The organism is Legionella stuttgartensis (genome assembly GCF_977063405.2).
Window position 1 is genome coordinate 173015 of sequence record NZ_CDRUHA020000056.1, and the last position, 57671, is coordinate 230685.

Consider the following 57671-nt stretch of genomic DNA (forward strand, 5'->3'; position numbering starts at 1 on the left):
ATCACAGCCATAATAATGAGATATACCGACACTGGCCAAGTATCTCCATGAGCCCATTCTACTAGACCAGTAGCAATCAATGGAGCTAATCCACCAGAGAATGCAGCGGATAAATGATATGCAATTGCTGTTCCACTGTAACGAATACGTGTTTTAAAAAGTTCTGAATAAAATGCACCCTGAGCGCCATGCATCATTGCATGGGGAATACACATTCCAAAATTTACAGCAAAGAAAATCAATACTGGATTTTTTGTTTGCAATAACCAAAAGAATGGAAATGCAAATAAAGCCATTAATAAAGCACCTGTAATATAAACCGGACGCCTTCCTATTCTATCAGAAAGTGAACCAAAATAAGGAATCAAAAAAGTTTCAAAAATAGCTCCCACCATCACTGCATAGAGAAGAATTGATTTCGAGATATGCAGTTCAAATGTTCCATAGCTTAAGATAAAAACAGTTAGAACGTAAAATGAAGCACTTTCAATTAAACGCGCTCCGATTGCCAATAAGAAGTTCCTAAAGTGAGATCGTAGCATTTCTAAAGCAGGAGTCTTTGGAGGGCGCTTATGTTTTGTTGCCTCAATAAAAATCTTGCTTTCCATAATCTGCAAACGAATATAGAGGCCAACAAGAACAACAATGAAACTAAGTAAAAAAGGAATACGCCATCCCCAAGATAAAAATTGCTCCTTGGGTAGTGCGGAAAATACGAGGAATATTGCGATGGAAATGACTAATCCAAAAGGAGCCCCTGAGTTTGGCCAACTTGAATAAAACCCTCTTTCTTTTTCTCGACTCATCTCAGCAGACATCACAACGGCGCCAGCCCACTCACCACCCACTGCGATTCCTTGAATGCAGCGCAAAATCACCAGTAAAAACGGTGCGAACAGTCCTATCTGCTCATAAGTAGGAAGTAATCCAATTAAAAATGTAGAGCCTCCCATAAGACATAGAGTAAAAACAAGCATTTTCTTTCTGCTTATCCTATCCCCAAAGTGACCAAAAATAAGCCCTCCAAGGGGTCTGGCAAAAAAACCGACTGCATAAGTCGCATAGGCAGCCATAATTCCAGCGATGGGACTAATTTTAGGGAAAAAAAGAATATTAAAAAATAAAGCGGAGGCAGTCCCAAAGAGATAGAAATCATACCATTCAATTGTAGTTCCAACAAAACTGGCAAAAGACACTCTTCTTGAAGCTTTTGACTTGGGATCTTGTCGTATTATCGCCATAATTCCTTATATAACAATAGAGTAGTTCACTCATATCCTATATGAATTAAAAAAAGAAAGCGAGGAGATAACGGCACAATTATAATGTGTTGACCTAAGTTTCATGTGCCTCACACAACAAATCGTATTATTTCAAAAGATTATACAGATTGTACTTATTACTTTCTTTTCGGATTTTTTGCTACACTAAAATCAACAGTTCGGATTTAACTATATACATATTAATTAAGATAGAATAAGGAAATTCGACATGAACTATTTAGAGCTTATTCTAAAAACTCTAAATAAATTTGCGCAAAACATTATTGCTCTGATTCCTAACATCATTTTTGCAATTTTTTTTGCAATAATAACCTATTTTGCTGCGAAATTGATCAGTCGTCTTGTAAGTTCGTTTTTGCCTAGAATGGCAATTCGCGCCAATTTAGTAACAATTTTTCATAAATTAACTATTATCATTGTATGGTTTATAGGGATATTAATTATTACAGCCATCTTAATCCCATCAGTTACCACTGCAAATATTTTAGCCACTTTAGGATTAACCTCTGTTGCTATCGGCTTAGCATTCAGGAATACTTTTGAAAACTTTTTTACAGGCATCATTTTATTACTCAGAGAACCATTCAGCATTGGGGACTTTATTAGCATTGACTCACAGAAAGGCTATGTTCAACGCATCTCTGTGCAAAATACCCATCTGCGCAAAACAGATGGTACCCGGCTATTTGTCCCCAATTCGAAAATATATACGAGTACAGTGCAAGTATTTACCGATACAAAACTAAGACGTGTAAAAATTAACTGTAGTGTTGATTTCAGCACTGATGTGGAAAAAGCTCGATCTGTTATTGAAAAAGCAATGGACCGATGTAAGACTGTTTCTAAAGATAAATATATTCAAGTATATGTTGTTTCTTTTTCCTCTAATGGAATTGATTTCACTATATATTGGTGGACAAATCCCGAACCTAGTCAGCAACGTCGCTCACTTGATGAGGTGCTCACAACCATTAAAAAAGCACTTGATAAAGAAAAAATCTCGATGACCTACTCCACTTCACTTAGCTTCATTGAACCATTGTTGATTCAAAATAAAGAACAAAATAATAAAGATAATGATTCTGAATTATCTTAGAGAAATCTGTTGATAATTATCTTTTAGGGCTTCTGTACTGTACTGAATCAATTAAAAAGCATAAAATCTTCCTTTTATTACCTCCATATTACTCGGCTGCTTAACCACCTTTGGATATTCGAAATGAGCTCGTTCCTAGACCTTTCCCTGCTTAAAAAAAATCGTGATTTCAGATTACTCTATTTGGGGCAATTCATTTCATTTATCGGTACTATGATCAGCAATGTTGCGCTACCCTATCAAATTTATCAAATTACCCAATCGACCCTCGCAGTCGGATTACTAAGTTTAGCTCAGTTATTACCGCTATTAATCACCGCATTAATTGGTGGGGTATTTGCCGATCGCTACAATCGGCGAGGTTTATTGATTATCAGTGAGTTACTTCTTGCCGTAGGATGCTGCCTGCTTGCACTTAACTCCTATCAAACGTCTCCTTCTCTGAGTCTCATTTTTATCGTTTCGGCTTCGATGTCAGCAATTACCGGATTACATCGTCCTGCATATGACAGTGTTATACAACAAATTGTTAACCCCAATGATTACAAAAAGGTAGGAGCTCTGGCTACATTCAAATTCAGTTTTTGTATGATTATTGCCCCAGCTCTTTCTGGGCTTATTATTGCTCACTATGGCATTGTGATCACATTCTTTATCGACTTAATGACTTTTTTTCTATCATTAATTGCTTTAATCAGAATCCATACTATACCTAGACCTCTCGTGCAGGAACATCCCTCCATTTTATCTTCTCTAAAACAAGGAATTTCTTTTGCCTTTAATCGGCAAGAATTAATGGGTAGCTATATTATCGATTTTATCGCAATGGTTTTTGCATGGCCAAACTCTTTGCTTCCTGCCATAGCCCAGTCTCTAGGTGGAGCCAAAACTTTAGGTCTACTTTATTCTGCACCAGCTTTAGGAGCATTGATTGTTTCATTTTTCAGTGGCTGGACTTCAAAAATAAATCATGATGGCCGAGCCATTGCCATTGCCGCAGCCTTGTGGGGCGTATCCATCATTGGGTTTGGTTTATCAAACTCCCTTTGGTTTGTGCTGTTTTTCTTAGCACTCTCTGGAGCTTTTGATGCGATAAGCGGAATATTTCGAACTACGTTGTGGAATAATACAATTCCAACAGAATATCGTGGGCGATTAGCTGGAATTGAAATGATCAGTTATTTAAGCGGGCCTAAATTAGGTGATACACGTGCTGGGTTTATTGCTGCCAGTTTTAGCATTCCTGCTGCGTTAATATCAGGTGGTATATTATGCGTTATAGGTGTGGCAGCTTGTTGTTTGGCCTTTCCGAAATTTTGGCATTATCGTTTACATCAAACAAATATCGAAGATATATAATCCATACTTTTAAAACAAGATATTATCTCATTTCTTGAGAGGACCATTTTCTGATTGACGATTCGTATAGATTAAATATCTATTTTTCCAATCATAAAAATAGTTATAATGCTTAAGTGAAATTACTAAAACTTTAAACGCAATAAGGACATGCATGAGACGAATTACATTATTATTACTTTTATCTTCCTTGATATTTGGATGTCATACACAACAAGCCGGAGACGGAGAAGCAGCTCACACCAAACAAACAGGGTATGGGGGAATTGGTGGTGCGGGCGGGACCGGCGGCACAGGTGGGCCTGGCGGTGGTCATTAAATATCCCTCCATCAGGATGATGTTTAAGAAATTACTTGCGGGTTTTTTACTTAAACTTCATTCTGAAATTATAATAAAATGAACTTCATAAATCTCGCTTTATAAACTCAGTAAAAAGTTGATGGATACAATATCCGTTAGAAAATTGGGAACCCCAAAACGTCGAATGTATTGATTCATATAGCCAATTTCAGTAGTAGCTTTCGGATTTATTTTATAACCCAAGCCCACAAAAAATCGATTCTGATCAAAACCACTACTGTTTCTACCTACAAAATTATTCTTATGAAGAAATAGTTCATCGCTAGTGACAAAACTAAAATTGGCATATTGTTTGAGTGGAACCGAAACTTTAATAAGTTGCCTAAATCGGTACGCTGTTTTAGGGTTATTTTCTAAAAATCGCTGTTCTGTGCGCGTTCGACTAGTAAAGGTCAAATATCGATTGGTTTTGGTCCATAAAAGCTGCTGCCAAATACGATCTTCCTCAAATGGGTTAGGGGTAAAAGGTATGCCTGTATAGATCCATGCATAGCCCAGCCATATACTAAGATTATCTGTTAACGCATAACCTATTCCTGGGCGAAATAATGTCTGTGTGAAGCGGCTACTATCGTCACCAAAGCGCTGCTGCCCTTCTAACCAATACCGTACACGCCCTAGTATTTTATTTTCACTATGAGTTTTTCCAATAGCTGTGATATTAAACCAAGATTGAAAATCACGCTCGAGCGCACATTCTGCATTATTAGGCCAAATAAATATTCCTATTAAAAAACAGAATAATAAAGCTATTCTTTGCATGATTATTTTTTCTTCATTATAAAACGATCTATATTAGTAGGTGTTGCTCAGATTGAAAAGCGTATTAGCAAGGAAAAAATATAATTTTGAAAGTTAAGTGCACCTAGTGAACTAAATTGACGAACTGATCCTTGTAGTTCAGGGATCAGTATCTTTGGTCTCAACTAAATTTAAGTGGGATACTTCAACCAAATGGGCATCACTTTGTTAAGGTATACCATAAACTTCCATAAACCTACTTGAGACTCTACGTTACCGTACGTGTCCGCTTTAGTTTCTGGATATGCAATACCTAGACCAAATAACCCTGGACCAATTATTCCTACATAGGGATTGTGGCGAGAATATTCATAATCACCAATAACAATGCTTTTACGTTGCTCAAAACCTACCGCATAAATTACTTGGTCACATTCAGGTAAAAAACGAGCAATGTTGGGTTCGCTGACATTGTATCGCACCAAATTAGGAGGTAGAACACCATCGATGTGTTCTCGAGCCCAGGCAGCGCTCTGTCCTTTTAGTCCAGTATTATCAAAAAGAATCCACTCACCCATATCAATCGCATAACTGCAAGGAGACCGGTAAAAATTGATGATCTTTTTAACATCAAGCTCTACAAGATGTTTTAAAATAATAATTGCAGAGTGTGAGGAGCCAAATACACCATAAGTTTCATCACGCCGAGCTACAGAAGAGAGCTTTTCTTTATCAATTGCTATATCAAAAGGAATTACTTTAAGGCCTGGATAATTTAAAGCTGAAGGCAAGGCACCTGTTGCCAATATTACATTTTTAGCTTGGTAGGTTTGTGAGTCTGAACACAAAGACCATAAACGCTTTGATAAAAACATATTATGGATTGTTGTTTTTACTGCTTGGACTTTTTGCACAAAATGATCTGAAATCCACTGTAGAGGCTCAACCACATATCTCAAGGTACATGTTTCTTCTATAGGCAGATGATTTAATTGAAAATCGGGAGCCTCTAGGTATCGAAAAGATTGGACTGCCAATAAAAAATTTTTAAACAATTTGACCTTAGTATTACTTGAAACATTTCGCCAATACAGACCCAGATCTCCGACTTTAAAATAAGGATCACACCATAAAATATGTTCTGGCGAAACTCCATTGTCTAATAATTTTCCCACTGCGGCGATCCCTGAAGGCCCCGCACCGATTACTGCCCATTGATATGTTTTTTTATTCATATAATTATTCTTGATCACATGTATTTACCAACGCACAAGTACCTGTACTACAATCATCTATAGTTTGACACGAAGGATCATAATAACCTTCATCCGGCACCCCAACAACCTCATCCGTGTTATCATTCAAATCATCATCGTACAAAACCCCATCACCCCAGGTATTCACATTTACACTTCCCCCATACCATCCATTATTATTATGATAATTGTTGTAATTTTCATCATAGCCATTGTGATAGCCGGTATTGGGGGGTGGCGCACCATGGTAGCCGCCTCCGACGCCGTGGCCTTCAAAAGCAAAAGCAGAAGTACTTATCAGGAAACTTAAGGCAGATATACAAGCATATGTGCGGGGTTTCATTTTCTTTTCCCTAAGAGTTAGGCACCAGATTTTAATAAAGTATAGTACTCGAAATGAAAGTAAGCGCAATAAATTTCATGACATAGAAATGTGATTTTTGAATGTTTATGATACACCCGGCAATTATTTGGCCTTATATGGAGATACTATGATTTATATAACAATTCCCCCGGGGATAGTTTTAAAAAAATGGGAGTGGATACACATAGTTTGATTGAAGCCGAAAAAAGAAGACCGCAGGAAAACATCTTATCTCCGATATGAGTATTCGCCCGGATTACACACGACATCCGGGCTATCATTATTGCCTTACTTTGGCCAGGAGAGTTTTTTCTCTTTGCTTAAATTCAGTGAATCAATAAAGTCTACGTCCAATTTCAATTTAGGACTAGTTAAAAGTGTTAATAGTGCGCCTTTTTCATCTTGATCAAACTCATTTATTAATTTTATTAATAAATCTTTACCGATTTTCTCTTCATATTTGCTGCCATAATTAAAATAATCCGTTCTGAAATAATCAGAGCAAAGTCCAAGTAAAACAGACGCTTTTTCAAAATCTCTATTCGCAAGACAATACACGAAAATATCCTGATCATTTTTATCAATATAGTCTAATACTTCTTCAGGATTGAACTGTTTTTGCCCTACAATATGGCCCATTAGTACTTTGAAATCCCTTAAAGAAAGAGTATCAATTGCCTTATGGAGAAACGTTTTATCTTCTCTATCGTGAACGAAGATATTTGCTTGTGATTCAATCAGAAAACACAAAACATCCATGTATACCTGTTGTTGCTTTATTGTCTCAGAAGCTTCATAACCCGATAATGCAAAAAATAATGCACAATTTCCGGAATGGTTTTGTTGTTGATCTATGTTGGCATGATTCGTAACCAACCATTTCACATTTTCTACTTGCCCTAAATAACTGGCCAACATCAATGCAGTAAATGAATCAGTCTGATTAAAGTCCAGTACCTTTCCTTTTAAGTCTGTTTTAAGAAAAGGAAGATTAATATCATCTTGGATAACCTTTTTTTGGTCTAGTGGTAGTTGTTTACCAGAAAAAATGGCTTCACCAATTTTAGTGACATACAAACCATCTTTTTCCTTTAACTTTAATAAAGGAAGCGCTGTTTGCATTATATAGAATCGATATGCACTTGCTTTAAGGTCAAGCACTTCCTGTGAGGATCGCCAGCTGTCCTCTGGACTAAGAAAAAAAAATTCCTTGGAAGCTCGCTCATCGTAACAATTATAATCAACCAGAAGCTGTTTCCCTTTAGGAATATCTTTTGTAGTAATTACTTTGACGCATTTTATACCATTTATTACATCTTCTCGAAATTCAACATTGGCCTGAGCATCAGAAAAGTTGATATATCGCGTAAAATTCCCTTTATCTTTCCCATCAATGACTTTATACCCCAAAGTCATTGCATAACTCCAATCTGCCCCCAAGGTTTCCTCTACATATTTTTTAAATGAGGTTGTTGTCGGATATAGTTCTCCAGTATATTCCCCTAAACATGTGCCAACTGGAATATCGATTTGAGTATATAATCCTTGACCACCAAACTCTTTTAATAAATTAACTGGCATTACTTGAACTAGCTCTGGCTGGTCTACTGTAGAGGGAATATAGTTTTCAGCCGACATGTTTTCAATACCAAGACTTTGTATTAATTTCTTTAATATTCTCAAGTTATCAGCTTCTTTTTTCCATTTTTTTGAAAAGAATGAACTCTCATGTATTTGATTCGATTTGAATTTTACGGGAAATGAAACCTCCCTTTTTTCTTTTCGATTTCTTGCAATGGTTGTTTTCAATTTTTTAGGCATAGATAAATTCCGATCAAAAATCAATTAGTATACAGTGTGATCATATTAAATCCTAGCCAGGCAAAATTAACACTTATTCAATGAACAAAATCAGAATTAAACCTACGAATTTGAACAAGAAATCTGACTCAAATTTGGATTCGGTGACATATATAATCGGTTATGCTAATATGACGTTCGTTCCAAATCGCTCGATACTTACAGCTCTTTGTTAGCCTACACTATATATATTGGAACAAAATATATTGAACAATCAAATAACACTTTTGGATTCACACTCTATGGCAGTTACTATTAAGACCCCTGATGAAATCGAAAAAATGCGCGTTGCCGGCAAACTTGCTGCAGACGTTCTTGAGATGATTGGTCCTCATGTACAAGAAGGTATCACTACCGATGAACTTAATACCATTTGTCATGATTACATTGTGAATACACAACAAGCAATTCCAGCTCCTTTGAATTATAATGGTTTCCCTAAATCAATCTGCACTTCAGTTAACCATGTAGTATGTCATGGGATCCCAGGGAAAAAAGTTTTAAAAGACGGTGATATTATTAATATTGACGTTACTGTAATTAAAGACGACTATCATGGCGATACCAGTAAAATGTTCATTATTGGCGCTCCATCAGTCAAGGCAAAGCATGTAGTCCAAGTAGCTCATGAGTGTTTGTTTATTGGAATTGAAATGGTAAAACCAGGAGTTCATTTAGGTGATATTGGTCACGCCATCCAACAACATGCAGAAAAAAATCGTTGCTCAGTGGTCCGCGATTATTGTGGTCATGGGATCGGACGTATTTTCCATGAAGATCCGCAAGTGTTGCACTATGGGATACCTGGAACAGGAATGAAGCTGGAACCAGGCATGACCTTCACTATAGAACCGATGATCAATGTCGGAAAGTATCATACCCGATTATTACCGGATCAATGGACCGTAGTTACTAAAGATCATAGTCTTTCAGCCCAATGGGAGCATACCTTATTGGTAACCGATAATGGTGTAGAAATTTTGACTTTGCGCGATGAAGAACGAAAGTAAATACATAAAGGATCATCCCTTTTCCCATGCACAGGATGCAGAGAAACAAGGGATGACTCCAGAATTACAACATCTTAAAAATAACCTAAAACAATTTAAAGAAAAACTACGCGAAGAATTCGATTATAAAACCAATATCACCACAATCATTCGTAAGCTAGTAACCTTCATCGATGAGCTGGTCATCAATTTATTTACTAAAAATCAGCTGGATCATGACGTTTTTTGTCTTTTAGCACTAGGCAGCTATGGACGAAGAGAGCTACTGCTCTATTCTGATGTAGATATATTATTGTTACATTCTGATAAGGTTTCTAAAGCCCAATTAAATCGTGCACAAAATTTTATCCAGGATTGCTGGGATGTTGGTTTAGATCTCAGTCATCAAATCACTAGTGTTTCCTCATGTGCTGAACTTGCGAGTCAAGATGTTACCGTTGTTTCCAGTCTCATGGATATGTTTCTATTATGCGGACGTGGCCCTTTAATGGAGGAGTTAATTTATCAAATACATCCTCTACACATGTGGATTAGCCAAGATTTCTTTTTAGCTAAACTTCAAGAACAAAAAAAACGTGATGCTAAATATGGTGAAACAGCTTATAACTTGGAGCCTAATGTTAAGTATGGCCCTGGTGGCCTACGTGATTTGCAGATCCTGCTCAGTATTGGTAAGCGACATTTTAATATTAAAAAACTAGCTGATGGCATCAATTATGGATTCATTACGGACAAAGAATATGAAAAGCTTACCTATTGCCAGCATTTCCTTTGGAGGGTACGTTTTGCTTTACATGTATTAGCTGAAAAAGCAGAAGAACGACTATCCTTTGATTACCAAATCAAATTAGCTCAGTTTTTTGGCTATAAAGATAAACCTCATTCATTAGCCATAGAACAATTCATGAAGGACTACTTTAAAGTAATTAAACGTAACAGAGAACTTAATGAGATGTTATTACAATGGTTTGATGAGACCATCGCTCATTCTCCCAAGCAAAAGCTGTTTCCTCTAGATAATGAATTTCAACTGTCCAATAATTACATTGAAGCAAGAAACACACGCGTATTCATTCATCATCCACAAGCCCTGCTCAAATTATTTCTTTGGATAGCAAAACGACCTGATATTGAAGGAGTCAGAGCCAATACTATTCGATTAATTAGAGAATCACTTTATCTGATGAATAAACGTTTTAAAGCATCCTCAGAAACAACAGAATTATTTATGAGTATTCTTAAAGTCGAAGATGGACCATATGAAGCATTGCATCGAATGAGCCGATACGGTGTTCTGGCACATTATCTGGAATGTTTTGCGCTGGTCACTGGACAAATGCAGTATGATTTATTTCATGTATATACAGTAGATCAACACACACTATTTGTCATTCGCAATCTGTCTCGTTTCAAAGAAAAAAGCTATGCAGAGCAATTTCCACTCTGTGTGCAAATTATGTCTCATTTAGACAAACCTGAACTGCTCTACTTAAGCGCATTATTCCATGATATTGCCAAAGGACGCGGCGGTGATCATTCAGAATTAGGCGCGGTTGAAGCATCATATTTTGCAAAACATCATAATATTGAAAAAGAAGACGGTGATTTATTGGTTTGGCTTGTACGCAATCATCTCCTTATGTCACAAACAGCTCAACGACAAGACATTTATGATCCCAATACCATAAAGAACTTTTGTCAACTCTTACCCCAGCCCCACTATTTGGATTATCTCTATTTACTGACAGTTGCAGACATATGTGGGACTAATCCTACTTTGTGGAACTCCTGGAAAGATTCTCTACTTAAAGAGTTGTATCGTGCTGCAAAACATATGTTACATCGAGAACAAGAGTTGATGGATGAGACTGCGCTTATCAAAGCACGCAAGCAACATGCTTTATCAATATTACTTAACGAAGGTGTAGCCGAAAAGACCGTTGACGATTTGTGGAAACAATTCAAAGACAGATACTTTTTGCATGAATCCCCTGAAGTCATCGCACGCCATACCAAAGCAATTCTTGCTTGCACAAAATTCCCCTTGGTCATGATTATGCCTCATCATAGCCAGGGTGGAACCGAGGTTTTTATTTATATGCCTCATCGAGATGATCGATTTGCTATTGCTACTACTGTTTTGAGTAATCACAACGTTACCATCCAAGAAGCAATGATTCTTACCTGTAACAATCAATATGATCTAGATACCTATATTATTTTGGATGAGCAAAACCAAGCATTTTTTGATAAACAGCGCTCTCAAGATATTCAACACGATTTATGCACTCATCTAGCTAAAACGAATCAATTACCTGTCGTTGTTCGCAAGAGACTTTCTCGCGCTTTAGCCCATTTTAAAGTCAAAACTCAAATACATTACTATGATGAGCGATCATATAATCAAACCCGTTTATTTCTAGTTACCGCAGATAGACCTGGATTACTGGCAACAATAGGCAGAGTATTTTCAACATTAAATATTCATTTGCATAACGCAAAAATTGTAACTGCTGGGGAACGTGCAGAGGATACTTTTTATATTACAAACCAACAAAATCAGTCACTAAATAATGATGAGAAAGAAGTTTTAAAACAAAAACTCATCCATGAATTATTAGTCAGTTCAAATTAAACCATGTTACATCCCACAGATTATTATACGAGCCAAATTTATTAAGAAATATATAATCTGACCTTTAAACTTGCTTACAGATCATAATTTAACTAACCTTAAGGAAAGAATCCAATTTCGACATCGTATGAAAAAAAAACAGGTAGCATCAATATTGAGAAAATACAGGAACTTCAATATTGAGGAAATTGAAGAGCTTAAAAAAAGCTATAATACTTTAGACTATCTTGGTGATGAAGAAGAAGTCCCTGATGAAATAGAAGAAGAAACTCACCATGTTTTAGAAGTAATAACAAACCCCACTGAACCTCATTATCCATTTTATTTAAAAGAATTTATTCCAAAGATTATAGAAGAAAACCTAGATACCCTTTTAGATGGGTTTGAAGAAGGAGATCTCGTTTATGGAATAAGTGGCTCACGTATTAGTTTATTTTATTTTTTGAGGGGAGAAGGGAAAGATGTTTTCGCAACCAGGGTTGATGAATTATTCAATGCAACTATTGATCCCTTTCTTGAACCTCTACTCGATCCCAGTTTTGCAAAATCTACCAATCCCTTTTATGACCCTGCACAAAAATTTAAATCGTATGCCAGTATTTTAAAAAATGAAATTGAACAGTTTTCACCCTTAACAGAGCGAAATGATAAAGTGCCCTTCATTAAAAAAATGTCAAAGATGGGTATTTTTTGGGTGCTTAATAACGAGCATAAGCTACATTTTGTTTTGAACAAAATAGATTATAAGATGTGTTTTGAAAAAAAATTCGACAAGATTACTTTTGCTGAACTTCGCTTTCTTTATCGCTATTGGGAGCAATTCAAACCCTATTATGAACGAGGGCAAATCAATTTTTATTTTTTAAACAAAGATGACCAATTAAAAAAAGTAGAGGCACCTTGGGAATCAAACCCAGATATAGTTAGTACTTATAAACCCAAAAATAATCCCAAGATGAAATACCATGCATTCTTCAATAGTTTTGTAATTGATCTCATCACTAGTGAAATAAAAAATGGAATATGGAGGACAGGCCTTTTTGGTTTAGGAGGGGGCAAACCCATTATTGTTGATGGAGAGGAGAAGATTGTTCCGCACCGTGTTGAACGTATTTTCAAAATTGCTACTGACCCTATTTTAAGTCCAGCTGAAAAATACGTAAAAATTTTAGCAGTTGCTGAGAAAGCCTTACATAATCCAAAAAAATTACGAAAGCCAGAAACAACTGACTTTTATCAAGCAATTATAAATTTTGATAAAAAAATGGCGCCTGTCGAACACGATACCTTAAGATTTTTTAGAGGGCAGTCGGTTGCGAAAAAGGAACAGGAATTACCGGAAAGAAACCAGCCTAAACTGAAATAAAGAAAATTTCATTCTATAATTTTGTACCTTTCAAATTTTTAGTGAATATCATTATCGAATGACTCATATTTTATCCATATATGAAGCCCTGAAGATAATCCCTAGCCTTAATCTCTAATAGAAGAACAGCAGCTCTCAAAAAATTTATCGCAGTATCTGAAAGAAATCAGTAAGTAATAGAGAACATTCCGCTTGCATTATCCCCTCATCAATTTGAACTTTATGATTTAAAGGGTAGCCCTGTAATAAGTTATAAACCGACCCTGCAGCTCCTGCTTTAAAATCTCGGGTTGCGAAAACCAGTCGTTTAATCCGTGCATGCACAATCAATCCAGCACACATGGCACAAGGCTCAAGAGTCACATAGAGCGTTGTATCTAATAATCGATGATTCTTTAACTGTTGTGATGCATATCTAATTGCACACACCTCTGCATGATCTGATGGATCGTGACTTTTTTGGATGGAATTTCGTCCTGAACTTATTAACTGATTGTCTTTGCTCACTAATACAGCACCAACCGGGATTTCCCCATCAGCTTGGGCGAGAATTGCCTGTTCGTAGGCTTTTTGCATCCAATAGTGATCGTTCATTATTTAGTTTAAGTTAATGGTTATAAATCTTATTCTACAGCCCGCGGACAAACCGCAGGATGTAGACACTTAGTTCTTTAACTTAATGGTCCACTACTCCAGGGAAATTACTCCCATTCAATAGTAGCAGGTGGTTTACCTGAAATATCGTAGGTTACACGAGATACACCGTCTACCTCATTGATAATTCGATTGGATACATGGCCAAGGAAATCCCAAGGCAATTGTGACCAATGTGCTGTCATAAAATCAACGGTCTCTACAGCACGAAGACAAATCACGTAATCATATTTACGTCCATCCCCCATAACGCCAACACTTTTGACCGGTAGAAATACAGCAAAAGCTTGACTGACTTTATGATAAAGATCGGCCTTCCTGAGTTCCTCAATAAAAATAGCATCCGCTTTACGCAATATATCTGCATATTCTTTCTTAATTTCTGCTAAAATTCGAACCCCTAGACCTGGACCAGGAAATGGATGGCGGTAGACCATATCATGAGGCAATCCTAACTCAAGGCCTACTTTACGAACCTCGTCTTTAAATAATTCACGAATAGGTTCTAATAATTTCAAATTCAATGTTTCTGGCAAACCACCCACATTATGATGAGATTTAATTACCACCGAGGCACCATTTGTGCTTGTTGCAGCCGATTCAATAACATCCGGATAAATCGTTCCTTGTGCCAACCAGGAAACACCCGGAATTTTTAGCGCTTCTTCATCAAATACTTCAATAAAGGTACGTCCAATAATTTTTCTTTTTTCTTCAGGACAAGTAACCCCTTTTAGAGCATTAAAAAATTTCTCTTCAGCATGGACAGAAATAACTTCAACACCCATGTGTTTGCCAAACATCTCCATAACCTCGTTTGCTTCATTAAAACGCAACAAACCAGTATCTACAAAAACACAAACCAATTGTTTACCAATTGCTTTATGTAATAAAGCAGCCACAACAGACGAATCTACACCGCCCGATAAGCCGAGTAAAACTCGATCAGAACCAACCTGAGCACGGATTGCATTAATTGTTTCATCAATAATGAGGGTAGAAGTCCAATTAGTCGAAGCCTTGCAAATATCTACAACAAAACGATATAAAATGCGCATTCCTTGTAGCGTATGGGTTACTTCTGGATGAAATTGTACTCCGTACATTTGGCGATTTTCATCAGCCATTCCAGCAATTGGAGCGTTTCGGGTCTCGCAAATCACCTTAAAACCAAGCGGTAATTTAGTCACTTTATCCCCGTGGCTCATCCAGACATCTAATAATGCATTACCATCACCATTCAGTCGGTCTTCAATTTGGGAAAACAATTTGCTGTGACCATGCAACTTCAACTCAGCGTAGCCAAACTCTCTAATGGAGGAAGACTGCACTTCACCACCTAATTGCACTGCCATGGTTTGCATCCCATAGCAGATTCCTAAAATAGGCAAACCTGCAGTAAATAACCACTGAGGTGCTCGTGGGTTCTCATGGTGGGTTACAGTGGATGGGCCACCGGATAAAATGACACCGCAAGGATTAAGCGCAGTGAATTGTTCTTGTGTGATATTGAAGGGATGAATTTCACAATAAACACCTAATTCACGCACTCGTCGGGCGATTAATTGTGTGTATTGAGAACCGAAATCAAGAATCAGTAAAGGATGTTGTTTTAAATCACTCATTATTAATTATCCACCTGGTAGTTTGGTGCCTGTTTTGTAATACTGACATCATGCACATGTGACTCCCTCATTCCTGCATTAGTCACTTGGACAAATTCTGCCTTGGTATGTAGTTGCTCGATATTTTCACATCCTGTATATCCCATACAAGAACGCAAACCACCTAACAATTGATGAATAATTGTTTGCGCCGATCCTTTATAAGGAACACGTCCTTCAATTCCTTCTGGAACTAATTTTTCAGAACCTAATGATGCGTCTTGGAAATAACGATCGCTCGAACCTTGTGACGAAGCCATAGCCCCAATTGAACCCATACCTCGATAGCTCTTATAAGTTCTACCTTGATATAACTCAATTTCACCTGGTGACTCTTCTGTTCCTGCAAACATACTTCCAAGCATTACAGTATCTGCACCAGCAGCAAGAGCTTTACCAACATCACCAGAAAAACGTATACCACCATCAGCAATTATTGGAATTTTTCCTTTAAGTTCTTGTGCCACATTTGCGATAGCTGTTATTTGCGGCACACCAACACCAGTTACTATTCGCGTTGTACAAATAGAGCCAGGACCTATACCCACTTTTACTGCATCCGCACCTGCAGTATATAAATCACGAGCCGCAGCAGCTGTAGCTATATTTCCTCCAATCACCTGTATCTCTGGATGGTGCTTCTTAATCCATTTTACACGTTCAAGTACACCTTGTGAGTGTCCGTGCGCTGTATCAACAACAAGTACATCAACACCTGCCTCAATTAATGACTCAATGCGCTCATCAGTGCCCTCTCCCACGCCAACGGCTGCGCCTACACGTAACTGTTCTGCAGCATCTTTACATGCAAAAGGATTTTCTTTGGCTTTTTGTATGTCCTTAACTGTGATCAATCCACGTAGTTGAAAAGCCTCATTAACGACAAGCAATTTTTCTATACGGTGTTTATGCAATAAGCTACGCACCTCTTCACGACTTGCCCCTTCTTTGACGGTTACCAATTTTGTCTTAGGAGTCATTACTTCTTCTACACTCAAAGATAAATTGGTTTCAAAACGAATATCACGACTGGTTACGATGCCGACCAAATTCTCACCGTCCACAACAGGAACACCAGAGAAATTATATTTGGCCATGACATCAAGTAATTCTTTAACGGTGATATTAGGAGTCACTGTAATCGGATCTCGAACCATACCACTTTCAAATTTTTTCACTTTTCGGACTTCATCAGCCTGTGCCATAATGGTCATATTTTTATGAATAATACCTATGCCGCCCTCTTGTGCCAAAGCAATGGCTAAACGAGCTTCAGTTACAGTATCCATGGCGGATGATACAAGTGGAATATTTAGGTTAATAGCACGAGTCAATTTTGTTCTTAAAGACACATCTTTAGGAAGAATTAAAGAGTGTGCAGGAACAAGAAGAACATCATCGAAGGTTAATGATTGCTGCACAATAGAAAGAGTCATTTTATTCTCACTAGAGGAGTTAAATTAACCGAATAGTTTACTATAAATTGTGGACAAATTAAACAGATAATTTACAATAACCCAACATTTTACATTATAATTATAGACTTATTATATTTGTGTTTACCTCAAACTTCTTATATTATCATTTGCCTCACTTTCCTCCAGTTTCTTAAACAATCAAAATATCAATAATATGTTACAAACTGTTAAAAATTGTCGCTAACCTCCATTTATTTTTTGGAAAATGTTTTTCCAAAGATCACTCTGCACTACTTGAATTATTTATCAATAAACGTGTACACTGGTGGTTAAATATTGTGTTGAATCAAAAATAATAGGAAGGGTTCAGCGTTGGCTAAAATAATCGTGATTACATCAGGTAAAGGCGGAGTAGGAAAAACTACTTCTTCTGCAGCTATTTCTTCGGGCCTTGCACTCTTAGGGCATAAAACGGTCGTTATTGACTTTGATATTGGTTTAAGAAACCTCGATATTATCATGGGTTGTGAACGTCGCGTTGTCTATGATTTTATTAACGTTATAAATGGCGAAGCAAATCTTAATCAGGCCTTAATTAAAGACAAGCGAATTGCAAACCTTTCTATACTTCCTGCATCACAAACTCGAGATAAAGATGCATTAACCATTGAAGGTGTTGAAAGAATACTTAATGAGCTTGCAAAAGAATTTGATTTTATTATTTGTGATTCCCCTGCTGGAATAGAAACTGGCGCATTAATGGCTATGTATTTTGCTGATCATGCAATTGTAGTAACGAATCCAGAAGTTTCCTCTGTACGTGACTCAGATAGAATACTTGGAATACTTGCTAGTAAGACTAAAAGAGCAATTGAAAATAAAACACCAATTCAAGAACATTTATTATTAACACGCTACGACCCAGAGCGAGTCGAGCGTGGTGATATGCTTTCTGTTACGGACGTAAAAGAAATATTAGCTATTCCATTAATTGGTGTTATTCCAGAATCAAAATCAGTACTTAAAGCTTCAAATACAGGTACACCAGTAGTTCTTGACGAAACAAGTGATGCCGGTATTGCCTATCAAGATGCAATTGCTCGTTTTCTTGGTGAAGAAAGACCAATGCGCTTCATAAGTAATGATCGCAAAGGATTATTGCGTCGCTTATTCAGCAAAAACAAGGAGGAAGTGACGGTATGAGTATTTTCAATTACTTACGTAGAAGAAGTGCTACGGCATCTGTTGCTAAAGAACGTTTGCAAATAATAATTTCTCACGAACGCTCTCAACGTAATACTCCTGATTATCTACCTAAGCTTCAGGAAGAAATTCTCGCTGTCATTGCTAAATACGTACATGTAACGCGTGATCAAGTGAGTGTGAACCTTGAGCGTATGGGAGATAATTCAGTGCTTGAACTAAACATCACGATGCCAGATGATGCTAAGGAAAACGCTTAGGCTTTCATACAACCTTATATTGAAATAAGGGATATTGCTCCGAAGTCGATTCGGCCAATGATCAACTATTTTAAATAATTCTTTTTTTCTTTTACAAAGCAAAATTTCTAGAGTTTATTTCTTTAACAAAGTAAATATTAGATCATGTTTTGAGTTATTTTAGATGATTTCTTTATAATGGAATTAAATCTTGTTTGATGGGTTTATTTGAGAAAATCCTAAATGTTGTCCATGTCCCTGAGTTCTTTTCCCTCTTGAAAATATATCCATATCTCACTTCCAAATGAGCACCATCAATCTCAACACACCATATCTTCTTTTGATGCTTTATAAGCCTTTTCTATGGCTTAACTATTGGCTGATTTTGTATACCTGAAGCAGGAGGCCTCTTAGGTTTTTGGTGGATAATTGGCGCCGGTGTAGCGCCTGTACTGGGTTGAATTTTGGGACCAGGCTAAATTTTTGGACCCGGTTGAATTTTGAGTCCTGGTTGAACATTAGGATTTGGATATACTTTTGGCCCCTGATGAAGAGTTGGACCTGGCTGAATATTCGGTCCCGGTTGTACATTTGGATTAGGCTGTACATTAGGATATGGATGCACTTTTTTACCATGAGGAAGTTTGGGTCCTGGTTGAACATTCGGCCCCGGTTGCACATTCACGCCTGGCTGTGCATTAGGATATGGATGCACTTTTTTACCATGAGGAAGTTTGGGTCCTGGTTGAACATTCGGCCCCGGTTGCACATTCACGCCTGGCTGTACATTAGGATATGGATGCACTTTTTTACCATGAGGAATAATTGTGCCGGGTTGCATATTTGTACCTGGCTGTCCGCCTGGAGTTTGATAAGTACCAGGAACTGGATGAACCAATACCGGAGGTGATTGCTTAATAATAGCCGGTTTACCAGGTGCAGCAGGTTGAACAGCTTGGAAATTTTTTCCAGCTTTTATATTCTGAATCTCGGCTGGAGTTAGAGGTTTACCTTTATTTTTTAAAAGCAGAGGTTGTACTTTTGAAAAAGGAGGTGTTGCTGAAGAAGGTTGTGTTTTAACTATAATTGGCCTTGATATTACTCCGGCAGGAGGTATTGCCTTACTAAAGCCCTTGCCTCCGTATACACTATTAGATTGTGGGCTCAAAGGAGCAACATTTAATTTTTTTGCATTAATAAGTAATTGATGAGGGACGCGTGAACGAAAATTATTGACCAGCCTGGAGTCAATAAAATCTTTAGTTGGTACAACGGTAACTGCATTAGCAATCTGTGCATTTTTGTAATTAATTTTAATATTTTTATTTCTATAAATATTATTGATGTAAGCAACATTAATCACTGTGTTACTCAGATTGATCTGATTAAAATAGTTTTGGCTAACATAATAAGGAGGAATATAAGGTTCACCTGGGGCTAGAGGAAACCAACCAATGCCATATCCACCATCAAGCATAAATTGTGGGTTATTACCGCCAATGAATACGGTCAATGCAGGGGCATAAATAGGACGAGCTCCTATTGGTCCTGGTACCCAACACCATCGATTTTCAATAAAAGCCCAACGTCCGTAATGAAATGGTGCAAATCCCCAAGGTTGATTGTCCACCCAAGTCCATCCCCAAGAACTTAGCCATATCCACTGCCCCTCTTGGTAAGGAGCCCAATTTTCTTCTACATTATTTGGATACCAAACTGGACCGTATTGTTTATCTTCAGTCCAGGATCCATAATTACCGAGATCTTCATATCCTATAGTATCTGGAGAAATATATTGTGTTGAGACTGTACCGGTCATTTTATCGCGTTCTAAACTCCAGCGTTCAAAATCATCGGCTTCCTCAAGAGTAGTACACTGAAAGTTTTCCAAATCAGTACCAGTGGCAGTGCATGAAGAACCAACCCCAACTGTATTTGAAGCATTTTCTCCATATGCTACCCCTTGTCCCATTCTCACACTTACTGTCGTTGTATTATCTTCGGTGGTGACATCGAAAAGGTAATAACCAGGTTCTGTAATGACAAAGGCTAAATTTGGTGTATCAACTTCATAAGTTTGATTCGCATTGATGCGTCTGATGCTTAAAACAAGGGTTCCTTGTGTAATCTGAAATTGGGCCGTTTCGTCATCTAGATTCAAAATTTTTAAATTCGTTTGACTTCCCATACGTACAGCAGCTCCCGACAATTGCATTTCAACAAGCGCTCCGGTATCTGACCATATCTGATCATTGGTGATGAGAGGTCTATTAAGGGCTGCATCAACCCATTCAGTTTCCCCAGCGGGTACAAAACTCACACTTCCGTTAATGTAGCTTAATCGGGCGACTTGATTAGGAGGATCTGCAAACGTCAGCGTGGATATTAGTAGCATGAATAAACCCACTAGTCTGGCCACCGTGATATTGTCCTTCACTGACCTTGGTTTCATGCTAACCTCCATAATTTACATTATCCCTAACATTAAGGAGTTCTGCTTGCAGACAATCGTATTTACTATGAATGAATAACTTTGTCTAAGTATAGTCTATTCGCTAATTAAAATGAAAAAGAACAGAAAGTCTATGGCAGGATATCGTAATAAAAAAAAGGGGCCACTGCTGACCCCGGTCTGTACTAGTTATGAATTCCAGCGAAATACGCTCTCCGCTGCAATCAGGAATTAAATCATCTCTGATTCTATATCGTCTTTATTAACTACAGCTTTTTTTGCTTTATTGGATTTTATTGTATGAGGCCGGCGCAGGTCCTCATCATTGAAATCATCCACCTTAATTACATCTTGTCGTGCCAACTCGGCTTCTTTTAATTGCTTAGCCTCTATCTCATTTAATAACCCACAAGATAAAGCTTCATTGATCTGATCAAGCAAGGTAAGTGATTTTAAAACATTATCTTTGACTGCTCGCATTACCTTTCTTTCTAACTCCTCAGCAGCACAAATTTTATGGAAGGCTTCCTCCATACGCCCTAAAGGACAATTGTCTCCAGCCTTACTATAAACCAAACGAGTTACACGAGTACGAGTCTCTCCTGGTTCGATTAGCATTCTAGCTAATTTATGACCTAATTGGTCATTTGGTTTGTTTCTTAGATTACCCAGAGGTTTGATTATCAAGCGTAAAACAATTCGTGCCCAACGCGCTGGAAAATTCACAATGACGCCATGCATTGCTGTCTCGCATTCGTACAATAATTGCTGACAACTCCACTCAACTAAAGGTAAATCTGCTTTTGGTTCACCGTCTTCATGAAAACGTTTCAAGACGCCTGAAACCAAATATAATGAACTCAGCATATCCCCAAGACGTGAAGATAATTTTTCTTTACGCTTTAAGTCCCCGCCTAGAACAGTCATTGAAAAATCAGCAAGAAATGCCAAGTTAGCACTGTATTTATGCACGAGTTGGTAATATCGCTTCACACTACTCACCGGTGCTTTGGATAGGTATGCATCAGTCCATGCAAAGATGACTGATTTGGTAAAGTTAGCAAGAATAAATCCGGCATGAGCAAAAAATGCATTATCAAATTCAACCAAGTCATTATGTCTAATACTTTCAAGTTCTTTAAATACATAAGGATGGCAGCGAATTGCTCCCTGACCAAAAATAATTAAACTACGAGTTAATATATTCGCCCCTTCAACGGTAATTGCAATAGGTGATCCTTGATAACCTCTTCCTAAATAATTATTAGGACCAAGGCAAATACCCTTTCCGCCATGGATATCCATAGAGTCACAGGAGACTTGTCTTGCACGCTCGGTGGTGTGGTATTTTAATATAGCACCCACTACAGAAGGTTTAGCTCCATTATCAATGGCAGCAGCCGCCATTGTTAAAGCAGCATCAATAATATAAGTATTCGCAGCAATTCTGGCCAAAGGCTCCTCAATCCCTTCAAACTTACCGATTGGTTGATTAAATTGTTTGCGAATGCGCGCATAAGCTCCGGAGGCTAGAGCAGCTGCTTGTGCACCACCGTTCGCGCTCGAAGGTAAGGATATTGCTCTACCAGCACTCAAACACTCCATTAACATGCGCCAACCACATCCAGCCATGGCCACTCCACCGATAAGGTAGTCCATTGGAATAAATACATCTTTGCCTTGAGTTGGACCATTCAAAAATCCGGTATTTAATGGAAAATGGCGGCGACCCTTTTTAATACCTGGGGTATTTGCAGGTATCAATGCACAACTAATACCTATATCTTCACTTTTACCTAATAAATTATCTGGGTCAAATAGTCTAAATGCTAATCCAATTACTGTCGCTGCAGGGCATAAAGTAATATAACGCTTATCCCAATTTAATCGGATACCCAATACTTTTTCACCATTCACTTCTTGATGGCATACTATCCCTTTATCTGGGATTGATGCTGCATCAGAGCCAGCATTAGGTCCAGTCAAAGCAAAACATGGAATTTCTCGTCCATCAGCCAATCGTGGCAAATAATAATTTTTTTGTTCTTCCGTTCCATATTTAAGCAATAACTCACCTGGGCCTAGTGAATTAGGTACAGAAATCGTTGTAGCAGCGGTTATTGAACGACCATAGATTTTAACTAAAATCGACATTTGTGCAGTAGCAGAAAACTCAAGACCGCCATAACGCTTCGGAATGATCATGCCTAAGAATCGATTTTCTTTAATAAATTGCCAGATTTCTGGAGGCAAATCAGTAAGATTGTGAGTTACATCCCAGTCATCGATCATAGAACATAGAGTATTTACAGGGCCATCAAGAAAAGCTTGTTCTTCATCAGTCAATCGAACAGTGGGGGCATTTCTCAGTATGGAAAAATCGGGGGCGCCACTAAATAGATCACCTTCCCAACTTACAGTACCAGCTTCCAAAGCCTCTCGCTCAGTTGCTGACATAGCAGGCATAGCTTTACTTACCGTTTTAAAAAAATATTTGGATAATAATATTCGTCTTAAAGGCTTTATTGCACCCGCAATTAAAATCAGCTCAATCAAAACAAGTATTATTTGAGTCACCAACCCCGGAGAACCATAAGCAAAGACAAGAGCAGTAAATAGAGCAAAGCTAATAGCCCACACTGAAATTGCGGCCTGCCTGGTAAGCAATATCCCTGCAGCTCCAATAACCATGAGCGTTAAAATAGCATGTAGCACATTATTCTCCTTAATTATTTTGGGTCTTCTGACCCCAAGTACTATTTCAGTTTAAACCAGACACAATTTTTATAATCTGTTTTGCCACGACATCCGGGTGCTCCATGGGAAATAAATGGGTCCCTTTGGTTTTAATGCTTGTCACATTAAAATATTTTTTCATATAGCGCACATCCATTTTACCAACCACAGTACTTTTGTCACCATAAATTAATGCTGCTGGAATTAATAACTTACCTTCAAAATGTGGAATGACATGTGGGATAGTGCGATAAATTTGATATTCAATATGTCTATCAAAGCGCAAATAATAACCATCATCTTTATACTCTAAACCGTAGGTAATGTAATCATTTAAACACGCATCTGTAAAAGTCTTAAATAAATCTCTCGTCTTTAAATAATCCATTAATTGATCATGATCTTTCCAATACATCCTACGTCCTCGGGTTCTAAATGCAGGAGTAATTCGATCAATAATACCCAGGGCTTTTGCCAATCGAACCATACTTGATTTAAAAGTACCAATTAAAGGGGAATCCAGCATAATTACCGCTTTGAATAATTCAGGTTGCTCGATCGCCGCCAATAAACTTAGAACACCACCCAAAGAGTGTCCAACAGCAATAACAGGACGATTGGCTTGCTTTTTAATGCTGCTTAGTACTTCTGATATTAAATTGTGCCAATTTTCACTAACTGGGAATAAAGGGTCATGGCCTATCCTGTCAATGTAACAGTAATCAAATTCGTTCTCGAGATGATTTAGCATTTGCTTATAACATAAAGCGGGAAAGCCATTTCCATGTGCAAAATGAATCAACTCTTTCATGATGTCACCAATTGTCTATACCCCATATAAAAATTCTAATTAAAATTTTCGAAACAAATTTGACCTCAATTCAAAGTTGGTTTAACAATCTATTATCACCTTATAATCGAGCAACTCTTCTGCTTTCTGCGCGTAAAGAATACAGGGAAAAACTGTAATATATGACAAGTAATGCAGATAAAATGAAGCCTGAACCTGGAAAAAGAAAATTAAAAATTAACAAAATGAACAAGACTAATAACATAGGAGTTGAAGCAACAGCCAAAAGTCTACATGATTGGGCAAATCTTACATTAAATGAAAAGAATACGTTCGAAAAAACTTGCCCTAAAAATCCTAATACAAGGAAAATAACTAAAAACATAGAAAAAAACATAGCTACAACCATAGGATAAATCAATAGTTCTGAGAAAAATTTCAGTTTTTGTATTGAACTATTTTCCGCATACTTTTTACCATCAAACACCACATTTGTTCCTTTATCAAAGGATTGCACTATAGGAGCCCCTCTGCTTGGCTTTGATTCAGGCATATTAAACAAAGTAAGGCTTGGCACTTTCAAAGAAATTTTATTTTTATTAATCAAAATCGTAAGATAAGGGTAATTCGTAGTAAAATCATTGATTTTGTCAGTAGTATCAATAATCACAACTACTTCACCTTTGTCATTCTTGACAAAATATGGCATCGGCTTATTAAGAAATACTTCGCCATTTTGTATATAAAAAACAGGGATTTTTGATAGAGGATCGGTAATTTGTTCTCTAAAAGATTGATCTAAACTGAAACTCATTCTCACAGCAAATGGGATAGAAAATACGGCAATAGCCAACAAAAAATAAAAAATACCTAGTCCCCTCCACCGTTTTCCAACATCTACATAAAGAAGGCGTGAATAGAAAGACATATATAATGCAGACCAATAGCGATAAACCGGAGTATCAATTGGTTTTAATTCGTTTTTTTCTTTACTCACGCCATTCTCCAATACGTTTTCCAGATTTACTATGAAAAAGATGTAACTTAATTTTAGGTAGCTCCACCCACAGTTGTCCACTTGGGATGGGTTGATCCGCAGCAACACGCAAATTAAGGGCTCGATCGTTTTTGATGCATTTTGCATGTACGAGCTTATCTGCCCCCATATCATCTACAAACTCAACATCGATTGGGATGGCTTGCGGATTATTTTCAGAACAAAGCAAAACATGCTCAGCTCGAATCGCCAGAACTAATTCATCTCTATCTTCAAGATTTTGCACTAGCTCAGGAACTGGATAATGAACCCCGTAATCTGTATGTACAGTGTGGCTCGATTTATCATAACTACCAGATATTAAGTTCATAGGATATTGTCCTGTAAATCCTGCCACAAATAAAGTAGCTGGTTTTTGATACAGTTCCTGGGGAGTTCCTATCTGCTCAACAATACCTTGATTAAGTACCATAACACGTTCCGCCATGGTCATTGCTTCCGTTTGATCATGTGTTACATAGAGACTGGTAGTATTTAGTTGTTGGTGTAAGCGGCGAATTTCATGACGCATTTCTGTTCGCAATTTTGCGTCAAGGTTCGATAAGGGCTCATCAAATAAGAAAACTGCTGGTGAGCGCACCATAGCCCTTCCCATGGAAACTCTTTGCTTTTGTCCTCCAGAAAGTGATTGGGGGTTTCGCTCTAAATAAGGGGTTAAATGCAATAATTGTGCTGCTTCATGTACTCGGCGTTTAATCTCTTCTTTTTTAAAACGCCTCATTTTTAATCCATACGCCATATTATCGAATACGGTCATATGAGGATAAAGCGCATAGTTTTGAAAAACCATAGCCATATCTCTTTTTGCTGCAGGTATCTCATTAACACATTGATTATTAATTTCAATGGATCCAGAAGTTATATCATCCAGACCTGCAATTAAACGTAATAAAGTAGTTTTTCCACATCCAGAAGGGCCAACAATTACCATAAACTCGCCTTTTTTAATGCTAACGTTTATGTTATTCAGAATCGATGTTGATCCAACACTCTTCGAAACTTCAATTAGACTGACTGTTGCCATGCTTATTTTAACCCTTTTTCAAACCAGCGCTGCATTAACATCACCACCATACAAGGTGGAATCAAAGCAATCAATGCAACAGCCATAATGTAATGCCATTGTGGAACTTGATCTGCCACTCCTGCTAAATAACGAATGCCCATAACTACTGTTGCCATTTTTGTTTCAGTAGTAATCACTAATGGCCAAAGATACTGATTCCAACCGTACACGAACAAAATAACGAATAATGATGCAATTTGAGTTTTAGATAAAGGTAAAACAATATCAAAAAAGAAACGGACGGCCCCTGCTCCATCTAGTTTTGCTGCATCAACAAGCTCAGGAGGTATGGTTTTGAAAAATTGCCGAAACAAGAAAGTTCCTGTTGCAGACACAAATAGAGGTAACGTTAATCCGGTAAAGGAATTTAATAATCCAAAAGAAGCAACCACCTGAAATGTAGGTACGATTCTGACTTCTATGGGCAACATCATGGTAGTAAAAATTAAGGCAAAACATAATTTTTTAAAAGGAAAATCGAAATAAACTAAAGCAAATGCCGAACCTAGGGCAAAAATAATCTTCCCCACAGCAATGGCCATAGCCATAAAAAAACTGTTCAATAACATGGAGGTAATAGGTTCCCCACCTGTAACTGACAATCCTTGTGTCATCACGGCCTTTAAATTTTGGAATAATAAAGAACCTGGAACTATAGGAATATGAGACTGCATCATGACGCTGCCTTCATTACTGGCAGCAACAAATGCCAAATAAACAGGCAACAACATCAAAAAAACAAAAAAACATAAAAATCCATGTGATAAAATACGAGCGACATATGATTTCATGCGTAATGAACCTTTTTTTCGAGGTATTTAAATTGCACTAAAGAAACAATGATGACAATAAACATTAGCAATACCGATTGGGCTGAGGAACTTCCCAAATCCATTCCTTCAAACCCATCCTGATAGACTTTATAAATTAAATTTGTCGTACTATTACCAGGGCCGCCATGCGTCATCACTTGAATAATGCCAAACGTATCAAAAAAACCATACATCAAATTCATAATGAACAGGAAAAAAGTAGTTGGTGATAAAAGTGGAACAATAATTTGCCAAAAGCGTTGCCATCCAGAAGCACCATCGATAATTGCTGCATCAATTAAAGAAGAAGGAACTGCTTTAAGTGCAGCGAGATAAAATAAAAAATTATAACTGAATTGCTGCCAACTTGCTGTAAGAATTACCACAGCAAATGCTTGGTTGACGTTATTCACATAATCAAAATCAATCCCTAAGGACTGTAAAATATGGGTCAACCATCCTAAGGTAGGATGACATAAAAAACGCCACAAAATTGCTGCTACTGCAGGAGCTATGGCATAAGGCCAAATTAATAAAGATTTATAAACCCCTTGCGTCCTACCTCTATTATTCACTAATATGGCCATAAAGAGCCCTAAACTCATCGTGAAAAAAGTCACGCTAATCGCAATAATAAAGGTTACCCCTATTGCTTTGCCGTAGCTCGGATCGAGAAAAAGATCCACGAAATTGGAAAATCCTGCAAATTTTTTATGGAGGCCAAAAGCATCCGTATAAAAAAAGGACTGCAACAATGCATTACATGCAGGCCAAATAAAAAACATCAGGGTAACAACAAGTTGTGGAACTATAAAAAGCCAAGCAGAAAGACGTTGGTGATTGAATTTAGCCATTGCCCAATATATAAGAGGGTCTGTATAAGCATTATATAGGTATGGATGTTTAAGTAAAGTAGTAAAAATAGCCTGAGTACAGCACAGTGCAATCAAGGAATGCTCGGTTACTAAAACTCCTTGGTTCCGCTGGACAAACCAGGGCTCCAATTAATCGTTAATCAAGGAAAATATTTTGCGCTACGTACACATAGAAAATCCTGGACCACACAATCGATTGATCATTGAAAACGGTCCTAAACCTGAATGCAGTAAGTCGCAAATTTTAGTTCACGTTAAAGCAACAGCCCTCAATCGAGCTGATATTATGCAACGTTATGGTAAATACCCACCACCCACTGGTGAGTCTGAGGTTCTTGGCTTAGAGGTTGCTGGAGAAGTAGTTGAAGTCGGGCCAAATATAACTCAATTTAAACCTGGCGATAAGGTTTATGGATTAGTTGGTAGTGGTGCCTATGCTGAGTTTTGTCCTGTTGAAGCCTCTCTAGCTCATCATGTTCCTGATTCTTGGAGTTACGCGCTTGCTGCGGCACTTCCTGAATCATTAACCACCGTGTATGCCACTTTGTTTGATCTAGGAAAGCTTAAATCAGGACAAACCTTACTGATTCATGGAGCAGGAAGTGGTATCTCTTCATTGGCAATTCAAATGGCAAAATTAAGTCATGCACATGTTATTACTACGGTAGGAACTGATGACAAATTGGAAAAGGCGCACAAACTCGGCGCCGATCAAGTCATCAATTACCGTAAGCAAGATTTTGAAGACTTAATTGAGGATCATAGTGTAGATTTAATCATTGATTTTGTAGGTGGTGATTATTTTGATAAACATCTGCACTTACTAAAACCTAAAAGCAAACTCATCCAGATCGCGTGCATCAAAGGAAGCAGAGTGGAATGCAATCTCGCTCTGATTATGCGTAAAAGATTGCAAATTATTGGCTTTGTGCTCCGCTCCCAATCTCTTGAAGAAAAAAACAAACTGTGGAACGAAGCGCATAACGCATGGGATGCAGATCTTAGGGCAAAAAAATTAACTCCCATCATTGACTCAGAGTTTAAGCTGGAGCAAATTGAAGCAGCGCACCAACATATGGAATCAGGTACTCATTTCGGAAAAATTGTCGTGCATATAGATTGATTTTTTAAGCTTATATATTGTAACAGTGGAGCCGGGTGAAGCGACGCAGAACCCGGGTTTTCGAATACACAAGATCGCCCTTAATTCTACTTCGTTTCATCCAGCCTACAATTTCGTCAATAACTTCATTATTTATTTAACTTCTTAGCATCCAAACGAAGAGCGCGATTTAATAATTGCTCATAAATCGGTCCATTCGGAGTAAGCTGTAACACAATAGTTGCGGTAATACATGCCATCATCACTGGAAAAATTAGATAATAATTATGAGTCATTTCCACTACCAATACTGCTCCGGTTATTGGAGCGCGGGTTGATGAAGCAAAAAGTGCAGCCATTCCGGCAACTGCAAACATCCCTGGTTGGGTTAATAAATCAATATGTAAAAATTCTAAAATATGGAATATGGCCAAACCAAGAAGAGTTCCTATGGCAAGGATAGGAGCAAAAATTCCTCCTGGAACCGATGTTCCATAGCATGCCATCGTTCCTATAAATCGTACTACTAAAAGAAAGCATAAAAGGCCAAATCCAGGTGACAAGGTTAACGCCTGGTGAATGATATGCATTCCACCACCAACGGCGGCTGGATGATAAACTGCTAAGACACCAATCAAAAACCCTACGATAAGGACGTAACATGATTTTTGTTTTGAAGTCAGTTTATCCAGCAGAGTTAGGGTTTTCATCAAAGAGAGATTAAATAATAGTCCTACAAAACCCACCACAATGCCAAATAGAGCAAACAACCATAACGAATCAAGATGAGGAAACTCAAATACATCCATTGGAATCGTTGGTTGAGAACCAATGATTAAATCAAGAATAACTGTAGCGGTAAGGCAACAAATAACTACCATACTGAAACTGGTAAAAGAATAATTGAATTGATTGCGCATTTCTTCCATGACAAAAATGACTCCTGCTAAAGGAGCATTAAATGCAACAGCTAAGCCCGCAGCAGCTCCTGAAGCAATCAAACTGTCCTTTCTACGTCGGGTCAGGTTAAATAAGCCTCCGAGCATTTCCCCCAAACCACCACCTATATGAATTGTGGGCCCCTCTCGCCCCAAAATCATCTGGGCAGAAAGTGCTAAAATTCCAAAAAAGAATTTTACAGGTAATAATCGACGCCAAAATATGGTTTTTAAATGAAGCAAAGTGCCCTCAATCTCAGGAACACCACTTCCCGATGCTTGAGGAGCATAATGCTTTACAGCAAAATAGGCAGCATAAACCATAACCATAGATACCAACCCCGAAATCAAACCAGCTGGCCATCCATGAAGACTAAGAAACTGAAAAAAATTATTCAATAAGTTACCAAGTATGTCGATTGATAATCGAAATGTTGACCCGACAAGACCAACCACAATACCCAAAACAAAAGATACAGCATAAAGCATCAATATCTTATTGCGCATTGTCTTAAACCATCCCCATCAAATTGTTAATAATTTTTAGCCCTGCTTGATTAACTAAAGACAATATAGTTTCAGGATGAAATTGAACTGCGTGAATGGGCAATTGCTGATGCGAAATGGCCATCACAACACCATCATCACTCATAGCAGTAACTTTTAATTCTTTCGGCACTGCATTCAATCGTGCATAAAGGGAGTGATACCTTCCCGCTTTAAAACTGGCTTCCAGGCCAGAAAATAATTCTGGTTTATCTATCACGTTGATGATTGATGGTTTACCGTGCATGGGATACGTTAAAATATCCAAAATCCCACCAAAATGCTCAACAATTCCTTGCAAGCCCAAACATACCCCAAATAGAGGTATACCCAGTGAAACAACAGTTTCGATTGTTTGGGATAAATTGAAATCACTTGGTTTTCCAGGCCCTGGAGATAAAACGACAAGATCATATTTTTGATTTTGTAAATACTGTAAGGCTTTATCAAAACGAACGGTACTTACTTCCGCCCCGGTTTGACGGAGGTAGTTCGCCAGAGTATGCACAAAAGAATCCTGGTGATCAATTAGTAATACCTGCTTGCCTTTTCCCGTTAATGGGAAATGTTCTGTAGTGCGCGGAGGATTGATTCCACGTTTTTGCAGCATATCTAAAAAAGCAGATGCTTTTAAGCGGGTCTCTTGCTCTTCAGATTCGGGAACTGAATCATAAAGCAAGGTGGCTCCTACTCGAATTTCGGCCACACCTTTCTCTATACGCACAGTTCTTAAAATCAAGCCTGTATTTAAATTTCCATTAAAACCAAACCAACCTACAGCACCTGCATACCATTTACGAGGAGATTTTTCATGTTCCTCAATAAAATTAAGAGCCCAAATTTTAGGCGCACCAGTCACAGTAACGACCCACATATGAGTTAAAAAAGCATCAACCGCATCAAAATTTTCTCTCAAAGTGCCTTCAACGTGGTCTACGGTATGAATCACTCGAGAATACATTTCAATTTGTCTGCGACCTATTACTTTTACAGATCCCGCTTCACAAATACGCGACTTATCATTTCTATCTACATCAGTACACATAGTTAATTCAGATTCTTCTTTTTTTGAATCCAACAAGATCTGTATGTTCTCCGCATCCTCAATTGCATCTGCACCACGTTTAATAGTTCCAGAAATTGGGCAAGTTTCTACTCTTTTTCCTTGGACCCGCACATACATTTCTGGAGATGCACCAACCAAATACTCTCCATCACCTAAGTTAATAAAAAAACCATAAGGAGATGGATTTAATTGACGCATTTGCTTGAATAAAGCTGAGGGTTGCTCCTCATAATGAGTGTAAAAAGTCTGACTTGGAACTACTTCAAACAAATCACCACACGCAAAACGCTCTTTAGCTTTATTTACAACCTGGGCGTACTCTCCGGGTAAATGATCGCATACTTTTTCAGGTTTATTTGGTGATTGGTATGCTGCAGATGCACCATCCCTCTTAAATGATTTCGTTGATTGACCTTGAAATTGGAAATCATAACGAAGAAGAAGTGCTTCTTCTTTGCGATGGTTCACTACATAAATTTCATCAGGTAAATAAAGAACCATATCACGTTGGGATAGTTCTCTTTGTTTATGTTTTGGTAAATCCTCAAATTGAAAAATCAAATCAAAACCAAAAGCGCCATACAACCCCAAATAAGACTCATCTTCTAGTTTAAAAAAGGCCAGTATCAGACGAATTACTGTAAATACAGAGGGTTGATGGCTACGCTCTTCTTCACTAAAGACTTCACTTGAAGATTGGATTTTAACTTGGAGTACTGCATCACTGTGCGATACGAGCTCTAAAAACTGTTCATGTTCCAATAATGGACTAATAAACTTTAAAAGGATTTTACCACGTTGATTTAAAGCATCAATTTGAATTAGATTCTGCTTGCAAATAAAAGCTAAGGGCGGATTATAAAAACCTATATCCCAGCATGTATAGCGTCCTGGATATTCAAAACTTGAAGCAAATAAGGCCCCTCTTTGTGAATCTAAATGTTCAAGAAGATTCTCTATACCCTGTTGATAATCTAGGGTAATTTGAGAACACTCGACTTCAACGCCCCCTTGGGTTTTGTAATGCAACATGAATAACTAACTCGATAGAATAATATGGTGTACATGTCATTCTACTTTAAAAATGGTGTTCTGCAAGAAGCTCGTAGATAGGATGAAGCTTAGTTATTATGAAATACCCTCTCCCAATAATGGGAGAGGGCTAGGGTGAGGGCAATTATTCATCCATCATCGCCCCTCATCCAACTGAAGGGCACATTCTCCCCAAGGGGGAAGGGAAAAAACATAATGGTTGCGCTATATTCAGAACGATACAACACCCGTGTTAAACACTACAAACTGTTGTTTTTAATAATCTCATCAAGAGAGCAATTTTTATCAATTGCGGCCTGAACCCACAAACCTACCTGATGATGTGCATCCCTAAAAGGCACTCCTTGTAATACCAAAGACTCTAATATCGCAGTGGCATTCAAATAGCCACCGTTGGCTTTTTGTTCCATTAACTTGGTATTGAATTGCACGCTCCCCAGAAAAGGAGTGATGATATCCAAACAAACAGCCAACGTATTTACTGTATCAAACAAACATTCTTTGTCTTCTTGCATGTCTTTGTTATACGCAAGGGGTAACCCTTTCATTACAGTTAAAATACCCATTAAATGCCCAAAAACTCTACCACTTTTACCTCTAATTAACTCCAAGACATCGGGATTTTTCTTATTAGGCATCAAGGATGAACCCGTTGCAAAAGAGTCATCAAGAGTAATGAAACCAAACTCTTGTGTTGCCCAAAGAATTAAATCCTCAGCCAAACGTGACAAATGCATCATAATGATTGAAGCAGTAGCACAAAATTCAATGATAAAATCTCGATCGCTTACTGCGTCCAGAGTATTCTCAATCACCCCATCAAAACCCAGAGTTTCTGCCACCCACTTACGATCCAAAGGTAAAGTGCTTCCTGCTAAAGCCCCAGCACCTAAAGGAGAACGATTCATTCGCGCCTGCCATTCCTGCAAGCGCTCTAAATCACGTTGAAACATTGCTAAATAGGCACCAAAAAAATGTCCTAAATAAATGGGTTGAGCTTGTTGTAAATGCGTATACCCTGGGATTTTATCATCAGCATGGAGTCTAGATAGCTCTTCCAGAATCTGGTTTAAATTTTGGAGAAGCGTATTAATATGTAACCCAGCATCACGGGAGTACAATCTTAAGTCCAGAGCAACTTGATCATTACGGCTGCGGCCTGTATGCAGCTTTTTTCCAACTTCACCAATTTTAGTAATTAACAATTGTTCTACAAACATATGAATATCTTCACTAGATGCATCAAATTCATGGACACCCCGTTCGATTTCATGACTTATTTCGTTCAATCCATTACAAATCAAATCGGCATCACTGTCAGAAATAATCCCTTGTCGTGCAAGCATTTTAGCATGCGCTTGACTGCCCACTATATCATGGGCATAGAGCACCTTATCAAAAGACAGAGAAGCATTAAAATGCATGACTCTAGGATCGAGTTCCTTCTTAAACCGCCCTCCCCATGTTTTATGCGTCATTATTTCTCTCCTTTATGTACCTTGCCATACACTTGCGCTGATAAAGAGAATAAATTGATGAATCCCTCAGCATCCTGTTGATTATAAACTTCATCCTCTTCAAAGGTCGCCAAAGCAGGATCATGCAAACTAAATGGCGAATGCATTCCATGAGGTATTATGTTCCCTTTATATAACTGCACACTGACGGTTCCAGTCATATGCTCTTGGGTCACATCAATCAACGCATCCAATGCATTTTTGGCTTGAGAAAACCATCGTCCCTCATAAACAATATTGGCATAAGTTTGTTGTAAAGATTGTTTTAAATGTAACGTTGCACGATCAAGGCATAAACTTTCGAGCATCTGATGTGCTTTATAAAGAACTGCCGCTGCAGGTGCTTCATAGATGCCTCTGATTTTCATTCCCACTAATCGGTTTTCAACAATATCCGCCACTCCAATTCCATGAGAGCCAGCAATTTTATTGAGTTCTTTAAGTAGCTCCACCGAACTCATTTTTTTTGCGTTCAGAGCGACAGGCACACCCTGCTTAAACTCAATGCTCACTAACTCTGAATGATTTGGTGATTGCTTCAAAGATGTAGTCATCAGCAATAAATCGTCAGGTTGAGGTTGTGTTGGATCTTCTAGAACGCCCCCTTCATGTGAAATGTACCAAAGATTATGATCACGAGAATAAGGAGATTTAGGCGTTACTGGTACCTCAATTCCATGCGCTTTCGCATATTCAATCGCCTCTTGCCTTGACTTAATCTTCCAAGATCTCCATGGTGCGATAATTTTGAGCTCAGGAGCTAAAGCTTTTACCGTGTATTCAAAGCGAACCTGATCATTACCTTTTCCAGTAGCCCCATGGGCAATAGCATCTGCCTTTTCCAGCATTGCAATTTCAACTAATTTTTGGGCGATTAAAGGTCGTGAAATCGTACCTAAAACATATTGATTTTCATAAAGCGCTCCCGCTTTGACTAAGCGCCATAAATACTCACTCACAAATTCATCTTGTACATTCATCACATAGGCTTTTGAAGCCCCACTTTTTAAAGCCTTTTCTTTAATGGCCTCCAAATCTTCACTTTGTCCTAAATCACAAACCATGGCGATGATTTCTGCTTGCTGGTAATGCTCTTTAAGCCATGGAATCATTACTGAAGTATCCAGGCCTCCTGAATAGGCAAGGACAATTTTTTTAATCGATTCAGTCATGGTTTACTCCTGATAGTATTGTTTTAAATGTAAAATAGGTTCAGCCAATTCCTTAGGTATTACATCTGCAACTAACTGCCCCCCTTTTAGAACAACCAAGCGATCTGATATTTTACTGAGAAAATCGAGATCATGGGACGCAATAACCATTGTAACTCCTAAAGACTTCACTGAATTTAATAAGATAATCACTTCATCAATTGTTGCCAGATCCAGGCCAGATGTAGGCTCATCACAAAGTAATAAATTAGGTTTCATCATTAAACTTCGTGCTAAAGCAACGCGTTGTTTTTGTCCTCCAGATAACTGATGAGGATAAGCAGAGGCTTTATCACTAATGCCTAAACTCAGAAGTAAAGCCTGTGCTTGTTCTTCATGATTTATTGTTTTGTTTTGTAAACGAGGTGCATACACCAAATTTTGCATCACTGTCATGTGTGGAAAAAGCTGAAAATCCTGAAACATAAAACCACTATGACCGGCTACCTCAATTGTGCCTGAATCCAAAGTTTCTAGTTGCTGTATACAACGCAGCAACGTGGATTTTCCGCCTCCCGAAGGTCCTGCTAAACCCAGTACCGTATGAGCTTGTACTTTTATGCTGACATTATTTAATACAGGTAGAGCACCAAAATATTTACTCGCTTGGTTAATGGCTAACATACAGCCTCCTTTGTTCCAATTTTTTTCCTAGGAACTCAATCAAGAGAACCATACCGTAGTAAAAACAACCTGCAATGCACAAAGGGACAAAATAGGTAAACTGCTCTGCGGCAACTGATTGCGCCCTACGCATCAAATCCATTCCCCCTATAGTCGCGATCAATGCAGTTTCTTTCAGCAAAGCAATCATTTCATTAATGAATGCAGGAAAAATATTTTTAACCACTTGAGGTAAAACAATATCTTTCCACAAATAAAAGCTAGGGATTTGTAACGTTTTTGCTGCTTCAAACTGGCCTTTAGGCAAATGCTCTATTCCTGATCTCAGTATTTCTGCAATATATGCTGAACTGTTCAAGCCGAAAGTTAAAAGTCCTGCCACTAAAATATTGGCTTTGACACCGATTAATGCAGGTACAGCAAAATAAATAAAACTAAGTTGCAGAATTACTGGAGTTCCTCTCATTACCGAAATAAATCCATTTATTATAGGCTTCATAATCCCTTGATATCGTAGTAACGCCATTAAAGTTCCCAGTAAAGTCCCTATCAATAAACCACCAGCTAACAGTACCAAAGTAACTAAAGTTCCCTCACCAATATAAAGAACATTTTGTTTTAACTCTTCCATTTTGTGTCCTCCAGCCATTTCTTCTTGAGTGCAGCCAACTCACCACTTTGTTCCAGTTCGTGCAAAACATGATTTATTTTTTGAGTTAATTTAGAATTCTTTTTTAGTGCTAGACCATAACCATCGGCTGATTTAGCTATAACAGCAAAGGCTAATCCAGGATTTTTTTTACTAAATACTGCACCTTGAACTCCATCAACCAGGACCAAATCTACATGACCAGCTTTTAGAGCAGCGATAGTTTGATTATTATTATCCATTACTAGAAGTTTGACATTTGGCATATTCTTTTTTAACCAAATTTCCATCGTACTACCTAGTTGCACCGCTATTTTCTTATCCGCTAATTGTGACACATCGTTAATCGGCTTTTCTTCAGGAAAAACAGCCGCCATACTTTCGAAATAATAAGGTTCGGTAAAATCAAAATTCTTTTTTCTCTGTTCGGTAATGGTAATCGTAGAAATTGCTGCATCAACCTGTCCCGAGCTTAAGGCAGGTAAAATACTGCTGAATTGCATGGTGTCAAAAAATGCATCCTTTCCAAGTTTTTTTGCAATCAAACGCGCGAGATCTACATCAAATCCTTTGATTTTACCATGATCATTATATTCAAAAGGTGGATATTCTGCCGCCACAGCAAAATGAATATACTGAATATTATCCTCAGACACCTTGGCATAACAAAGAGAAACCAACAGGGCAAGACCGGCTAAAAAAATAAAAAATATATGTTTCATTGAATATAAATCCAGTTTTTATGCGTTTTTCAAATTTATCAACCTCAACTTGCTCTGTCAAGAGATTTTGAATATAATTTCATTTAAAATGGTTTTGTATTCACTTAATCATAAATAAGCGGAGATATGAATGAGTCAAGATGCTGCTCTAGATGGGCATATATTAAATATTGTGCAAACAGAGAAAATTGCAGAACAAATTGATTTACAAAATAGCTTAAAGGAACGAGGTTTCACTATCCCCCAGGCAACTCTATCGCGAAGATTGAAAAAATTAAAAATTGCCAAAATAGGCGGTACTTACCAAGTAGTGGATTTCAGTATGCCCAACCTGCCTTTGGTATTGAACATGCAAATATCAGATTATGGACTTATTGTACTTCATACACATCCCGGGAATGCGAATAGCTTAGCGTTTTTTATTGACCGAAAATTTGTTTCGTATTCTCTTCAGAGTACCCAAAACACAGGTATATTAGGCACAATTGCTGGCGATGATACCGTACTTCTTATCGTAAAAAGTAAGGACCAATTAGACAATGTAATTCAACTATTGAATGATGAGTTCCCTTACCTGAAAAAGTAATGCATCGTTTTTATTAATCTGGGCAAGCAGAAACCTTGCTTCCCGGATTTTTCTCAGTTCATCCAAGCTATTAATAGCGTTCCTACTAAAATTAGGTCCCTATAAATTAACGACTCATTTTTATACCTTTAAAACCATAAATTTTATCAATAAAAATGGATTACATATTCTTTTAATTTTATCTTTAAAACTGGGCCAACGCCTTGAAAACAACATAGAACACAATTGATTGTATTTTTTTCACTTTGTATATTTTATCGCAAGTCGTTGTAACTATTGAAATTTCCATTTTAGTTAATAAATCCTTAATAAATCAGTAATTTTTCCTTAATAAATACACTTTATAGTTGGCTTTGAGCCTTATTATTTTGAATTGTTTAGCATGAAAACCAAATATGAATCTGTCACTACGACACAAAGTCCCAATTCGAAAATTTTAAAATTAAAAAGCGAATTTAATACATTAAAAATTAAAGAGTTGAGCGATTTTAATGAATCGCTTCTTCAACGTATAAAAAAACGGTGCTACGCTGATGGCGATTATGAGGCAGAAAAAGTAAAACAATTGGTTCTAGAGGTTTATGAAGGTCTTGAATACGAAGAGTCTCGAGAAGAGTTGTTAAAGCTCTTAAAAAACAAGGATAGAACCCTTGAAAGTTTGATAATGGAATTAATAAAAATTATTTCCAGCGAAATGTTTGAATACTCTGCGTTCTCATTAACTATGCCTCACTTTTTTAAAATAATTGACACTGACGAAAAATTGCAATTATTTTTAAATAATCCGCAAAAATACATTAACGATAACATCAAAAAATTATCTTCTTTTGAATTACAAGTCCTTGAGTTAGTGATAAATGATCCGTTGTTTAGTCAATTGCCCTCAATCAACCGTCAACACAATCCAAGCATTTTTATTGCCTCGCCAGTAACTACTCAATTATGGCATTTAAATCTCGGTCAATATGGCTCCCTGGATGCGGCCAGATTTGATCAATGCATTGAACCATCTGCAAGAGAAACTGTTTTGGCAAAATCAAAACAAAATATTAAAGGTCCACCTGTTATTGGATTAGGAGGGGCTCTTGTAAGCTATGATCGAAGCTCGATTGCCAAAACAGCGAACACAGTACGAAGTATGGGGATGGGTGCATGTCATACATTTGCTCAGTTAGCAGCCGATCATTTATTAGTTGCAATAGAAAAAGGGCTATTACCTCCTATACATATCAAGATGGTAAGTCATCAAAACGACTTAGGCTCTCATACATATCTTCTTCTCGATCATAATTCAGATAACTTAACAGATTTATCTCAATGCACCATCGTAGATCCATGGGCTGTAGTTATGGGCTTTACCAAACTAGGTTATGGCGCCTTTTTGATGAGTAACTACCCATATCCCGATATGACAAGCAATTTGGTTTGTTGCTATGACTCACAGGAAGTTAAGCACAGCAAAGCAGAAGATACCGCTGTTTCAAGTATGTCTTTTATCCAACAGCTAACAAAAGCATCTTCTACAAGAGGAAACTTCTTTTGCACTTCTAAAACAAATCAGCCTGAAAAGCTGGATAGAAAACAACAAGTTGCCATCACATTTTTAGATTGTTCAAAAGAATTTATACAAAATACATCGAAGAACTGTGTAAAACTCGATTTACTTAACCTATTAAGTACTCAAGTAAGAAATAACGAGCTTACCCCTGAAACAGCAATAAAAATAGCGACTCAATCAGTATTTGCACGGTGTATTGAGAGAAATTCGAACAACTTCATATGGAAAGGTGTTTCATTTAATAAAAATGAAGAATCCTTATCCTCTTTATTACCTGCATTTGATAAATCAAAGGGGTTTTGGCTCTCATATCTCAAAAAACATGATTTAATTCAGTCTAATGAGACCATCAATCCAACAAACCTGGATGTTTTGAAAAAAATTGTTGATTTTTTAAACGAAAATGAGGAACATTCATTTTCTGCAGAAAGCCAAAAAACTTATAAAGTTTAGTTTGAACTATGGCATACCTGTAACAAGATACTTGGAGTACATTTTATGGGTATACCTAGTTTAAATCTAAAGCTATTGCAACACATGGATATGATGAAACTTCCACAAGAAGTTTTATTTCAAATTCTTGATCAACTCTCATTAATTGAAATACAAAAACTGAAAAATGTGTCCAAAGCATTTAATACTTTAGCATCTAATTATTTAAACGATGAGTTAAAAATAAAAGAAATAAGTTGTGGGCAAGACTTCACTCTGATTCTTCTAAGTCGAGGACGTGTTTTAGCTATAGGAAGTAATTCACGAGGACAACTTGGACTCGGTTTAGATATCAAACAAGTTAGTGTATTAACCGAAACTCCTCTTCCAGAGCGTATTAATCATATTTCAAGCGGATTTTCACACTCCATGCTATTAAGTATGTCTGGTAAAGTCTTTGCTATGGGTAGAAATGACGAACAGCAAATAAAACCAGAGTCTAATACCTCAAGCTATTACGTACCCACTCTTATAGAAGTACCATCGGTAAAAACTATTTTTACTGTAAATCATACAAGCGCATTATTTTATACCGACTCATCCGGTAAACCTTTTGAGTTAATGGGTAATAAATTAAATAGTTATCAATTTGGACGCATTACACTCTTTTTACCCGAATGGACCCCCATACCTCCGACTAACTTAGACGTTGCAAATATTTCAGTGTCTGATAATCATGCTCTTCTTTTAACTACAATAGGAGAAGTCTATGTATGCGGAAATAATGAATCCGGATTATTGGGATTAAACCCAGAAAATTTGTTTATTGATACTTGGACTAAATTACCAGATATTAGAGCAGAACAAATTAAGGCCACTGCTTTAGGTTGTTTGATAATGACTCATGATAAGTCATTAATTGCCAGTGGGTTGAATACAAAAGGACAATTGGGGCCCAGTCAAAACCATAAAGGGTTCACTTGCATCGCTTCTGATGTAAGGTGTTTCGATGCGACAGATCATCATACTGTTTATGTCGATAACAAAAATGAATTGTTTCATTTTGGGGCGATGACCATCAACGGGCGCGAGTTAAGAACGGTTGAAAATGGACTTCTTCCTATCCAGGGATATCAATTTCTTGTCAAACCACCAGCCTCTCCTACTCCAGGTGTCAAAGCTTTGGTGAGTGATTTTTTTAAAAGCAAAACCAATCATACAAAGCAAGTACATGATGAAACGAAAAATATTTTTTCCCTATAAATAAGCATTACGACATGAAAAGCTATTGTTGCAATAGAATACTTATATTTGCACTTCAGGCTATAATTATATTTTTTAGTTATAACATCATCGGTATAATGAGATGTTAACTCTTTAAGGTATTTTTTTATGACCATCTCGGCAAAAGATTTAGAGAAGATTTCTCACCTAGCCTATCTGGATACAGATTTAGAACACTCACCAAAACTCATTGAAGACATTAATGCAATAATGAATTTTGTCGACCAACTACGTTCTGTTAATACCCAAGAAGTAGAACCACTTTTTCACCCTCTTGCTTTAAATCAACGCTTAAGAACTGATGTGGTTACTGAAGAAAATTGCCTGAATGAATTAGAATCACTCGCCCCCAAATTTGAGCAAGATCTTTATTTAGTACCTCAAGTTATAGATCAGAGTAAATAATCATGGAAAATTTATCCTTAAAACAATTATCGCAGGCTTTACATCAGGGCAAACTTTCTAGTGTTGAATTAACCCAACATTATTTAACGCAAATCCAAAAGCATAAAGACTTAAATGCATTTATCAGTATAGATGAAGAACATGCGCTTCTTGAAGCAAAAAAAGCGGATCACGAATTAAAAAAAGGCCATAGGAAAACATTTACGGGTATCCCCATGGCGTTGAAAGATTTATTTTGCACCAAGCGGATGCCGACCACCTGTGCTTCCAAAATGCTGGAGCATTTCCAATCCCCGTATGAAGCAACCTTATCCAGTAAATTACGCGAACAAGGTTCCATTCTGATTGGTAAAACCAATATGGATGAGTTTGCCATGGGATCTTCCAATGAAAACAGTTACTTTGGTGCTGTAAAAAATCCATGGGATAGAGAACGTGTTCCAGGTGGATCGTCTGGAGGCTCAGCCGCTGCTGTAGCGGCTGGCTTAGTTCCTTTCGCTATAGGTTCTGACACTGGTGGTTCAATACGACAACCTGCTGCCTTATGTGGAATTAGTGGTATTAAACCCACTTATGGACTCATTTCCCGCTATGGCATGATTGCTTATGCATCCAGCCTGGATCAAGCAGGTCCATTGGCTCGAAGTGCTGAGGATCTTGCATTGGTACTGCAAGCTATGGCAGGTTTTGATCCCCATGACTCTACTTCTGTTGAGATCACAATTCCCGATTATTATACGGAACTCAATAACCCCCTTGCTAAACTAAAAATTGGTTTGCCTTCGTGTTTTTTTCAACCGCAGGTAGAACAAGAAGTACAGCAAGCGATTCGCGAAGCAGTTAAGGTTTTTGAACAGATGGGAGCTGAAATTATTCATTTGAATTTGGAGCTTCAACCTTTATGGGTACCTTGTTACTATGTAGTTGCGTGTGCTGAAGCTTCCTCCAACTTATCACGTTATGATGGCTTACGCTTTGGCTATAGCAGTGACAATGCATCTACACTAACAGAGCTGATTCGAAATACACGAAGTGAAGGCTTTGGGATTGAAGTGAAGCGTCGAATTCTGACGGGTACCCACGTACTTTCATCGGGTTATTATGATGCATACTATTTACAAGCACAAAAAATTCGTCGTCTTATCCAGGACGAATTTGTTACTACACTTAAATCTGTTGATGTTATCCTGGGCCCTACAACCCCAACATGTGCGTTTAAACTGGGTGGAAAAGTTGCTGATCCAATTCAAAATTACTTGGCTGACGTTTTTACTGTCGCTGCTAATCTTGCTGGACTTCCCGCGATTTCCATACCCGCAGGCTTTGCTAAAGGGTTACCTATAGGAATGCAACTCATGGGCAAACATTTTGGTGAAAGTCGTTTGCTCCAGATTGCCCATCATTATCAACAACAGACCAACTGGCATTTGGCCAGTCCAAAGCAATAAAGGTGAATTATGGAATGGGATACAGTCATTGGCCTTGAAGTCCATGCTCAGCTAAAAACAAAATCAAAGCTCTTTTCTGGCGCATCTACTGCATTCGGTTCTGCTCCTAACTCTCAAACCTGCTTTATCGATGCAGGATTTCCTGGGGTTTTGCCGGTGTTGAATCAGGAAGCAGTAATTATGGCAATTCAGTTTGGTTTAGCTATCCAAGCAGACATTAATGATCAATCTGTTTTTGAGCGCAAAAATTATTTTTATCCTGATTTGCCCAAAGGATATCAAATCAGTCAATTTCAAAAACCTATAGTGAGTAATGGTAAATTAGCAATTACTTTAAGTGACGGCAGCAAAAAAGATATTTTGATTGTACGCGCCCATTTGGAGGAAGATGCAGGTAAATCATTGCATGGAGTGCATTCGGGCTATAGTGGTATTGATCTTAATCGTGCCGGCACCCCCCTATTGGAAATAGTCACTGCTCCTTGTTTGTTTTCAAGCCATGAAGCCGTAAGCTACCTTAAAAAACTACATCAATTAGTGCAATTTCTAGGGATTTGTGATGGAAATATGCAAGAAGGAAGTTTCCGTTGTGACGTTAATCTATCCTTAAAACCTAAAAACTCTTCTGTATTAGGAACACGAACTGAATTGAAGAATTTGAATTCATTTCGTTTTATCGAGAAAGCCATCGCTTATGAACAAGCACGACATCAGGATGTCCTTGAAAGTGGTCAGAAAATAATCCAAGAAACGCGTCTTTATAATCCTGACACGCATACGACACATCCGATGCGTAGTAAAGAAAACGAAAACGATTACCGATATTTTCCAGATCCTGATTTATTACCAATTCAAATCACCCGATTTCTCATTGCGGAAGTAAAAAATAATTTACCGGATTTACCTGATAAAATTCATGCTGAATTAAAAAATATACCGTCTCTAAATGAAGAAGACATTAATTTTATTCTGTCATCCCCAGCAGCTTATCAGTTCTTCAAATCGATTAAAGCACACTGTCGTGCTTCTGAGAAAGTGATTATTAACTGGTTGAAAGGACAATATGCTGCCGCTCTAAATGAAGAGAGCTTAACGTTTAATACCCCACGTATATCCGCGGAACTCATGGCGCATCTTTTAAATAAATTACATGACGCAACTATTTCTCTAAACAATGCACGCGCTATTTTCGCTTTACTTTGGGCAGGTGAACAGGATATTGAAGCCATTATTGAACGTGAAGGATATCAACAAGTAGATGATACTGCGGCTTGGGAAGAAATGATTATTAAATTAATTCAACAATATCCTGAGCAGACAGCAGATTATAGAGCAGGAAAAGAGAAACTACTCGCATTCTTTGTAGGCCAAATCATGAAGCAAACCAAAGGAAAAGCGAATCCCGAGCAAATCAATGTCCTTCTAAAAAAACATTTAGCTGGTGATGGATAATACTCGAACAAGAAAAGAAATTAGCTCGAGGACTCTTTATTCTCTCTGATTAAACCTTTGCCTACCCTACACGACTTGTTTGTGGGGCCAAAGTTTTAGAATATCTGGATCCCGCGGACAAGCCGCGGGACGTCGAAATAGAAATGGACTAGTTTTTCAGCAAGTGTAAAAGCGTCAGGAACTCTTTGTCAGCAAAACCAGGGTTTCGCTTCGCTACATCCAGCTACCCTGACAAAAAATGAGTGGTCCCCGCTTTTTAAGGCAATATTCTGAAATTGACGTTTACTTCAGCTCGTTAACGCGCCTTGTAAAATAATTTCTGGAGTCAATCTGGGTGAGTACTTTCGAGATCTTTATGGCATAGTCCATTATATAAAGATAAAACTTAAGACAGTAAAAATGCGCTCATCCCTGAGTTCAAAATAATTGAGGTTAAGTATAAGATTGTTTCTTGTTAGAGGCCTCAGGTGGGAAGGCTTTATCTCTTAGTTCATGGAATTTCTCATCACTTCCAATTCCGCCAAGATAAAACTGTTTCACAGTCGCTCGTTCTTTCTCAACGACACCAGAGGACTTAAGCCCATGAAAATCATCACGAATTGAAATTCCAAAGAGTTTGGAGTGTCCTTTTCCCCAAGCGTCATTAATATCCAAAAGCCTTTGTAAACTAAGCATGCGACTAGTACCAAAGTAACTGCCCCCTTTGGTGATCTCCTTTTTAGCAATCTTGTTCTTGGAGTCTTTGATTATGCTATCATGAACCTCATTAATAATTTGAGATATGTTGCTCTCAGAAGTTATAGTATCAACTTTCGATCCAAGTTTTATTTCTAATAACTTGCAGTATTCAAGTTTCGCTTGATTTCGTGATTGATGGAAAAGTGTTATGGAGCATTTTTTTTGTTCGCCGTCTAGAATCTCTTTATATTTTGTGATCAATGAAATCGCTTCTCTCAGTCTATTTTTCAGTCTCTCTTTCTTTTCTTCTGCGAGTGCTACTTCATTATTTACTTTCTCACCTTCCCCATTGGAACCTGGGTCCTTTTTTTCTCTCTCTTCGACACTGGAACCATTCTCGGGTACTTTACTTACTTCTTCTCTAACTTCTTGTTGCACTTCAATTCGTGCATGCTTAATTTTCTGCAAATCAGACTCAGCATTTTCCTTCTTTTTCTGAATGGATTTTTCAATTTCCTGAATAGTCTTGGCAGTCTGAAGAGGAATTTCCCCTTTAAACCCTTGTTTGTGCTCCTTTATTTCTTCCAATTTAGCGCTGGTAAATTGGATAAAGGCTTGAAGACTATCAACATCTTCTGGTTTTAACTGGTCCTCTTGTTTTTTTACAGCAGCTTCAATCGACTTGATTTGTTCAAACAGAGCTTTTAAGTTTTTTAACTGTTCTGCTTCCTTTAGGATGGATTCAAATTTGCTTATAAGACCATTGAGTTCGTTTTGTTCCTTCCTAATCTCCTCAGGGCTTGCTTCACATTCCTTTAAGATCTCATCCATGCTGCGTTTTTTTTTATCAAAACTCTGTTTCCATGTTAAAATAGATTGAGCACCAAAATAAATTTCAAAGTTCTGCTCGAACTCTTCAAATGCCTCTGGTGAATAGTCTGCTTTTATAAGTAATTCAAAATAGCGTTTTTGAATTGACTCTAGATTTCCATTATTTTTAGCCAAATCTTCGGTTGCTAATATTACTAAAGACTTAGCTTGGAGGAGCAATTTTTGATTTCGAATAGCCTCTAACTCATTTTCGGCCTGCTTCTTTCTTTCCTGAATGGATTGTTCAATTACTCCAATAGCTTGAAGAGTTTTTGTATGTATTTCTGAGGTACCATTAATTTTTTGTTTTACACGCTTTATTTCTTCTTCTTGAGCTGTAATGAATTTGAGAAATTCCTGAAGTTTGATGGCATCTGAAGGTATTAATAACTCCTCAGCACTTTTTGCAACCTGGGATTCAATATTTTTTATTTGTTTAAGCTGGGCCATTAAACTCATTAAATCTTCGGCTTGTTTCTTACTCGCTTCAAAGCTTTCTCTTTGTTTAGCTAGCTCAGTTTGCTCTTTCTTAATCGCTTCTGCATCAACAGGGTTTGCTTCACATACCTTAAGAGCTTTATCTATAATGCGTTTTTTTTCATCAAGTTTTTCTGCTATGGAAGAAAATTTCTCAACAAACCAAAGCTGAAGCTCCTGATCAAACTTAGTAAGTGATTCAAGCGAATATTTTGAATTTGCAATCAACTGAACGTAACTCTTTTGCTTTGATATCAAGCTAGCCTGGCTGTCAACGAAATCATCGTTTGCTGATTTTACTAAAGACTTAGCTTGGAGGATTAGTTGTTGATTTCGAATTACCCCTAACTTTTTAATAAATGCATCAAGTCGTTCGCTAACATTGCTTTTGAGAGTCTCATTTTTTTCAACACTTTTAATACTTTTATATAGAGGATTTGTCCTTGCAGAATGTTCATTTTTAGCACGAACCTGACGAATAATATCTGTATTGATATCCTCTTTTGCTAAAGACAAAGCTGAAAGCATGGAATTTAGGAAATCCAAATAGCCCTCAGTGTATTCTGTGGGGGACATATATAACTCAATTTTATCTGCTTTTGACTTGATGTCTTCTTCGAATTCTTTATTAAACCCTATTTCGGCAAGCTCCTGAATTTGCTCAAGGAGCGTCGGCTCAGATAAGATTTCACTTGGGTTAATATAAATGGCTCGTAGCTGCTGATTTTGCATTTGTAGCTGCTGATTTTTCATTTTAAGTTTGACGTATAAAAAACATGGTGATCATATTATACACTATTTGTATAATTGACTGAACATATTTCAATCATTATGGATAATAATTAAAGGGAGGGATCAATATTTTACTTAAAAATAGGGGCTGCCTGAACTGGGGAAGCTCCAAGCTTATAAAAAAGAGCAAGGTCTTGCCTTTGAGGATAATAAAAAATACCTAACAGTTTGAAGATTTTGAAATTTAAAGAAATAAATTAAAACAGCGGAAAGATGGTTGGGCAATGAAGTAAAAGAGTCAGTCGATAAGCCGGGTTCTGTCATGGACAATCATTCATCTGGGACATGCGTCACCGCATACCTCAAGCGACCTACCCGAGTCCCGTGCGGGTCACACGTAATGACTTTTCAGCCAAATGGACTCCTATTTGGTCTTGCTCCGAGTGGGGTTTTCCCTGCCACGTCTGTTGCCAAACGCGCGGTGCGCTCTTACCGCACCATTTCACCCTTACCTCAAAGAGGCGGTATATTTTCTGTGGCACTTTCCGTAGGTTCACACCTCCCAGGCGTTACCTGGCACTCTACCCTTTGGAGCCCGGACTTTCCTCCCTTTGTAAAACAAAGAGCGATTGTCTGACCAACTCTGTTACCAATAGTAGCAGAGTGCCTAGTCAAAGACCACTATATTGCTAAATTTAATATGAAAAAAACAGGGAAATAGATTGCTTTAATCAATTAGAAGTCACGAGTTCCAATAAATTCGTCATCGAAATAACGCTTTAATTTAGTACGCAAAGTACCACGGCTTACACCAAGAACACGTGCAGCTTTTGATTGGTTATAACGAGTTAATTCCATTACAGTGCGAAATAACGGCGCTTCAACTTCTTCAACGATTAATTGATATAAGTTTAAGTTAGAATCTTTATTACTAACACTGGTTAAATAGCCCTTAACAGCATGAATTACTTGATGAGTAAGTGCTTCGCTGCTTTGCACCATTGTATCTGTGCTCATTTAAGTCTCCTAGTACAAATTAATTAAATCAATAAAATTATGCCCAGTACATACACTCACCGAACACTCTGGACTATATAGTACCAAACATCTCAAAGAGTGTAAATATTGTTTTAATGATATTCATTTCTTAAGGAAATATTAAGAAAAAAAATTTTACCACTTTACAAGTTAAATCGACAAGGCGAATTTAGTAATTAATTGGTTTATATCAGCTATTTCTTTCCCATAAGCGTAAAATAATCAGAAAGTTTGTTTATTTTTTCCTCTAAAAATTGTAATTTTCTTTTTATTTTAGAGTTATTCTAATAAACTGAGATTTGATTTTTAAGGACAAATATGACAAAAAAACATACAGGTGACTTGCATTGTCACCTTAATGGCAGTTTTAGTTTGGCTTTTCTAGAAAAGGTAGCCAAAAAAAATAATTGCATTGAATTATATGAAGAATTAATTCGTATACGCTCAGAATACCTCCTAAATACTATTCAACAACCAGAAAGTGGCTATTCTAATGAGCTAATCGCAATCATTTGGAAACAATTTGGGCTGGTTCACAAAATTATTCAAACGCTTGCTGATATTTCTGATGGTGTTGTCGATGTAGTACAAAGCTCAGAGGCGAAGTACCTCGAGATCAGAACAACTCCAAAAGAAATGGAACATCAAACACGAGATAAGTATATCGATGCATTTGTATCCGGACTAATACAAGCCAATCAACAGATAACTAATAAAAAAGCTGTTGGATTATTGAGTCTGGACAGAACCATTCATACTTTAGAAGATGCAAGCTATTTTATCGATCGCATATTAACAAGTCCTAATAGAGTATTAGTAGGTTTAGATATTTCAGGAAATCCTGTAGCAAATAGAACACTTGCAGGAGAAGATCTCACGAAGTTAGTTCATCTAGCTTTAAATAAGGGTATCGCGATTGCTATTCATGCTGGTGAATCTGATAGTGAGCGAGAGCGACAAGATACCGATTCAGTTTTAAATGCATTAGAACAGTGGAGATCTCTGCATCCTAGTGAAGATAAGAATCCATTGCATGGAAAAGTACGCTTAGGTCATTGTATTTTTCTTACTCAAGAACAAAAAGACCGTATCAAAAAGCTTGGGATACCTATCGAGGTATGCCCCAGCTGCCATAGTAAATTGAACTGGCACCTCGAAAAAGAACCCCACCCAGCATCACTCATTTATCAGGATCTAAGCGAGCCAGTGGTTCTGGGTACAGATGACGAGCTAATTTTTGATGGTTCTGTCAAAAATGAATTTAATCGATTACTAAGCTTTTTTTCAAATAAGGAGCAATTAAGTAGGAAACAACTTAAAGAACATCAGTCCAGTTTTCGTTTTTCCAATAATTGACGCACTGTCAATCCAAATAACCATACGTCATGCCGAACGCTCCAATTTACTTTAAGTTTTATTTGAGAGCTACAGAGCCCTACGTGCTGCGACCTGTTCGCAGCATCAAGGAAAAAGCGAACTTAGCGCCTCAATCCATGAGCCGCGGGACGTAGGTATTGTTATAAGGCACGTAAAACTTAAGATGAATTAGAAGACATGATGAGGGCTCTCCATTCGCTCAAATCAGGAGTTCACCCCTTCGCTCGGGGTGCATTCTAATCTACTGTAAAACTTTCTCCACATCCACATTGCCCTGTTTGATTGGGATTATTGAAAATGAATTTATAATTTAATCCCTGTTTTACATAATCAACACTCATATTTTTTAGAAAGGGATAACTGGACTTATCAATGCATACACCATAATTTTCAGTTAAAGGAAGCACCAAATCACCTTCCTGAGGGGCCAGTACATAATCCACTACATAAGATAAACCAGAACATCCAGTTTTCTTTACTGACAAACGAATCCCAGTATATTCAGAATTTTTCTGCAAATAAGAAACCAAATGCTTTACCGCTGCTTCTGTAAAATTGATTTCAGGCACTGTACTTTCTACATGATGCACTACTACACTCATTTGTTACCTCTCGATTCGATTTATCTTCTTCATTAAAAGCAATACTTCTTTATAAACGTCAATAATCCTTAATGCTATGGGATACTGAGCGACAGGGATATCTAATTCGTTCACAATAAGCTGATAATCAATCTGTGGTGCAGCATTTATGGTCTTTCCTTCCAGCTGCCTGCATAACCACTCCAAGCTCGCAATTACATACGGATTACCATTGGTTTTAAAACAAGCTCGTACAATTGTACCATCTGGATTACACAGCATATAGAGTTCAATAACACCCTGACCTTTTTGGTTGTTTTTAACAACTACCGAATGATCATTTAAAGCGACAACACCCACATGTTTTGGTGCAAAAAAACAATCTTGTACAGTTTTATTATACATCATGATGGTGACATTTCATGTAGCCGAGTTACCTGGGTACAAATAACATTTATTGCATGCTCCACTTCTGTTTCCTTAGTAAAGCGCCCTAAAGATAATCTAATTGTACTTTGTGCTAACTCATCACTTAATCCTAAAGCTCTCAATACGTAAGAGGGTTGAATACTGGCAGAACTACAGGCTGATGTTGTTGACAGAGCTAAATCACTTAATGCCAGAAGTAGCGAATCCCCATCTAAGCCAGCAAAGCTTATATTCAGGTTACCAGCGATTCGTTTTTGTTCATCCCCGTTAATCTGAATGCCAGGTAAATGTTTAATGCCGTTCCATAAACGCTGACGATAGGTTAAAAGTCGTGCTTGCTCTTCTTCTCGTAGGCGCTCGGCTAATGCGAATGCTTCTCCCATTCCAACAATTTGATGCGTGGCCAAAGTTCCTGAGCGTAAACCACCTTCATGCCCACCACCAAAACTTTGTGGTTGAAGCCGAATTCGTGGTTTATGCCTCACATAAAGTGCCCCAATACCTTTAGGACCATAGTTTTTATGTGCCGATAGCGCCATTAAATCTACAGAAAGATGAGTGAGGTCAATGGGAATCTTTCCAGCACTTTGCGCGGCGTCCACATGAAAAATAATTCCTTTATTACGTAATAAAGTACCAATGGCCTCAATATCTTGGACTACACCAATTTCATTGTTCACATGCATGATGGATACCAAAATAGTATCGGGTCTTAATGCTTGGCCTAGCTTCTCAATATCGAGTAAACCATTTGCTTCAGGAAGCAGATAGGTTATTTCGAACCCATCTTTTTCCAAGCGGTTAAAACTATCGAGTACTGCCTTATGTTCTGTACTCATAGTAATCAAATGCTTCCCTTTATTCTTATAGAAGTGAGCTGCGCCTATTATTGCCAAATTATTCGCTTCTGTAGCACCTGAAGTAAATACGATATCTTGTGTCGATGCATGGATTGAATCCGCGATCTGTAAACGTGCATGCTCTACTGCAAGAGCAGCCACTCGCCCGTATTCATGAGTTACAGAAGCAGGATTGCCATAATCCCCATCTGGTCCTAAATAACGGATCATGTGCTCTACTACACTCGGATCAACCGGTGTTGTTGCCATATAATCAAAATAGATTGGTATTTTAATTATCTCGCTCACTCCCGCCCCTTTTGCTTGCCCATTCCAGCGATTTCTGTACTTGGCTTAACATACCACGTAATAAATTGACTTCCATTTTTTCCAAATTTATGCGATTAAATAATCGTCGTACGCGTTGCATTAAACGACGAGGATTTGACGCTTTTAAAAATTTAATCTCAATAAAAACATCTCTTAAATGTTCATAAAACTGTTCAATTTCATCCGCTGTAGCATATTCATCCTGGCGTAATGCAACTTCTGCTTTAGGCGCTAATAACTTCATTCGCAATTCATAAGCAACAATCTGTACTGCTTGTGCCAGATTAAGCGAACCATATTCAGGATTGCTAGGAATATGGATATGATAATGACATTTTAGCAGTTCTTCGTTAGTAAGACCTGCATGTTCTCGCCCAAAGACTATCGCAATTTGAGTATCTTCTGCTTGCTTACTTACCAAATCTGCACAGGATGCAGGAAGTAAGCCCGGCAAAGACAACCCTCTTGGTCTCGCGCTAGTCCCTAAAATTAGCTGACAACCAATTAGGGCTTCCTCTAAAGTCTCAGTAACTACAGCACTCTCTAAAAGATCATCGGCACCAGCGGCCATTTCTTTTGCTTTATAATCAGGAAACGATTTCGGCGTAACAAGATAGAGTGAATTTAATCCCATTGTTTTCATTGCTCTGGCTGTAGAGCCTATATTACCTGGATGAGATGTTGCTACTAGAATAATGCGAATTGAACTTAACTTCATATACAAACTTTTATTAATGCATTGAGATCTTTATATCATATCATTGAACTTCCTTTTTTACGATTTTTGCTTTTTTCATATTTAACTCTATTTGCACAAAAAAAATATGATAGAATCACCGGTTTTGTAGATTAAAGAGTATATTCATGGAACCACTTTTAAATATAGCAATTAACGCAGCACGACAAGCCGGTGAAATCATAATTCGACATATGGAGCAAGTGGATCGTCTCAAAATTACTGCTAAAAATAACCATGAATATTTTAGCGAAGTAGACATCAAAGCCGAACAAACTATTATTCATGCAATTCATAAAGCGTATCCAGATCATGGGATCCTCGCTGAAGAAAGCGGTCTTCAAGAAGGTGATAATGAGTCGATCTGGATTATTGATCCATTAGACGGAACATCGAATTATCTACATGGCTTCCCTTTCTTCTCTGTTTCAATAGCAGTGAAAGTTAAAGGAAGAATAGAGCATGGCGTTATCTATGATCCATTACGCCATGAGTGTTTTTCTGCAAGCCGAGGACGCGGGGCACGCTTAAATGATCGAAGAATACGTGTTTCCAAACAAACTCAACTCGTTTCCTCGCTGTTAGGAACTGGCTTCCCAGCTCGCGATATCAGCATCGCACAAAAATATTTACCAACATTCGAAGCCTTATTTGGCAAGTGCGCAGGCGTTAGAAGAACTGGATCTGCTGCGCTTGACTTAGCTTATGTTGCCAGCGGACGCCTTGATGGATTTTGGGAGTTTGGTTTACGTCCTTGGGATATAGCGGCAGGATCATTACTAATTAGAGAAGCAGGTGGCTTGATTAGCGATTTACAAGGTGGGGATGATTTTCTCAAACATGGAGACATTGTAGCTGGAACACCTAAAGTATTTAAATCATTACTACAAACCATTTCTCCTGTTTTGAAGTAAATTATAGAGTTCATAATCTCATTTTGTAGCCTGGATAATCCGGGCTACAAAAGATAGGATTATGTTTTATTTAAACCCCGGCTTCACTCCAAAGCTTAAGGGAAGTTCATCCGCCAGTGCAGTCCCTAGATTCTTCGTCACCCGATCAAAAAGATTTTGTTTATGGGTATAATCAATAACATCAGGAACCTTAACTACTTCACGAGCTAACTGCCCACTACTCGCAAAACCATCAATTAACCCCATTGCCAGAGCTTGCTCTCCAGTCCAAAAAAGTCCAGAGAATGTATCATCATCAATATGTAAACGGTTTCCTCGACCTTCTTTTACTCGATTAATGAATTGCTCATGAACCTGATCCAGCATAACCTGTAGTTTTTGCTTTGCAAAATCTGTTTCAGGAGTAAACGGATCCAACAATGATTTATTTACACCAGAGGTTTGTAATCGGCGTGTAATTCCAACTTTGTTAATTAGGTCCACAAAACCAAAACCGTTATACAGAACACCTATTGAGCCAACCATACTTGCCGGACTTGCATAAATATTTTCGGCAGCAACAGCAACATAATATGCAGCAGAAGCACATGCATCCACACAAACAGCATAAATTTTTATATCAGGGTATTTTTTTTGATAAAACTTTATCAGGTTATACATATATTCAGCCTGCACAGGACTACCACCAGGACTATTAATACGTACGATGACCGCCTTTAATCCAGAGTTTTTGTATGCAGAGTCCAATCCCTTGGCGAAATCATCAGAATTGGCTTTGGATTCTGCCATTTCACCCGTTATATCGATAATACCGACATGGGGCTTAATATTAGTACCTAGGTCCTCATTGGTACTTATAAGTACTTGATAAACTATAAACATAATGATAAGTAAATAAATAACACGCATAAACCACTTCCATCGGCGTTTCCTTTTTGCTTCTTTCATATAATCAATAATGATTTGATTCAGCAATGCTTGAGAATCCGAAGTAGAATTAGGAGAATGGTTGTTTGTCATAATCATCACTTGAAAAAATTAAAATAGGCCTCATTTTACGGTAGATACAAGAAAATTAACACCCATTAACCCATTAGAAGGTTATATATCATGAGAATGGATAAGCTAACATCAAAGTTTCAAATAGCCTTGGCAGATGCCCAATCTCTCGCTTTAGGACGAGATAATGGCTTCATCGAACCAGAGCACTTAATGAAAGCCCTTTTGGATCAACAAGGAGGCAGCTGTAGACCCCTACTGAGTAAAGCTGGCGTCAACATCCCTTTATTAAGGACTCTTTTAGACCAAGCATTAGATAAACTTCCGAAAGTATCCGGGATGGGAGGTGATATCCATATTTCCAACGGATTAAATCGTCTTTTAAACCTTACAGATAAACTGGCTCAACAAAAAAAGGATAATTTTATTTCCAGCGAGCTTTTTGTTCTAGCAGCCATAAACGAAGACGGTAGTCTTTCGAGGATGCTTAAACAAGCTGGCGGCGAAGCCAAAGCAATAGAAAATGCAATTAGTGAGTTGCGAGGCGGGGAAAGCATTAATGACGCCAATGCCGAAGAACAACGCCAAGCTTTAGAGAAATATACTCTTGATTTAACCGCCCGAGCAGAACAAGGCAAACTTGATCCGGTAATTGGTCGTGATGATGAAATTCGTAGAACCATTCAGGTATTACAAAGACGTACAAAAAACAATCCTGTTTTGATTGGTGAACCTGGTGTAGGTAAAACTGCAATTGTTGAAGGATTAGCACAACGCATTATTAATGGCGAAGTTCCTGAAGGTCTAAAAAATAAACGCTTACTTTCTTTGGATATGGGCGCCTTGATTGCAGGAGCAAAATATCGCGGTGAATTTGAAGAACGACTCAAAGCAGTTCTTAATGATTTAGCGAAACAAGAAGGTCAAATTATTCTCTTTATTGACGAACTTCATACCATGGTTGGTGCAGGAAAAGCTGAGGGTGCCATGGATGCGGGAAACATGCTAAAACCCGCTTTAGCACGCGGCGAACTCCATTGCATCGGTGCAACGACTTTGGATGAATACCGACAATACATTGAGAAAGATGCCGCTTTAGAACGACGCTTCCAGAAAGTTTTGGTTGATGAACCGAGTGTTGAAGACACCATCGCTATTCTTCGTGGTTTAAAAGAGCGCTATGAAGTGCATCATGGTGTTGAAATTACTGATCCTGCGATCGTTGCAGCAGCTACTTTATCACATCGATATATTACTGACAGACAATTACCTGATAAAGCAATTGACTTAATTGATGAAGCAGGAAGTTTGATTCGTATGGAAATAGATTCCAAACCCGAAAGCATGGATAAATTAGAGCGACGTTTGATCCAATTAAAAATCGAGCGTGAGGCGCTTAAAAAAGAACATGATGAAGCCTCTAAAAAACGACTTGAGGATCTGCAACAGTCAATTGACGAATTAGAAAAAAATTATTCTGATTTGGAAGAGGTATGGAAAGCAGAAAAAGCCACAATGCATGGGGCTACTCAAATTAAAGAGGCGCTCGAGCAAGCAAAACTTGAAATGGAAACTGCACGTCGTGCTGGAGATTTGAGTCGAATGTCTGAATTACAATATGGACGCATTCCAGAACTTGAAAAACGTCTAACCCAAGTAGCAGAAGTTGAGTCACATGAGAACAAATTAGTCCGTAATAAAGTGACTGAGGATGAGGTTGCAGAAGTCGTATCCAAATGGACAGGCATACCTGTAGCCAAAATGATGGAAGGTGAAAAAGAAAAATTACTCCGTATGGAAGAAGTGCTTCATCATCGCCTTATAGGCCAAAACGAAGCAATAAATGCTGTATCCAATGCCATTCGTAGGTCACGTGCCGGTTTATCCGACCCTAACCGTCCTATAGGTTCGTTTTTATTCCTTGGTCCTACAGGAGTGGGTAAAACGGAATTGTGTAAGGCTTTGGCTTCATTTCTCTTTGATACAGAAGAAGCAATGGTACGTATCGACATGTCTGAATTTATGGAAAAACATTCCGTGGCTCGTCTGATTGGTGCACCTCCTGGTTACGTAGGTTATGAGGAAGGAGGGTATTTAACAGAAGCAGTCCGTCGCAGACCCTACTCTGTAGTTTTACTTGATGAAGTAGAAAAAGCGCATACAGATGTGTTCAATATACTTCTGCAAGTTATGGATGATGGACGCTTGACTGACGGTCAGGGACGTACTGTTGATTTTCGTAATACCATTATTGTCATGACTTCGAATCTTGGTTCCAATTTGATTCAAGAAATGGGCAATAAATTTAAATACGACCAAATTAAAGATGCTGTAATGGAAATGGTACGCCAACACTTTCGTCCTGAATTCATTAACCGAATTGATGATACAGTGGTCTTCCATGCTCTTGCTCAAGATCAAATTGCGAAAATTGCAGGAATTCAAATTAGTTACTTGCAAAAACGCTTGAAACAACAAGATATCCATCTTGATGTAACGAAAGAAGCATTATCACACTTAGCAGAAGCAGGTTTTGATCCGGTATATGGTGCAAGGCCTTTGAAACGCACCATCCAGCAACAGCTTGAAAATCCTTTAGCTCAAGATATATTGACCGGGAAATTCAAGTCAGGTGATACAATTAAAGTGACTTATAAAGATGGTGAAATGAAGTTCTCTTAGGCACTATTGAAAACCTACAATATTTTCGCGGACTATTTAGCATATAGCCTGGCGGTGAAAGCCGCCACGTTGTATTCCTAAAAATTCTATAACTCGATT

47 protein-coding genes and 1 other RNA gene (1 of these 48 cut by a window edge) are annotated in these 57671 nt (G+C 37.8%); 18 read left to right on the plus strand and 30 right to left on the minus strand.

Features of this window, described 5'->3' with window-relative positions; translation table 11 throughout:
- Positions 1-1241, minus strand: partial view of an MFS transporter gene (locus ACWTEW_RS15090; protein ID WP_454782477.1) — the 5' portion only. It extends 58 nt beyond the left edge of the window; only the first 1241 of its 1299 coding nucleotides appear in the window; its start codon is at positions 1239-1241; its stop codon lies beyond the left edge, outside the window.
- A gap of 250 nt (positions 1242-1491) precedes the next feature.
- On the opposite strand from ACWTEW_RS15090, the gene ACWTEW_RS15095 reads away from it, so the two are divergent.
- The 3 genes from ACWTEW_RS15095 (at position 1492) to ACWTEW_RS15105 (ending at position 4057) form a co-directional block, all read left to right on the plus strand.
- Positions 1492-2379: a mechanosensitive ion channel family protein gene (locus ACWTEW_RS15095; RefSeq protein WP_454782478.1), complete on the plus strand. Its 888-nt coding sequence runs from the start codon at positions 1492-1494 to the stop codon at positions 2377-2379.
- 123 nt (positions 2380-2502) lie between these two features.
- Positions 2503-3738 (plus strand): MFS transporter, encoded by a 1236-nt coding sequence (locus tag ACWTEW_RS15100; protein ID WP_454782479.1) that lies wholly within the window; start codon positions 2503-2505, stop codon positions 3736-3738.
- A 154-nt stretch (positions 3739-3892) separates the two neighbouring features.
- Positions 3893-4057 (plus strand): hypothetical protein, encoded by a 165-nt coding sequence (locus tag ACWTEW_RS15105; RefSeq protein WP_454782480.1) that lies wholly within the window; start codon positions 3893-3895, stop codon positions 4055-4057.
- A 99-nt stretch (positions 4058-4156) separates the two neighbouring features.
- Here the strand turns inward: ACWTEW_RS15105 and ACWTEW_RS15110 are convergent, their stop codons facing one another.
- The 4 genes from ACWTEW_RS15110 to ankI form a co-directional block, all read right to left on the minus strand.
- Positions 4157-4861 (minus strand): DUF2490 domain-containing protein, encoded by a 705-nt coding sequence (locus ACWTEW_RS15110; protein WP_454782481.1) that lies wholly within the window; start codon positions 4859-4861, stop codon positions 4157-4159.
- A 170-nt stretch (positions 4862-5031) separates the two neighbouring features.
- Positions 5032-6075 carry an FAD-dependent oxidoreductase gene (locus ACWTEW_RS15115; protein WP_454782482.1) on the minus strand — a complete coding sequence of 348 codons (1044 nt, stop codon included), beginning with the start codon at positions 6073-6075 and terminating at the stop codon, positions 5032-5034.
- Positions 6076-6079: 4 nt separating this feature from the next.
- The gene (locus tag ACWTEW_RS15120; protein WP_454782483.1) at positions 6080-6439 is read right to left on the minus strand and encodes a hypothetical protein; all 360 of its coding nucleotides are present in this window, start codon (positions 6437-6439) and stop codon (positions 6080-6082) included.
- A 309-nt stretch (positions 6440-6748) separates the two neighbouring features.
- The gene (gene ankI, locus ACWTEW_RS15125; protein WP_454782484.1) at positions 6749-8281 is read right to left on the minus strand and encodes a Dot/Icm T4SS effector AnkI/LegAS4; all 1533 of its coding nucleotides are present in this window, start codon (positions 8279-8281) and stop codon (positions 6749-6751) included.
- 281 nt (positions 8282-8562) lie between these two features.
- On the opposite strand from ankI, the gene map reads away from it, so the two are divergent.
- From map to ACWTEW_RS15140, 3 genes are all read left to right on the plus strand, one after another.
- Complete coding sequence (gene map, locus ACWTEW_RS15130) at positions 8563-9330, plus strand: type I methionyl aminopeptidase (protein ID WP_454782485.1); 768 nt, start codon at positions 8563-8565, stop codon at positions 9328-9330.
- Between the two features lie 52 nt (positions 9331-9382).
- Positions 9383-11965 (plus strand): [protein-PII] uridylyltransferase, encoded by a 2583-nt coding sequence (gene glnD, locus ACWTEW_RS15135; protein WP_454782587.1) that lies wholly within the window; start codon positions 9383-9385, stop codon positions 11963-11965.
- A gap of 127 nt (positions 11966-12092) precedes the next feature.
- Positions 12093-13331 carry a hypothetical protein gene (locus tag ACWTEW_RS15140; RefSeq protein ID WP_454782486.1) on the plus strand — a complete coding sequence of 413 codons (1239 nt, stop codon included), beginning with the start codon at positions 12093-12095 and terminating at the stop codon, positions 13329-13331.
- A 144-nt stretch (positions 13332-13475) separates the two neighbouring features.
- On the opposite strand, the gene tadA is transcribed toward ACWTEW_RS15140, so the two are convergent.
- The 3 genes from tadA to guaB form a co-directional block, all read right to left on the minus strand.
- A complete protein-coding gene (gene tadA / locus ACWTEW_RS15145) occupies positions 13476-13925 on the minus strand; it encodes a tRNA adenosine(34) deaminase TadA (protein WP_454782487.1) in 450 nt (149 codons plus the stop codon).
- A 107-nt stretch (positions 13926-14032) separates the two neighbouring features.
- Positions 14033-15610, minus strand: coding sequence for a glutamine-hydrolyzing GMP synthase (gene guaA / locus ACWTEW_RS15150; RefSeq protein WP_454782488.1), 1578 nt, complete (start codon positions 15608-15610; stop codon positions 14033-14035).
- Between the two features lie 2 nt (positions 15611-15612).
- On the minus strand, positions 15613-17085 hold the full coding sequence (gene guaB, locus ACWTEW_RS15155; protein WP_454782489.1) for an IMP dehydrogenase: 1473 nt from the start codon (positions 17083-17085) through the stop codon (positions 15613-15615).
- A gap of 354 nt (positions 17086-17439) precedes the next feature.
- On the opposite strand from guaB, the gene minD reads away from it, so the two are divergent.
- On the plus strand, positions 17440-18270 hold the full coding sequence (gene minD, locus ACWTEW_RS15160) for a septum site-determining protein MinD (RefSeq protein ID WP_454782490.1): 831 nt from the start codon (positions 17440-17442) through the stop codon (positions 18268-18270).
- Complete coding sequence (minE, locus tag ACWTEW_RS15165; RefSeq protein WP_454782491.1) at positions 18267-18530, plus strand: cell division topological specificity factor MinE; 264 nt, start codon at positions 18267-18269, stop codon at positions 18528-18530. The genes minD and minE overlap by 4 nt, the downstream gene beginning before the upstream one ends.
- Positions 18531-18984: 454 nt before the next feature.
- Here the strand turns inward: minE and ACWTEW_RS15170 are convergent, their stop codons facing one another.
- From ACWTEW_RS15170 to ACWTEW_RS15200, 7 genes are all read right to left on the minus strand, one after another.
- The gene (locus tag ACWTEW_RS15170) at positions 18985-20961 is read right to left on the minus strand and encodes a DUF6600 domain-containing protein (protein WP_454782492.1); all 1977 of its coding nucleotides are present in this window, start codon (positions 20959-20961) and stop codon (positions 18985-18987) included.
- A 231-nt stretch (positions 20962-21192) separates the two neighbouring features.
- Positions 21193-23652, minus strand: coding sequence for an acyl-CoA dehydrogenase (locus tag ACWTEW_RS15175; protein ID WP_454782588.1), 2460 nt, complete (start codon positions 23650-23652; stop codon positions 21193-21195).
- 70 nt (positions 23653-23722) lie between these two features.
- On the minus strand, positions 23723-24508 hold the full coding sequence (locus tag ACWTEW_RS15180) for an alpha/beta fold hydrolase (protein WP_454782493.1): 786 nt from the start codon (positions 24506-24508) through the stop codon (positions 23723-23725).
- 100 nt (positions 24509-24608) lie between these two features.
- Positions 24609-25484, minus strand: coding sequence for a DUF1189 family protein (locus tag ACWTEW_RS15185; protein ID WP_454782494.1), 876 nt, complete (start codon positions 25482-25484; stop codon positions 24609-24611).
- Complete coding sequence (locus ACWTEW_RS15190) at positions 25477-26568, minus strand: ABC transporter ATP-binding protein (protein ID WP_454782495.1); 1092 nt, start codon at positions 26566-26568, stop codon at positions 25477-25479. The genes ACWTEW_RS15185 and ACWTEW_RS15190 overlap by 8 nt, the downstream gene beginning before the upstream one ends.
- Positions 26569-26570: 2 nt before the next feature.
- Positions 26571-27401, minus strand: a complete 831-nt coding sequence (gene ugpE, locus ACWTEW_RS15195) for a sn-glycerol-3-phosphate ABC transporter permease UgpE (RefSeq protein WP_454782496.1) — start codon at positions 27399-27401, stop codon at positions 26571-26573.
- Positions 27398-28276, minus strand: a complete 879-nt coding sequence (locus tag ACWTEW_RS15200; RefSeq protein WP_454782497.1) for a carbohydrate ABC transporter permease — start codon at positions 28274-28276, stop codon at positions 27398-27400. Before ACWTEW_RS15200 ends, ugpE begins: the two co-directional genes overlap by 4 nt.
- 175 nt (positions 28277-28451) lie before the next feature.
- Between ACWTEW_RS15200 and ACWTEW_RS15205 the strand changes: the two genes are divergently transcribed.
- Positions 28452-29420, plus strand: a complete 969-nt coding sequence (locus ACWTEW_RS15205; protein WP_454782498.1) for an NAD(P)H-quinone oxidoreductase — start codon at positions 28452-28454, stop codon at positions 29418-29420.
- A gap of 128 nt (positions 29421-29548) precedes the next feature.
- On the opposite strand, the gene clcA is transcribed toward ACWTEW_RS15205, so the two are convergent.
- From clcA to ACWTEW_RS15240, 7 genes are all read right to left on the minus strand, one after another.
- Positions 29549-30844 (minus strand): H(+)/Cl(-) exchange transporter ClcA, encoded by a 1296-nt coding sequence (gene clcA, locus ACWTEW_RS15210; RefSeq protein WP_454782499.1) that lies wholly within the window; start codon positions 30842-30844, stop codon positions 29549-29551.
- A gap of 4 nt (positions 30845-30848) precedes the next feature.
- Positions 30849-32981 carry an anthranilate synthase component I gene (locus ACWTEW_RS15215; RefSeq protein ID WP_454782500.1) on the minus strand — a complete coding sequence of 711 codons (2133 nt, stop codon included), beginning with the start codon at positions 32979-32981 and terminating at the stop codon, positions 30849-30851.
- A gap of 260 nt (positions 32982-33241) precedes the next feature.
- Positions 33242-34480, minus strand: a complete 1239-nt coding sequence (gene argH / locus ACWTEW_RS15220; RefSeq protein ID WP_454782501.1) for an argininosuccinate lyase — start codon at positions 34478-34480, stop codon at positions 33242-33244.
- Positions 34480-35691, minus strand: coding sequence for an argininosuccinate synthase (locus ACWTEW_RS15225; RefSeq protein WP_454782502.1), 1212 nt, complete (start codon positions 35689-35691; stop codon positions 34480-34482). The genes argH and ACWTEW_RS15225 overlap by 1 nt, the downstream gene beginning before the upstream one ends.
- A gap of 3 nt (positions 35692-35694) precedes the next feature.
- The gene (locus ACWTEW_RS15230) at positions 35695-36354 is read right to left on the minus strand and encodes an amino acid ABC transporter ATP-binding protein (protein ID WP_454782503.1); all 660 of its coding nucleotides are present in this window, start codon (positions 36352-36354) and stop codon (positions 35695-35697) included.
- Positions 36341-36985, minus strand: coding sequence for an amino acid ABC transporter permease (locus tag ACWTEW_RS15235; RefSeq protein ID WP_454782504.1), 645 nt, complete (start codon positions 36983-36985; stop codon positions 36341-36343). The genes ACWTEW_RS15230 and ACWTEW_RS15235 overlap by 14 nt, the downstream gene beginning before the upstream one ends.
- Positions 36973-37725, minus strand: coding sequence for a substrate-binding periplasmic protein (locus ACWTEW_RS15240; protein ID WP_454782505.1), 753 nt, complete (start codon positions 37723-37725; stop codon positions 36973-36975). The genes ACWTEW_RS15235 and ACWTEW_RS15240 overlap by 13 nt, the downstream gene beginning before the upstream one ends.
- Positions 37726-37855: 130 nt before the next feature.
- Here ACWTEW_RS15240 and ACWTEW_RS15245 point away from each other — a divergent pair, with 130 nt between their 5' ends.
- From ACWTEW_RS15245 to gatB, 6 genes are all read left to right on the plus strand, one after another.
- Positions 37856-38311, plus strand: coding sequence for an arginine repressor (locus ACWTEW_RS15245; protein ID WP_454782506.1), 456 nt, complete (start codon positions 37856-37858; stop codon positions 38309-38311).
- Between the two features lie 382 nt (positions 38312-38693).
- The gene (locus ACWTEW_RS15250) at positions 38694-40322 is read left to right on the plus strand and encodes a hypothetical protein (protein ID WP_454782507.1); all 1629 of its coding nucleotides are present in this window, start codon (positions 38694-38696) and stop codon (positions 40320-40322) included.
- Positions 40323-40367: 45 nt separating this feature from the next.
- Positions 40368-41564 (plus strand): F-box protein, encoded by a 1197-nt coding sequence (locus ACWTEW_RS15255; RefSeq protein ID WP_454782508.1) that lies wholly within the window; start codon positions 40368-40370, stop codon positions 41562-41564.
- 129 nt (positions 41565-41693) lie between these two features.
- A complete protein-coding gene (gene gatC, locus ACWTEW_RS15260; protein ID WP_454782509.1) occupies positions 41694-41990 on the plus strand; it encodes an Asp-tRNA(Asn)/Glu-tRNA(Gln) amidotransferase subunit GatC in 297 nt (98 codons plus the stop codon).
- Between the two features lie 2 nt (positions 41991-41992).
- Positions 41993-43438: an Asp-tRNA(Asn)/Glu-tRNA(Gln) amidotransferase subunit GatA gene (gene gatA, locus ACWTEW_RS15265; RefSeq protein WP_454782510.1), complete on the plus strand. Its 1446-nt coding sequence runs from the start codon at positions 41993-41995 to the stop codon at positions 43436-43438.
- A gap of 9 nt (positions 43439-43447) precedes the next feature.
- The gene (gene gatB / locus ACWTEW_RS15270; protein WP_454782511.1) at positions 43448-44890 is read left to right on the plus strand and encodes an Asp-tRNA(Asn)/Glu-tRNA(Gln) amidotransferase subunit GatB; all 1443 of its coding nucleotides are present in this window, start codon (positions 43448-43450) and stop codon (positions 44888-44890) included.
- A 432-nt stretch (positions 44891-45322) separates the two neighbouring features.
- Here the strand turns inward: gatB and ACWTEW_RS15275 are convergent, their stop codons facing one another.
- The 3 genes from ACWTEW_RS15275 to ACWTEW_RS15285 form a co-directional block, all read right to left on the minus strand.
- The gene (locus ACWTEW_RS15275; RefSeq protein ID WP_454782512.1) at positions 45323-47647 is read right to left on the minus strand and encodes a hypothetical protein; all 2325 of its coding nucleotides are present in this window, start codon (positions 47645-47647) and stop codon (positions 45323-45325) included.
- Between the two features lie 290 nt (positions 47648-47937).
- An RNA gene (rnpB, locus tag ACWTEW_RS15280) (RNase P RNA component class A) lies at positions 47938-48292 on the minus strand.
- A gap of 90 nt (positions 48293-48382) precedes the next feature.
- Complete coding sequence (locus ACWTEW_RS15285) at positions 48383-48664, minus strand: helix-turn-helix domain-containing protein (protein WP_454782513.1); 282 nt, start codon at positions 48662-48664, stop codon at positions 48383-48385.
- 339 nt (positions 48665-49003) lie between these two features.
- On the opposite strand from ACWTEW_RS15285, the gene ACWTEW_RS15290 reads away from it, so the two are divergent.
- The gene (locus tag ACWTEW_RS15290) at positions 49004-50041 is read left to right on the plus strand and encodes an amidohydrolase family protein (protein WP_454782514.1); all 1038 of its coding nucleotides are present in this window, start codon (positions 49004-49006) and stop codon (positions 50039-50041) included.
- A 257-nt stretch (positions 50042-50298) separates the two neighbouring features.
- Here the strand turns inward: ACWTEW_RS15290 and ACWTEW_RS15295 are convergent, their stop codons facing one another.
- The 4 genes from ACWTEW_RS15295 to trmJ are packed head-to-tail and all read right to left on the minus strand — an operon-like array spanning position 50299 to position 52959.
- Positions 50299-50664: a HesB/IscA family protein gene (locus ACWTEW_RS15295; RefSeq protein WP_454782515.1), complete on the minus strand. Its 366-nt coding sequence runs from the start codon at positions 50662-50664 to the stop codon at positions 50299-50301.
- 3 nt (positions 50665-50667) lie between these two features.
- Positions 50668-51051, minus strand: a complete 384-nt coding sequence (locus ACWTEW_RS15300; protein ID WP_454782516.1) for an iron-sulfur cluster assembly scaffold protein — start codon at positions 51049-51051, stop codon at positions 50668-50670.
- Entirely contained in the window at positions 51048-52220 is a 1173-nt protein-coding gene (locus ACWTEW_RS15305) for an IscS subfamily cysteine desulfurase (RefSeq protein WP_454782517.1), read from the minus strand. The genes ACWTEW_RS15300 and ACWTEW_RS15305 overlap by 4 nt, the downstream gene beginning before the upstream one ends.
- Positions 52204-52959: a tRNA (cytosine(32)/uridine(32)-2'-O)-methyltransferase TrmJ gene (trmJ, locus tag ACWTEW_RS15310; RefSeq protein WP_454782518.1), complete on the minus strand. Its 756-nt coding sequence runs from the start codon at positions 52957-52959 to the stop codon at positions 52204-52206. The genes ACWTEW_RS15305 and trmJ overlap by 17 nt, the downstream gene beginning before the upstream one ends.
- 146 nt (positions 52960-53105) lie before the next feature.
- On the opposite strand from trmJ, the gene ACWTEW_RS15315 reads away from it, so the two are divergent.
- Positions 53106-53891: an inositol monophosphatase family protein gene (locus ACWTEW_RS15315; RefSeq protein WP_454782519.1), complete on the plus strand. Its 786-nt coding sequence runs from the start codon at positions 53106-53108 to the stop codon at positions 53889-53891.
- A 66-nt stretch (positions 53892-53957) separates the two neighbouring features.
- Here ACWTEW_RS15315 and ACWTEW_RS15320 read toward each other — a convergent pair whose 3' ends face one another.
- A complete protein-coding gene (locus tag ACWTEW_RS15320) occupies positions 53958-54911 on the minus strand; it encodes a S49 family peptidase (protein ID WP_454782520.1) in 954 nt (317 codons plus the stop codon).
- 90 nt (positions 54912-55001) lie between these two features.
- On the opposite strand from ACWTEW_RS15320, the gene clpB reads away from it, so the two are divergent.
- Complete coding sequence (clpB, locus tag ACWTEW_RS15325) at positions 55002-57572, plus strand: ATP-dependent chaperone ClpB (protein WP_454782521.1); 2571 nt, start codon at positions 55002-55004, stop codon at positions 57570-57572.
- Positions 57573-57671 lie beyond the last annotated feature (99 nt).

Bases quoted from the DNA above. Each gene is read 5' to 3' on its own strand.
- map (WP_454782485.1), top strand. From the start codon at position 8,563: ATGGCAGTTACTATTAAGACCCCTGATGAAATCGAAAAAATGCGCGTT.
- ACWTEW_RS15100 (WP_454782479.1), top strand. From the start codon at position 2,503: ATGAGCTCGTTCCTAGACCTTTCCCTGCTTAAAAAAAATCGTGATTTC.
- ACWTEW_RS15105 (WP_454782480.1), top strand. From the start codon at position 3,893: ATGAGACGAATTACATTATTATTACTTTTATCTTCCTTGATATTTGGA.
- ACWTEW_RS15140 (WP_454782486.1), top strand. From the start codon at position 12,093: ATGAAAAAAAAACAGGTAGCATCAATATTGAGAAAATACAGGAACTTC.
- ACWTEW_RS15175 (WP_454782588.1), bottom strand. From the start codon at position 23,652: ATGGTTATTGGAGCTGCAGGGATATTGCTTACCAGGCAGGCCGCAATT.
- clpB (WP_454782521.1), top strand. From the start codon at position 55,002: ATGAGAATGGATAAGCTAACATCAAAGTTTCAAATAGCCTTGGCAGAT.
- ACWTEW_RS15300 (WP_454782516.1), bottom strand. From the start codon at position 51,051: ATGATGTATAATAAAACTGTACAAGATTGTTTTTTTGCACCAAAACAT.
- ACWTEW_RS15200 (WP_454782497.1), bottom strand. From the start codon at position 28,276: ATGGCTAAATTCAATCACCAACGTCTTTCTGCTTGGCTTTTTATAGTT.
- minE (WP_454782491.1), top strand. From the start codon at position 18,267: ATGAGTATTTTCAATTACTTACGTAGAAGAAGTGCTACGGCATCTGTT.
- ACWTEW_RS15230 (WP_454782503.1), bottom strand. From the start codon at position 36,354: ATGTTAGCCATTAACCAAGCGAGTAAATATTTTGGTGCTCTACCTGTA.
- ACWTEW_RS15115 (WP_454782482.1), bottom strand. From the start codon at position 6,075: ATGAATAAAAAAACATATCAATGGGCAGTAATCGGTGCGGGGCCTTCA.
- glnD (WP_454782587.1), top strand. From the start codon at position 9,383: ATGACTCCAGAATTACAACATCTTAAAAATAACCTAAAACAATTTAAA.
- ACWTEW_RS15170 (WP_454782492.1), bottom strand. From the start codon at position 20,961: ATGAAACCAAGGTCAGTGAAGGACAATATCACGGTGGCCAGACTAGTG.
- gatC (WP_454782509.1), top strand. From the start codon at position 41,694: ATGACCATCTCGGCAAAAGATTTAGAGAAGATTTCTCACCTAGCCTAT.
- ACWTEW_RS15240 (WP_454782505.1), bottom strand. From the start codon at position 37,725: ATGAAACATATATTTTTTATTTTTTTAGCCGGTCTTGCCCTGTTGGTT.
- ACWTEW_RS15180 (WP_454782493.1), bottom strand. From the start codon at position 24,508: ATGAAAGAGTTGATTCATTTTGCACATGGAAATGGCTTTCCCGCTTTA.
- clcA (WP_454782499.1), bottom strand. From the start codon at position 30,844: ATGCGCAATAAGATATTGATGCTTTATGCTGTATCTTTTGTTTTGGGT.
- ACWTEW_RS15245 (WP_454782506.1), top strand. From the start codon at position 37,856: ATGAGTCAAGATGCTGCTCTAGATGGGCATATATTAAATATTGTGCAA.
- ankI (WP_454782484.1), bottom strand. From the start codon at position 8,281: ATGCCTAAAAAATTGAAAACAACCATTGCAAGAAATCGAAAAGAAAAA.
- ACWTEW_RS15120 (WP_454782483.1), bottom strand. From the start codon at position 6,439: ATGAAACCCCGCACATATGCTTGTATATCTGCCTTAAGTTTCCTGATA.
- ACWTEW_RS15285 (WP_454782513.1), bottom strand. From the start codon at position 48,664: ATGAGCACAGATACAATGGTGCAAAGCAGCGAAGCACTTACTCATCAA.
- trmJ (WP_454782518.1), bottom strand. From the start codon at position 52,959: ATGAAGTTAAGTTCAATTCGCATTATTCTAGTAGCAACATCTCATCCA.
- ACWTEW_RS15250 (WP_454782507.1), top strand. From the start codon at position 38,694: ATGAAAACCAAATATGAATCTGTCACTACGACACAAAGTCCCAATTCG.
- gatB (WP_454782511.1), top strand. From the start codon at position 43,448: ATGGAATGGGATACAGTCATTGGCCTTGAAGTCCATGCTCAGCTAAAA.
- gatA (WP_454782510.1), top strand. From the start codon at position 41,993: ATGGAAAATTTATCCTTAAAACAATTATCGCAGGCTTTACATCAGGGC.
- ACWTEW_RS15275 (WP_454782512.1), bottom strand. From the start codon at position 47,647: ATGCAAAATCAGCAGCTACGAGCCATTTATATTAACCCAAGTGAAATC.
- ACWTEW_RS15235 (WP_454782504.1), bottom strand. From the start codon at position 36,985: ATGGAAGAGTTAAAACAAAATGTTCTTTATATTGGTGAGGGAACTTTA.
- argH (WP_454782501.1), bottom strand. From the start codon at position 34,480: ATGACGCATAAAACATGGGGAGGGCGGTTTAAGAAGGAACTCGATCCT.
- ACWTEW_RS15215 (WP_454782500.1), bottom strand. From the start codon at position 32,981: ATGTTGCATTACAAAACCCAAGGGGGCGTTGAAGTCGAGTGTTCTCAA.
- tadA (WP_454782487.1), bottom strand. From the start codon at position 13,925: ATGAACGATCACTATTGGATGCAAAAAGCCTACGAACAGGCAATTCTC.
- ugpE (WP_454782496.1), bottom strand. From the start codon at position 27,401: ATGAAATCATATGTCGCTCGTATTTTATCACATGGATTTTTATGTTTT.
- ACWTEW_RS15095 (WP_454782478.1), top strand. From the start codon at position 1,492: ATGAACTATTTAGAGCTTATTCTAAAAACTCTAAATAAATTTGCGCAA.
- ACWTEW_RS15255 (WP_454782508.1), top strand. From the start codon at position 40,368: ATGGGTATACCTAGTTTAAATCTAAAGCTATTGCAACACATGGATATG.
- guaB (WP_454782489.1), bottom strand. From the start codon at position 17,085: ATGACTCTTTCTATTGTGCAGCAATCATTAACCTTCGATGATGTTCTT.
- ACWTEW_RS15295 (WP_454782515.1), bottom strand. From the start codon at position 50,664: ATGAGTGTAGTAGTGCATCATGTAGAAAGTACAGTGCCTGAAATCAAT.
- ACWTEW_RS15110 (WP_454782481.1), bottom strand. From the start codon at position 4,861: ATGCAAAGAATAGCTTTATTATTCTGTTTTTTAATAGGAATATTTATT.
- guaA (WP_454782488.1), bottom strand. From the start codon at position 15,610: ATGAGTGATTTAAAACAACATCCTTTACTGATTCTTGATTTCGGTTCT.
- ACWTEW_RS15320 (WP_454782520.1), bottom strand. From the start codon at position 54,911: ATGACAAACAACCATTCTCCTAATTCTACTTCGGATTCTCAAGCATTG.
- ACWTEW_RS15290 (WP_454782514.1), top strand. From the start codon at position 49,004: ATGACAAAAAAACATACAGGTGACTTGCATTGTCACCTTAATGGCAGT.
- ACWTEW_RS15190 (WP_454782495.1), bottom strand. From the start codon at position 26,568: ATGGCAACAGTCAGTCTAATTGAAGTTTCGAAGAGTGTTGGATCAACA.
- ACWTEW_RS15225 (WP_454782502.1), bottom strand. From the start codon at position 35,691: ATGACTGAATCGATTAAAAAAATTGTCCTTGCCTATTCAGGAGGCCTG.
- ACWTEW_RS15315 (WP_454782519.1), top strand. From the start codon at position 53,106: ATGGAACCACTTTTAAATATAGCAATTAACGCAGCACGACAAGCCGGT.